We start from the raw sequence: 54,590 nt of genomic DNA, 5'->3' as shown, positions 1-54,590 counted from the left end.
CCGCAGTGCGACAATTGTCTGACCGCGGCGTTGCCGGTGAGGTCAAGGGGCAAGGCTCAAGTCCCGCCGGCGACCCAGCGCACGCATCTTAAGGCGAGAAGGCAGCGAGCATCATGGCCGTACCGAGCACCGAATCGGGCAACGCGACCGTCCCCCCGCAGGGCGGGGACATCACCACGGAGGTCGTGGTGCTGGGCGGCGGCCTGGCCGGGCTGACCATGGCGGCGGCGCTGGCCGGTGCCGGCGTGCCGGTGGTCTGCATCGACCAGGACAGCCCCGAGCGCATGGGCGAACAGGATTTCGACATCCGCACCACGGCGATCTCCTACGCCTCCAAGATGGTGCTGGATGCGGCGGGCGTGTGGCACCACATGGCCGACAAGGCCGGCCCGATGCTGGACATCCGCATCGCCGACCAGTTCTCGCCGCTGTTCATCCATTACGACCACACCGAACTGGCGATGGAGGGCAAGCACCAGCCCTTCGGCTGGATTTTGGACAACAAGGACATCCGCCACGCCCTGTTCACCCGCGCGGCCGAACTGCCGGGGCTGGTCCATCTGGCGCCGGCCAGGGCGGTGACGGTGGAGCGGACGCGGTCCGGCGTCTCGGTCCGGCTGGCCGACGGGCGCACCGTGCGCGGCCGGCTGCTGGTCGGCGCCGACGGGCGGCGGTCGATGGCGCGCGACAGCGCCGGGATCAGGGTGCGGCGCTGGTCCTACGACCAGAGCGCCATCATCTGCACGATCCGCCACACCGAGCCGAACAAGGGCGTCGCGGTGGAGCATTTCCTGCCCAACGGCCCCTTCGCCGTGCTGCCGATGACGGACAACCGCTGCTCCATCGTGTGGAGCGAGAAGACCTCGCTGGTCGACACCTATCTGAAGCTGCCCGACGACCAGTTCGTCGACGAGCTGCAACGGCGCTCCGGCGGCTATCTCGGCGAGATCACGCTGCTGACCAAGCGCGAGGCGTGGCCGCTGTCGGTCCTGCTGGCCGACCGCTTCATCGCCGACCGGCTGGCCCTGGTTGGGGAGGCGGCGCACGCCATCCACCCCATCGCCGGGCAGGGGCTCAATCTCGGCATGCGCGACGTCGCGGCCCTGGCCGAGGTGGTGGTCGATGCCTATCGCCTGGGGCTGGACGTCGGCGGGCCGGAGGTGCTGGCCCGCTTCCAGCGCTGGCGCCGGTTCGACACCGTGCTGCTGGCGGCGGTGTGCGACGGGCTGGTCCATCTGTTCTCCAACAGCATCCCGCCGGTGAAGCTGGCGCGCGACCTGGGCATGGCGGTGATCAACCGGCTGCCGCCGGTCAAGCGCTTCTTCATGAAGCACGCCATGGGCGTGGTCGGCGACCTGCCGCGGATGATCAAGGGCCAGCCTCTTTAACTCTTTGAGCAGCCATTCAGAGCGGACACCGGTAATCCTTGGCAGCGGGGGGCGGACACCTTATGTCCGCCATACCGGCCGGTTAAGGAGCCGGGCTCCGAACGACCGAGGATGAAGACCGTGCTTCGCCGCCTTTCCGCCGCCCTGCTGTCCGCCGCCCTCATTGCCCCGCTGCCGGCCGCCTTCGCCCCGCCCGCCATCGCCGCGCCGGCCACCCCCGTCTCGCTGACGGCGCAGGATCAGGCGGTCGTCGCCAAGGTGGAGGAGTATCTGAACGGTATCACCACCCTGCAATCGAAGTTCCTGCAGGTGGCGCCGAACGGACGGCAGGCGACCGGCACCTTCTCCCTGTGGCGGCCGGGCAAGATGCGGCTGGAGTATGACCGGCCGCTGAAGGACTTCATCGTCGCCGACGGCACCTTCGTCTTCTATTGGGACGGCGAGATGCGCCAGCAGTCGAGCGCCCCCATCGGCTCGACGCTGGCCGATTTCATCCTGCGCAAGAACATCCGGCTGTCGGGCGACGTCACCGTCACCGACGTGTTCCAGGCCCCCGGCGTGATCGAGGTCAGCCTGCTGGAGACCAAGGACGCCGGCAAGGGCACCCTGACCCTGGTGTTCGAGGACCGGCCGTTCCAGCTGCGCAAGTGGCGGGTGCTGGACGCCCAGGGCCTGACCACCGAGGTGGCCCTGCTGAACCCGCGGACCGACGTCACCTTCGACCGCGAGATGTTCTATTTCAAGGAGCCGGCGCGCGGGTCGGACTTCGGCCGCAACAACTGAGCGGCCGGCCGCGGGCGGGCAACAAAACCCTTCGCTTCCTGTTGTCATTGCACAGAGTGGCAGCGGGAGGCTTTGCATGTCCCACGATCAGGTGGACCGGTCCAGCCTCGACCGGGAGTTCGATCCGCAGCCCGGACCGGCGGGCCGCCTGCGCAGCATGAACAGGGTGCTGGCGCGCAACTGGTGGGCGCTGGCCCTGCGCGGGGCGGCGGCGATCCTGCTGGGGGTGCTGGCGCTGCTGATGCCGGGGGTGACGGTGGCGACGCTGGCGCTGACCTTCGCCGCTTATCTGCTGCTCGACGGCGTCTTCGCCATCCTGGCCGGCCTCCGCGCCTCCCGCCACCATGAACGCTCGCTGCCCTTCATCCTGGAGGGGGTGGTCAGCCTGATCGCCGGCATCGTCGCCGCGCTGTGGCCGGCCGCCAGCCTGTTCGCGCTCGTGTTCCTGATCGCCGCCTGGTCGGTCATCACCGGCTTCGCCGAGGTGATGGGAGCCTGGCGGATGGAGCGCACCCACGGCAAATGGGCCTGGGGCGTGGCCGGCGCGCTGTCGATCCTGTTCGGGCTCAGCATGTGGATCCTGCCGGCGCTGGGCCTGCTGGCGCTCGCCTGGGGTGTCGCGGCCTACCTGATCGCCTTCGGCGTGCTGGCTCTGGTGACGGCCTTCCGCCTGCGGCACTGCCATCGCGGTAACAGCGCCCCGAATGGAGGTTCCGGCGGCGGGATGGCGGCGGCGCTTTGAGCGGGGCGTTGTTGAGCGCCCCGGCCTGACCGTTGGCCTATCGTACAATTCCCTGCGCAAACAGTCTCTGGCAGCCTGAAGTCCGGCACGATGTTTGCTGCGTTGCGGCAAAACGGCTGCGAGGGGCTGTGTCATGACGCCGCACCGACCGACTCTTGGGCAAACTGCCGGCCAGCCCGGCGGGAGCCGCACAGGAACTGTGCAACACAACATCCTGGCCGCCGCGGCCTGCGGGGTGTCGGACTTCATCGCCGCCCAGGGCGGCTGCCCCGATCAGGTGTTCCACCGCGCAGGCGTGGAGGAGCGTGCGCTCGGCCAGCCGACGCTGGCGCTCGACCTCCGTGCCTATGTGGCGATGATGGAGGTGGCGGCGGCGGAGACCGGCAACGACAATTTCGGCCTGGTGTTCGGCCGCCAGTTCCAGCCGGAGATGCTGGGGCTGATCGGCTCCATCGCACTGGCCGCCCCGACTTTGGGGGCGGCGCTCGACCATCTGGCCCGGCTGTTCCCTTTCCACCAGCAGGCGACCGAGACGCGCTTCGTCCGCGAGGGCGAGCTGCTGCGGCTGGAATACCGCATCCTCGACGGCCGCATCGTCGAGCGGCGGCAGGATGCCGAGCTGACCATGGGCATGTTCGCCAATGTGGTGCGCGCCTGCCTTGGGCCGGCGTGGATGCCGGAGGAGGTGCATTTCGAGCATCCCAAGCCGGAAGGCTGGCGCCAGCATGAATCGCTGTTCGACGCGCCGGCCCATTTCGGCCAGCCCACCAACGCCATCCTGCTGCGCGACCGCCATCTCGACCGCCGCATGCCGGGCGGTGATATGGCGCGGCTGACCGGGCTGTGCGGCACGCTGATCGACATCGCCCGCGGCACCGGCACGCCGCCGCTGCTCGACCGGGTGAAGGCGGAGGTGCGGGCGCGGCTGCCGGAAGGCCCGACTTACGTCGAGGACATCGCCGACCGGTTGGGCATCGCCCGCTGGACCCTGCAACGCCGGCTGGCCGACGAGGGGCTGAGCTTCTCCGATCTGGTCGAGGGGGTGCGGCGCGATCTGGCGGCGGTCTATATCCGCCAGCGCCATGTCCCGGTCGCCGACATCGGCGCGTTGCTGGGCTATTCGGAGGTCAGCGCCTTCAGCCGCGCCTTCCGCCGCTGGTTCGGCATGTCGCCGGCGAAGATGCGCGACGCGAAGGGCTGATACCGCCACGTCAGCGGATGGCGGCGACCTTATGGCGGCCGGGCGCCTCCTGCCATAAGATCGCCGCCTGGACATCTCCGGGGCAGGGCAGGGCCGGCATGGCGCGCGCATCAGGGAATGCATTGGGGAATCGTCACCGCTTCTGGCGGGACCCGGCACTTCCGCATCTGGAGGCGCGCAGCATCGAGGACGGGCAGGAGGTCTGCTACGGCTGGCACAGCCATTCGACCTTCTCCATCGGGCTGGTCACCGGCGGCGCCAGCGATTTCCGCATCGGCGCCGAGTGCCACCGGGTTGCCGCGGGCACCGTCGTGCTGATGAACCCGGACGAGGCCCATGCCTGCAACCCGCTGGACAGCCGGCCCTGGTCCTATCGGATGCTGTATGCCGATGCCGCGTGGCTGGCGGCGGTCGAGGGGGAAACGGTATTCCGGCCCTTCGCCCCGCCTCTGAGCCGCGATGCGGAACTGGCCGGCCGGCTGGACCGGCTGTTCGGCGTTCTGTTCGATCCGGAGCCCGACAGTGCCCGGAGGGCGAAGGCGGCCCGGTCCTTCTTCGCCGGGCTGCGGCAGGCGCTGGGCGGGGTGGCGTCCACCGCCGATGAGGACGGCGGGCATGCGGCGCTGGACCGGGCCGCCGACTTCATCTCCGCCCACTGCACGCAGCCGCTGCGGCTGGCCGACATCGCCGAGGTGTCGGGATTGTCGCCCTCCTATCTGGTGCGGTCCTTCAAGGCGCGCTACGGGCTGACCCCGCACGCATACCAGATCAACCGCCGCATCCAGTACGGCCGGCGGGAGCTGCAGCGCGGCCGGCCGATCGTGGAGGTGGCGCTCGATGCCGGCTTCGCCGATCAGGCCCATTTCCAGCGGGCCTTCAAGCGCCACGTCGCCGCCACGCCCGGCCAGTACATGCGCCGGGAGTGAGGGTCAGGCGGCGCAATCAGGCGGCGATGCCGATATGGACGGCGCTGGCCGCGAGCAGGGCGGCCATGGCGCGGTTGAACAGCCGCATCCGCCGCCCATCCGCCAGCAGATGGCGCAGCCGGGCGCCGGCATAGGCCCAGCAGGCGACGGACAGGAAGCAGATGACGAAATAGAGCCCGGCGAAGATCCAGAGCCGAGCCGGATCGTCTCCGGCATAGGCGCCGACCCCGGCCAGCGCCGCGACCCAGGCCTTGGGATTCAGCCACTGCATGGCGGCGCCTTGCAGGACGGAGGGCGCCGGGGGCGGCTCGGCGTCGGCGATCCCGCCGCCGCTTCTGCTGTCGCTTCTCCACAGCGTCCAGCCCATCCACAGCAGGAAGGTGACGCCGGCCCAGCGGATGAGCGCGGCGGCGGCGGGCCAGCCGCGCAGCAGTTCCGCCAGCCCGAGCCCGGCCAGCACCAGCAGCAGGACGAACCCCAGCGTGGCGCCGGCGACATGGCGCAGGGTGGCGCGCAGGCCGTGGGAGACGCCACTGGACAGCGCCACCACATTGACCGGGCCGGGGGAGATCGAGGCGGCCAGCGCGAAGCCGGCCATCGACAAATAGAGCGTCATCATCGCCGCCGTCCTATTTCAGCAGCGGCAGCGAGCCGGTCAGCGAGCGCACCAGCGCCGCCGGACCGTGCAGGCAGAGGCCGAGATAGCGCAGATCCTCCTGCCGGGCGGCGGCGAGGCGCCGGCTGTAATCCTCGTAGCTCTTGGCGCGCTGGGCGATGTCGGTCATGCCGATCACGCCCAGCCCTTCGGCCTCCCGCTCCGCCGCCTGCCGGCGCAGCGCGCGCAGGCCTTCGGAATCGGACACCAGGATCGGCATCACGATGGTGGTGATGCCGGGATGACCGATGCCGTCGGCATCCCGAAGGTCGCAGCCGACCAGATCGGGCCGCAGTTTTCCCAGCGTCATCGACAGGGCGGCGGCGGTGTTGGCGATCAGCCCCGGCGGCAGGGCATGGTCGATGATGAAGGCGCAGCGTGTCACGTCGGCTTTTCCTGTGTTGGACCAAGGTCGGGCCGGCGGATTTTTGCGGGTCGGGCAGGGGCGGGTATTGAAGGAAATTACCCAGGGCCGGAAGGAGAGCAGGGGTGAAGCAGGGCTGCAACCGGTGCCCGCACCGCCTACACTGTCCCGGCAGCACCGCCGCCTGGAGGTGCTTCTTGCGGTTACTTGGGGCGCCGGGATGTCCACGAACTACATCAATACCTTCATCACGGCCGCAGCTGACGGTAAGGCGCAGACGGGCATCGTTCCGTCCAAGGCCGGCACGGTCGGCGAACTGCAGCTCTCGCTGCTGCTGGGGCGGCCCTACGTCCTGACCAGCGACGATCTGTTGCTGGAGGTCTACATGATCCGCAACGGCATCCCGCCGGAAGAACGCGAGGCGGCGCGCGACCGTCTCTTCGCCAAGCCGCAGGCCTGTCTGCGGGCGTCACCGCTGGTGAAGCAGTATGGCTGGGGCCTGCATCATGACGGCGCCGGGCGGGTCGCCGCCTATGGAATCGAGAGCGATGCCTACCGTGACCTGAGCCGCCGCCCGGATCTGGCCGTCGTCGCCGGGATGCGCAACAGCCGCGGCTGACGGCACCGGTTCAGATACCCACCTCCACCGCCGCGTTGACGACGTAGATCTGCTCGTTGCGGTCGTTCTTGTCGGCCAGGAAGATGCCGCTCGGCGCCAGCATGCCGCCGCTGGTAACGTGGATGCTGACCGCGCCATAGGGGAAGACGGCCTTCACCGCCTCGTGGTCCAGCCGGTCGGCATCGGCCGGCACGGCGAGGTGGACGCGCACCTGCATTTTGCTGGTGTCGCCGTCCACCAGCGCCCGCATGCCCGGCATCGAGTTGCGCTCTATGGCGTTGCGCACGGCGCGGACGGCGGCCTTGGTCACGTCCTGGCCGTGCAGATCCACCCCCATGCCGAGTTCCACGAACATCACCTGCTTCATCGCGCCCCTCTTCATCGCGTTGGGCTTTCCTGTCGGTGTCGGATGACGGGGATGATGGCGCGGACCCGCGGCAAGGGCCAGGGGGCGGCGGCGGATTTTCGGGGGATGGAAGGCAATAGCGCCCCGCTCATTCCATCGGCAGCCCCACGTAATTCTCCGCCAGCGCCGTCATGGCGGCGCGGGACTGCACCAGATAGTCCAGTTCCGCCAGATGCACGCGCTGCTCGAAGGGCGATTCCCGCTCGTTCCGGTGCAGCATGGTGGTCATGTACCAGGAGAAGCGCTCCGCCTTCCAGATGCGGCGCAGGCAGGTGGCGCTGTAGCCGTCCAGCCCCTCGGTGGTGCCGGACCTGTAATAGGCGGTCAGGGCGCGCGACAGCACTGCCACGTCGGCGACCGCGAGGTTCAGCCCCTTGGCACCGGTCGGCGGCACGATGTGGGCGGCGTCGCCGGCGATGAACAGGCGGCCATGCTGCATCGGGTCGCAGACGAAGCTGCGCATGGCGATGATGTTCTTCTGGAAGATCGGCCCTTCGGTCAGGGTCCAGCCGCCGTCGTCCTCCAGCCGGCGGTGGAGTTCGGACCAGATGCGGTCGTCCGACCAGTTGGCGATGTCGTCCTTGGGATCGACCTGGATGTAGAGCCGCTGCACCTCCGGCGAGCGGGTGCTGAGCAGGGCGAAGCCGCGCTTGTGGTTGGCGTAGATCAGTTCGGGGTGCGACGGCGGGGCTTCGGTCAGGATGCCGAGCCAGCCGAAGGGATAGACCATCTGGTATTCGTTGCGGATGGCGGCGGGAATCGCCTGCCGGCTCGGCCCGTGGAAGCCGTCGCAGCCGGCGACAAAGTCGCAGCGCAACTCTTCCAGCGGCCCATCGGGGCCGCGGCGGAACCGCACGCGCGGCGCCTTGCCGTCGAGGTCGAGGAACTGCACGTCGGACACGCCGAACAGGATGGTGCCGCCATCCTCCAGCCGGGAAGAGACGAGATCGCGGATCACCTCGTGCTGGGCATAGACGGTGACGCGCTTGCCGCCGGTCAGCTCCGCCATGTCGATGTGGTGGCTGCGGCGGTCGAAGCGCAGCGTGATGCCGGAATGGAAGTGGGCCTCCCGCATCATGCGCTCGCCCAAGCCCATATCGTTCATCAGGTCGACCACCCACTGCTCCAGCACGCCGGCGCGGATGGTGCCCTCGATCTCCTCGCGGCTGCGGTGTTCCAGGATGATCGACTCGATTCCCTGGCGGTGGAGCAGATGGGACAGGAACAGGCCGGCCGGGCCGGCGCCGACGATGGCGATCTGTGTGCGGGTCGATGTGTTGGCATGCATGTCTCTCGCCCTCCTTGGGGACCAGGGGCAGGTGTGTTTTCGCAAATTGTTGATCACACCAATCATTGGTGTTCATGCTATTCCCGGGCGGGAGGGCCGGACATAGACGAACCGGCGAAAGGCTTGTACTTTTCAACGCCTGCCAGACGGAGCCCCGTGCGATGTCCGCCCAGCTTGCCCACAGCGCCGAACCCATTCCCCGCTATTGGCTGTACGGCGAACCGCCGGCGGTGCCGGAGCTGCGCTTCGTCCATATCGAGACGATTCCGGAGCGGATGCGCTTGTACAATTGGGAGGTCCGTCCGCATCGCCACGATGGGCTGAGCCATGCCCTGCTGGTCGGGGAGGGCGGCGGGCGGCTGACCGCGGACGGGGTGGAGGTGGCGTTCCGCGCCCCGGCGCTGATCGTCGTGCCGGCGCAGGTGGTGCACGGTTTCCGCTTCGATCCCGGCACCGACGGGCATGTGCTGACCATGTCGGAGGGGTTCCTGGCCGGCGTGCTGGCGGCCGCACCGGAGGCGGAGCTGCGCGACGCCCCGGCCCTGCCGCAGGCCTGGAACCTCGAGGCCGGCTCGGACGGGGCGGCGGCGCTGGACCGCTGCTTTGCCGAGATCAGGCGGGAGTTCCGCGCCCACCATGTCGGCCGGGCCAGCGCCATCGCGGCGCAGGTGATGCTGCTGCTGGTCGCCGCCGCGCGGCTGGCGGCCGACCGGCGGCGGGACAGCGCGGACCGCGACGGGCAGGGGGTGTCGCCCGACCTCAGGCTGCTCGCCCGGCTGCGGCCGATGGTCGACGAGCGGTTCAGCCAGCATTGGCCGGTGGAGCGCTATGCCGCAGCGCTGGGCGTCACGCCGGGCCGGCTGAACGCCGCCTGCCGCCGGGTCACCGGCCTGTCGACCCTGCAGCTGGTGCATGCCCGGCTGATGCTGGAGGCGCGGCGCTCGCTGATCTACACCAGCCATGGCATGGCGGAGATCGGCTATGCCCTGGGGTTCGAGGATCCGGCCTATTTCTCCCGCTTCTTCACCAAGCGCGAGGGGCGGTCGCCGCAGGCATTCCGCCGCGCCCATGCGGATGGCGGAACGGGAGGCAGCGTTGACGGGAACGGCCTTGACCGGACCGGGGGCGTCTCACCACAGTAACAGCCTTGCGTCCCGTGGCGCGGATGCGGACCGATTCAATGCTTGGGCCCGGTTTGCGGGAAAGGGTGGTGGCGATGGACAGCCTGGACGTCACGATGCGCGAGCCGGCCGAAACGGTCGAACAGTCGCTGTGGCGCCGCCTGCGCGCCGATGCCGTCCGAGTGGCGGAGGAGGAGAGCGGCCTCGCTCCCTTCCTCTATGACGCGGTGCTGGCGCGCGACGGTTTCGGCCCGGCGCTGGCAGCCCTGCTGGTGCGCAAGCTGGCCGACCGCGCCATGCCGGAGGACCGGCTGGCCGCCGTGGTGCGCGACGCGATGGAGGCCGACCCGGCCATCGTCGAGGCCGCCGCCGCCGACCTTGCCGCCATCCTGGCGCGCGACCCTGCCGCCGACGGCTGCCTGACGCCCTTCCTTTATTTCAAGGGCTACCATGCCCTGCAATGGCACCGCGTCGCCCACTGGCTGTGGCGGGGCGGCCGGCACGACCTTGCCCATTTCCTGCAAAGCCGGGTGTCGGAAGCCTTCGCCGTCGACATCCACCCGGCGGTGCCGGTCGGGCGTGGCGTGTTCATCGACCACGGCACCGGCGTGGTGATCGGCGAGACGGCGGTGATCGGCAACGACGTGTCGATCCTGCAGAACGTCACGCTGGGCGGCACCGGCAAGGAGCATGGCGACCGCCACCCGAAGGTGCGAGACGGCGTTCTGCTGTCGGCCGGGGCCAAGGTGCTGGGCAACATCACCATCGGCGCCCATGCCAAGGTCGGAGCCGGCAGTGTCGTTCTGAAGGACGTTCCCGGCTGCGCCACGGTGGCCGGCGTGCCGGCCAAGGTGGTCGGCTGGTGCCGAGACGAACCGGCGCCGGCGCTCACCATGGACCAGAGCCTGCAACAGGGCGACTACAGCATCTGACCTGCCTCTCCCGCGCTCCGTCCCTCTGCTGTCACCGGAAATCCCGCTTCGCTGTGCCTATATGGAGGGAGGCGGGCATGTGGTCCGGAGCTGGGGCAGGGCGCGAGGGCAGTGAGGGTGTTGCTGGCATTTCTGTTGACGCTGGTCCTGCTGCTGGCCGGGCCGGTGTTCCTGCTTGCCTCCGGCGCGGTCCCGACGGCCGTCGACTGGAGCCGCATCGACCGCAGCCCGGTCGGCCTCGCCCCCGATGCGGCGGTGACGCCGGAGGCGGTGGTCCAGGTTTATGCAGCCCGCGTGCTGTCCTGGCGCGGCGCCTTCGGCGTGCATCCCTGGTTCGCGGTAAAACCGGCCGGCGCCCGCAGCTATACGGTCTACGAGGTGATCGGCTGGCGCGCCTATCGCGGCCTGTCGGTGGTGTCCGTCAGCAACCGCGACCCCGACGGCCGCTGGTTCGGCGCGCAGCCCGCCCTGCTGGCGGAGTTGCGTGGCCCCGCCGCCGAAGCCGCCATTCCCAAGATCGCCAAGGCCGCCGCCGGCTACCCCTATGCCGGCGAGTACCGCGTCTGGCCCGGCCCCAACAGCAACACCTTCGCCGCCTGGGTCGCCCGCGCCGTGCCGGAACTGCGGCTCGACCTGCCATCGACCGCACTGGGCAAGGATTATCTGGGCCGCGGCGTGTTCGCGCGGGCGCCGAGCGGCACCGGCTGGCAAATCAGCCTGTTCGGCGTCGCCGGCCTGCTGCTGGCTCTGGAGGAGGGCATTGAGCTGAATGTGCTGGGACTGACCATCGGAATCGACCCGCTGGACCTTGCGGTGAAACTGCCGGGAATCGGACGGGTGGGATGGTTCGAGTCGAAGCCGCTTTGAGAGGATCGGAAGAATTCGATGGGGAGGTGGAAGAGTACGGCCAGTTGGCTTGACCGGAAAACACAACCCACGCCTTAGAGTGCCTATCAAATACCCGAACTAATGCGCTGAGACAGTTGATTTCCCTCGACCTCAGTCCGGTTCTGATTCGCACTCTTAGAGCACCTAACAAAACGGCATTTGTTCTGTTGAGAGGGGCATGGCTGCACCTCTCGTCCCCGACGCCCTTTGAGCCCTGATTGAACCGTTGCTCCCACCGGAACCGCCCAAACCGAAGGGCGGGCGGCCTCGGCTACCGGGCCGCGCTGACCGGCATCCTGTTTGTGCTGCGCACCGGCATTCCTTGGGAACTGTTGCCTGTGGAGATGGGATGCGGTTTGGGCATGACCTGTTGGCGCCGGCTGCACGAATGGCAGCAAGCCGGCGTCTGGGAGCAGCTGCATCGCGTGCTGCTTGACCGCCTCGGTTATGCCAACGCCATCAACTGGGATCGCACAGCGGTGGACAGCGCCAGCGTTCCAGCAAAAAGCAACCGTGTCGCCAAATGGCGGGACATGAACCGGCCGTGCTCCGGGTCAAGGCTCACGCTGGCGCGTGCCCGCCCTTCGGGCGGCGGTGGCCTTGACCCGTCCGCGCGTCCGGTTCCTTTGGTTTGGCATACGGTCGGCGCCGGGCGCCGACCATCCGCACCCTGTTAGACGGCTTTCTGAAGCGCAAAGCAGAATCACCGTTCACCATGCAGAAATTATTGATTGTTCTCAGACGGATTTATATTTTGGTGAGCGCTCTAAGGTGGAACGCCCGAATTTCTCCTCCCTCTTCGGCTGCGTTCCGCTTCTATTGTCATGAACGGAAAAAGCTATGCTGAACGTTTTGATCTATGCAAACTGCCAGGGCGGAGCTATCGCGAAGTTCATCGCGCCAATTATAGCAGAAAGATTTAATGTTTCTATAAAGCATCGCAATAGCTATGAATCCGTACTACTGTACAGAGAAAGCGGATATACGGGAGAAGAAGTTCCTGAAGACTTTAGGGAAGATATTCGTCAAGCAGATATTTTTATATATCAGCCTTTGAAGAGAAAATATGGTGTTCTTTCGACGGATAGAGACATTCAATCCTCTGTTGTCAATTTGATTTCAAGCAAGTGCATGACTATCTCCGTCCCATATGCGTATAATACAGCCTTGTGGCCTATATTCGCAGACGATAAAGCTATGAAGGCTAACAATTATCTGATTATGGCTTCAAAAGAAGCATCGTCATTTTCTGATATTGAAAATCTTTATTGGAAAGGACATTTGGACTTTGAGTTTGATGAGAGAATGTCACGCACTATGCGACTTCTTAGGGAGAGAGAAGAGATTTGTGATGTGAAGATCTCAGATTTCGTTTCGCAAAATATTTCTGAAAAACGTTTGTTTTTGACACACAACCATCCTTCGAATGCACTGTTTTCAGAGATTTCCAACCAAGTTCTTCGAATGATATCTGAAAGATATATCATCGGCTTCAGTGAAGCAGAAATTGAAAATATCTGTGGGAGGTATTTTGAGAACTACGCCGAGCTGCCTGGGTATTACCCAGTAAGTCGACATGCTATCGATTTTTTCAAGTTCTCTTACCAGAGAGAACCCGACAAGGGAGCTGATGAATTCTACCTAAGTTACCTAAAGGCTTTATATAATATTGTGAATAGAAAAATCGGAACAATACCTAAGCCATGGGATTTTCCGCATTAACGAATTAATAAAATCGAGTGCTGATTTCTAGATAAACAGTGAGTTGTGGCGATGTAAAAATGATATCACCATCACTGGTAATGCAGCGTGACGTAAACTTACAGCATGAACATGTAATATGAAAGATGCGTGGCGAAGCCCATGCCTCGCCACGCATACATGTCAACGCGGACTGGACAGGTCTTTTGCAAGCGAGGCCGCCGCGCCCAGCACCGCCAGACCGATGCCCATCCATCCCTGACCGGTCGACGCACCCTGGGCAGCGGCATCGGCGACGTTGGCCGCCGCGGTCACCCAGGGAGACGAAGCGATCATCCCGACGCCGCCCAGGATTCTGGCGAGACCGGCATAGGTGCTGGGTTCCTTCAGGCGCTGCATGTTAATGGTCTTCATGACCGTGCCCCTCCTTTGGGCATCAAAAACGCCGCGCGGCGGGATGCCGGCGGCGGAACAGTGGATCAGTGGTGCGATCAGGGGCCGGCGGAGCTACTTCAGCTCCAGCCGGAAGAAGCGGTGGTTGCCGATCACTGCCGCCGGCTTCTTGCCGGCCGACCAAGCCGGGGTCACCCCGGTGGTGTGATAGTGGTCGGCTCCGTTGGTAACGTCCACCAGCCGGCCGGACAGCAGCGTGTCGGCAATCTCCAGCGCCGCGCGATAGCTCGAGTCGCGGTCGGTCACCGCCAGCAGCTTGGCCCGGTTCGGATCATCCGCCAGCCAGCAGGAAAACTGGTAGGGCTTCAGGCACACCGCGGTGGGCGAGTTGCCCCACCAACGCGGATTGCGCGCCCGGTTCTGGATGACGCAGGCAACGGCGGCCATGCCGTTGCGGCCTTCGCCGCGCGCCTCACCCCACAGGGTGCGGGCGACCACTTCGCGTGCGGTCATGGTGGGAAGCGTGGGGGATTGGGTCATGGTCGAATTCCTTCACTGACGAGGGGGAGGGCCAAGCCGGAGGAAACCGGCGGACATGCCGCTGCTGGCGGCAAGAAGGAGGCGGGCAAGGGGTTCGTCTCCGCCGCACTCCGCCAGCACGCGTGCGGCGAGCTGCTGCGGGGCATCAGGCGGCAGAGGCATGGTCCACCTCGACATCTGCCATCGCGCGGGGGGCCATCGCGCGCAAGGCGGCCACGTCAACGCCCAGCGCGGCGAGCTGATCGACCAGGGCGACGATGATGCGGGACTTCTCTTCGTCGCGATGCTCCAGCCCGACGAGCTGCGCCCGGATCGCGTCCAGCTCGCGGGCAAGCGCCGCCTTCTCTGCCTTCAACCGTTCCTCACGCCGCGTCGCTCCGCCGCGCAGGGTGGCGTAGGCATCGGCCAGCGGACGAGCGGCCCGCGACAGCGCCTGCACCACCGTGATGAGGACGAGCACGACCGCGCCGAGCGCGGCCAGGAAGGCGACGCCAAGCACCAGCTCCAGCGCCACCACGGCGGGTCCGCCGCGCTCCAGCAGGTCAAGGAGGCGGTCAAGCTGGTCGGCTAATTGATCTATGGGGGGTGGATCGGTGGCCGCCACAGCGGCACCGCGCGTCACCAGCACGGAGCCGGCGTAGGTGATTGCCCGAATGTTCAAGATGCCCTCCGCGCATGAAAAAAGCGCCCAGCGGGCGCCTGTGTGGTCTCAGGTTGGAGTGTTGTCGCGACGGTCAGGGCCAGCCGGCGTGGATGTCGACGGACAGCACCGCTTCGGCCGTTTCGGCAGCGTCGATGGCGTCATGCAGATCGCCTTCCCGGTCGAAACAGGCTTGGACGTGATCGGCAACAGCGTCGGCAATGGCGATGATCTGTGCGCCGGTCAGTTCCACCCAGGCACCGCTGGCCGCCTTCCATCGGAAGGCCATGTCCGGGTTCTCACGGCCCTTGGCGCGCTTGCCCAGGATCAGCGTCTTGGACCGGTCATCGGTCGCCACCTGCATGCCGTTGATGAGGATGCCAGCGGTCTCCTTCTGCCACCGCAGATCGGTCGCGACCGCCTTGCGAGCGGCTTTCAGCTCGTCCAGCGGGATCGGCTCCACGCCCCAGACGCGCCGGGTGCGCTGATGCTCCGGGTCCGGCGTGTCGGTGTAGGTGGCGGCCTGCCGGTGGGTCCGCGCGTCGAAAGGAAGAACAGTTTCGAAGATATCCATGGGTCACCTTTAGGGCAGGACGCTGAACCCGGAGGGGAAAGAGCCGGCAATGTCGGGAGCGCGGAAGCAGCCGGTGAATACCGAGGCGTCGAAGGTGCCGCAGGATGGATAGAGCGTGCCGGCGATGCCGGTATAGGCCGGGTTCGCGCCGGTCGCCGGATCGCCGCTGGCCTGCCAGACCCCGTTCTTGCGGAACCAGATGCTGCCGGGCGCCGTGTCGAATGCGATGCCAAGCCTATCGCCAGCCGTCCAGGCCGAGCCGTAAGCGGTCAGGCCGGTGCCGTCCTTCTGCTTGTCTCCCGTCGAGCGGTAGGCAGCCGGAGAGTTGGGGTTCTGCTCGAAGTTCGTGAACGTGCTGTCCACGATGCCGACGCTCAAGTTGCCGCCGGACCCGCTGCTACAGAGGATTTCCCAATAGTATTTCCCTGACGGAATCGAGGCCACCGCGCGAATTGCCCGCCACTGACTCGATGTGGCAAACGTCACGGCCAGGTTGCCGTTGCTCAAGATCGCCGTCGTGCTTTTGGCGGTCGGAGACCAAGGCCCGATTGAGGAAAAGCCGCTCTGCGCCCCGACCGAATGCCACCGCGACACACCATCGCTGTTCAGGATCACGCTCTGGGTGGCCGCCAGCGAGGCGCCAGCCATGCCGTCCACCGTGTCGGACCCGCCGACACCGATTGCAACAGCCCCGGTGCCGGCGTTCTTCAGAACGAGCGGAGCACCGTTGCCCGCCGCAGCAGCGGACGGCATGGTCAACGTGATCGAACCGGAGCATGGGATGGCGCGCCTATGACGGCACGGCCATCGAAAGCCGACAGGGCAAGACGGGCTTGCCGATCTGGGTGCCGGCGCATCGCGATCTGCGCGCCATCCTCGACGCGGAGCGGTCGCGGCGGAGCATTGGCCCCGGCGACCGTGACACGTCGATCCTGGCCGGCGCGCGCGGTGGCCCGCTGACCCCGGCCGGGTTCCGGGCGCGCTTCTTCGCGGTGATTCGCGAGGTGACCGAAGAGGAATGGGTGCGGCCGGGCCTGACCTTCCACGGGTTGCGCCACACCGCCGCCACGCTGCTGGCCGAAGCGGGTTGCGACACCAAGGACATCATGGCGATCACCGGGCACAAGACGGTGGCGATGGCAGAGCATTACGCCCGGCGGGCCAACCTGAAGAAGCGGGCGACCGCGGCCATCGGCCTGATGGAACAGGTGGACATCCTGCCGTCCGCCCAGGTGGTGTCGCTTCAGGACGAGGCGGCGAAGCGGAAGCCCGTGAAGGAGAAGCTGGCGAAGAAGGCCCCGGCCGCGCCGCGCACCGGCACGTCGTCCCCGAATGCGGTCTTGACCGAAGCGGACGTGCTGGCGATCCGGGCGAGCCGGGAGTCACAGCGCAAGCTGGTGCTTGCTCTACAACGTGTCGCGCTCGCTGGTCGAACAGATCAAGTCGGGGAAGGTCTGGAAACACCTATTGCCGACGGCTGCCCAGGGGGCGCCTTCCGGCAAGCGCGATGAAGGGAATGTCTAACTTCTGTCTAACCGCGGTTTGGAGCGGTTCCAGAGAAGCACCAAAACCCTTGAAAGGGAATGGTGCCCAGGGACGGAGTCGAACCGCCGACACGGGGATTTTCAGTCCCCTGCTCTACCAACTGAGCTACCTGGGCATCCAGCGCCGCTTGGTGGGTGACCGTTTCGGTCGGTGCGGCGCGTCGTGTGGGGCGCTTTTTAGAGAGGTTCGGACGGGCTGTCCAGAGGAAAATTCAAAAAATTATCGACCCCTCTCACAGCCCCTCGTCGGGGTCGGATCCGCCCGGCACATCAGCGGTTTCCGGGCCTTCGATGCGGTAGACTCCGCCCAGCCAGCGCGACAGGTCGATGTCGGCGCAGCGCTTGGAACAGAAGGGGCGGGTGGCCGGCTCGGTCGGGCGGCCGCAGATCGGGCAGTTGGTGCCTACCTTGGTGCCGGCCTGGGCATGGGGCTGGGAGCGCTGCGGTGCGCCGGGGGAGCGGGAGTCGGTCAAGGGAAGGCCTCCGTAACGGGCTATGTAGCAGTCAGGGCCGCAGCAGGGCCGCCAGCGGCGTGCCGCGGCGGGCCCGGGTCAGTTCGACCAGGCCCAGTTTGGACATGCCATAAACCTGGGTCTGCACCGGGTCGCTTTCCACCGCCTGCGACAGCGCAGCCAGCACACGCTCGGCATCGCCGCGGCTGCGCATGTTGACGAAATCCACCACCACGATGCCGCCGACATTGCGCAGGCGAAGCTGGCGGGCGATCTCCGCCGCGGCGTCGAGGTTGACGTCCAAGGGGTTGCCGCGCTCCCCGGCATTCACGTCGACCACCGTCAGCGCCTCCGTCCGCTCGATCACCAGCGAACCGCCGAGCGGCAGCGGCACCCGGACGTCGAGAAGTTCGGCAATCGCAGAGTCGAGGTCGCGCAGATCGAACAGGCGCTGGGCGTCGGTGTGGCCGCCGAGGCGCGGCAGCAGGTCGGGGGCGTGGTGGCCGCACCAGTCGCGCAAGCTCGACAGCAGCGGCCCATCGCCGATTTTGATTCCGCCGGCGGGCGGCGGGTCGTCGACCAGGATGGCGTCCGGGGCGGCGGCTCCCTGCTCGATCAGGGCGCGGGTGGGGGCGTCGGGGCCGGGATGCAGCAGGCGCGGCGCGGAGCCGGCGCGGGCATCGTCGCGGACGGCGCGCCATTGCAGGTGCAGCGCCTCCGATTCGGCGGCCAGCAGCGCGTCGGACACCTGGGCGGCGCCGGCGCGCACGATCCAGCCGGTGCCGGTGGCAAGCTGTTCGATGCGGCGGGCCAGCGCTGCACGTTCCGGACCGGAGCCGAGGCGCTTCGACACCGCGATGTCGCGGCCGAGCGGGGCATGCACCAGGAACCGGCCGGGCAGGGTGATGTCCATCGTCAGCGACGGACCCTTGGCCCCGGCGGCGTCGGCCTTCACCTGCACCAGCACCGGCTGGCCGGTGCGCAGCAGCGCGCCGATGGGAGCCTGCTTGGCGCCAGGCCGATGGGAGTTGAATTGGGGGCGGGAGTGCGGCTGGTCGTCGTCGAGGATGGGGCGGCGCACGTCGGCGGCCGGCAGCAGGCCGGATATGCCATTTCCCAGGCTGTTCCCGAGATCGACGAAGGCGCCGTTCAGGCCGGTGGCGATGCGCTCCACCCGGCCGAGGATTACGGCGCCGAGCAGCGACGGGCGGCCGGCATGGTCGATGTGCAGGTCGGTCAGGCGGCCATCGGTCAGCACCGCCGCCCGCGTCAGCGGGCCGTCGCGGTCGACCAGCAGCTCAAGCCTGCTCATCGTTCGGATGGGGGATCGGAGGGTGCGGGAAGCCGGCGCCATGCAGCATGCCGGCAACCTCGTGCAGCGACAGCCCGACGACATTGCTGTAGGAGCCGCCGATCCAGCGCACCAGCGCCCCCGCCCGGCCCTGGATGGCATAGCCGCCGGCCTTGCCCTTCCATTCGCCGGACGCGATGTAGGCGTCGGTCTCCGACCGGTCGAGCACCTTGAAGGTGACGTCGGTGCGGACCAGCCGGTCGATCCGGCGGGGACCATCCCCACCGGGCACCAGCAGCACGATGCCGCCGATCACCCGGTGCCGCCGGCCGGACAGCAGGGACAGGCAGCGTCGCGCCTCCTCCTCCCGTTCGGCCTTGGGCAGGATGCGACGGCCGCAGGCAACCACGGTGTCGGCGGCAAGAATCCACGAATCGGGATGGCGCGCGGCGACGCACGACGCCTTCTCCGCCGCCAGACGCAGAGCGTGCTGGGGCGGGAGTTCGTCGCGCAGCGGCGTTTCATCGAGATCAGCGGGATCGACCGCGTCGGGCACGATGCCGATCTGGCGCAGCAGGTCGAGCCGGCGGGGCGAGGCCGAAGCCAGCACCAGCCGGGGCGCCTTGGACGGGATCGTCACGGGGAACCGCGATGCAGCAAGGATGCTACTTGAACCGGAAGGTGATGCGGCCCTTGGTCAGGTCGTACGGCGTCATTTCCACATTGACGCGGTCGCCCGCCAGGACGCGAATCCGGTTCTTACGCATCTTGCCGGAGGTGTGCGCCAGAACCTCGTGATCGTTGTCGAGCTTCACCCGGAACATCGCGTTCGGAAGCAATTCGACGACGGTCCCGGAAAACTCGATCAGATCTTCCTTTGCCATAGGCCCTTATGTCCGTCCTAATAGTTTCGCGGCAATAACTGACCTTCCAGGGCCGCCGGGTCAAGGGGGATTCCCACCGCCGATGCGTTCGGCCGCAGCCATTCGCGCGGGGCAGCCCCGCGTTGCGTGCCGGAAATGCCCCCTGACCCGCGTCCCGTCAGACCGACTGGTAGGGGTTGAGTGGCGATGCACCGCCTTCTTCCAGGCGGCGCGGCTGGTCCATCACCTTGCCGATCGCCGCGAACATCTCGCGCTGGTCGATCTCCATGCGGCGCGTCAGGCGGCCGACGGTTTCCGCAGTACTGAGCGCGCGGCCGCTGGATCTGTCGTGGAACAGGTTGTGATTGGCCTTCGCAGCACTGGGCAACAGGTCGGCGGCGACCGCCCCCGGCGTCGATTCGGCGGCGCGAATCAGCTTCGCCGCCCCGCCGGAGCCGAGAACATAGGCCATGCGGCTTTCCGATTCGCTGGCCGGGCGGCCCAGCCGCTTCTCCAGCGCCTCGCGCCCTTCGGCCAGATAGCGGGCGGCCATGCCGGCCGACAGGTCGACGTCATGGCGCAGCTCCAGGATCTGGCGGCGGATCGCCGGGTCCTTGACGCTGGACACCCCGTTGCGGACCTGGATGTGCGAGGCCAGCTCGCCCTGGCCATAGGCGGCGCCATGGCGTCGGAACAGGTCGAGCCAAGTCGATTCGAGAAACTGGAACGGGCCGGCGGCGGAGCTGCGGCTGTTCTTCGCCGCGCTGTCCAGCCCGCTTTCCTGGGTCGCCTGGGCCAGGATGGCGGTAAAGCTGTGGCCCGACAGGCCGGCGACCTGCTGCGAGGCGACCAGCACCCGCGTGGCGGTCGGATCCTCGGCCGCAACGGCCTTCACCGCCTCCGCCACCTTGGCGGAACTGGGTGTCAGGGTTTGGGCCAATGGGGTCTGGGCCGGCGGGGTCTGGGCCGGTGCCGCCGGCTTCAGTCCGGGCAGTGGCGCGCGCGGCGTTGCGGTCTCTGTGGATGCGGAGTCGGAAGCCAGCAGGACCGGCGCTTCGGGCTTTGCGTCGGGAACCGGCACCATGCTGCCGTCGGCGAGGCAGATGGGGGTGACCGGCTTGGCCGCCGGCAGGGGAACCTGGGTCCCGTCGCTCAGCAGGATCGGGGCCGGCGGTTTGGCGGCCGGTAAAGGCGGGGTCTTCTGGCCGTTCGCCGGCCGGCCGACCGGCACGGTTCCGGAGCCGGTCCGGGTGGTCTGGACCAGCGTGTCGCGGAAGGACGGCTCGCCGACGCTGCCGTCGGTGAGCGCGGGGGAAGCGTCGGGCTTGCGCTCCGGAACGGGGGCGAGAGGGGGCTGCGCAACCTTCATGGCACACACTTCGCTACGGACCGGCCGAGCCTGCCGGGAGAAATCCCCGTCTTTCATGCCCCACGAGCGTGGGCATGGCCGGACGGGTGCAGGCACTATAGCACCGACTCGTCAGCGATGTGCGATCAACTGTGGGCGCGGGGTGTCGTCCCCGGCCCCATCCTCACCCTCGCCTTGGAACGGATCGTCGGTCAGCAGATCGTCGGGATGCGCGACGCGCGCCCAGCGGCCGATGGCGGCCAGCAGCTTGGATTTTTCCAGCGGCTTGGCCAGATGGGCGTTCATGCCGGCCTGCAGGCAGCGCTCGACCTCGATCTGCATCACGCCGGCGGTCAAAGCGAGAATCGGGATGCGGCTCTCCGGGCCGGGCAGGGCGCGGATGCGGCGGGTGGCCTCCAGACCGTCCATCACCGGCATCTGCACGTCCATCAGCACGAGGTCGTAGGGCTGTTCCTGCACCGCGGCCACCGCGGCGGCGCCGTCGTCCACCGCATCGACCTGATGGCCGGCCCTGGTCAGCATGGTCACCGCCAGATCGCGGTTCATCGCCAGATCCTCCGCCAGCAGGATGCGGGCGGCGGTGCCGCCGGACTCGACAGGGGACAGGATGGCGCTGTCGGGCTGGATCGCGGCGCTGCCGGCGGGCAGCAGAGGCAGCGAGAACCAGAAGGTGCTGCCGGTGCCGAGCTGGCTTTCCATGCCGATCTCGCCGCCCATCAGCTCCACCAGCCGGCGGCAGATGGCCAGCCCCAGCCCGGTGCCGCCCCGCCCGCGCTCCAGCTGGGTGAAGCGCTGGAACAGGTCGCGCTGCCGTTCGGGGGCGATGCCGATCCCGCTGTCGGTGACGGTGAAGGTGCAGATGCGACCTCCACTTTTTCCACTGTCCTCGATCGCCTTCACCGTCAGGCGGACCGAACCGCGGTCGGTGAACTTCACCGCGTTGCTCAGCAGGTTCAGCAGGAGCTGGCGCAGCCGGTCGGGGTCCCCCATGACGAAGCCGCGGGCGGTGGCCGAGATGCTGGTCTGCAACTCCAGCCCCTTCTGTTCCGCGGCCAGCCGGACGATGGCGACGCAGCGGTCGGCCAGATCGTCCAGCCGGAAGGGCACGCTGACCAGATCGAGCCGCCCCGCCTCCAGCTTCGACAGGTCGAGCACGTCGTTGATGACGGTCAGCAGCGACCGCCCGGCATCGCGCACCTGCGAGGCGTAGCGCCGCTGTTCCGCGGTCAGCGGGGTTTCCAGCAGCATTTCCGCGAACCCGATCACGCCGTTCATCGGCGTGCGGATCTCGTGGCTCATGGTGGCGAGGAATTCCTCCTTGGCGCGGCTGCCGGCCCGCGCCTCCTCCATGGCGGAGCGCAGCTCCTGCTCGCGCTGCTTCAGGCGGCGCGACATGTTGTTGAAGGCATGGGAGACGACGCGGAATTCATGGGGCGCGCGGTCCGCCTCGATCACGGTGCCGCCGCCGCCGTCGCCGATGCGGGTGGCCGCGGTGCCGAGTTCCCACACCCAGCGCAGGACCGAGGCGCGCAGCAGCACCCACAGGGCGGTGACGCTGACCAGCGCCGCGATGGCGAGCAGGCCCAGGCTCTGCCACAGATCGCGCCGGGCCTCCGCCATGATCGGCCCGGTCGGCATGCCGACGGCGAAAACGGTGTCGGTCTCGTCCGAATGGCGGAAGGCCCACAGCCGGCCGCGGCCGTCGGCGCTTTCCGCATCCAGCGTGCCGTCCTTCTCCTTCAGCATCTGCCGGACATGCGGCATGTTGCCGATGTTGCGGTTCAGCCAGCCTTCCGGGTCGGGCTGGCGGGCCACGATCACGCCGTGGCGGTCCAGCACCATGACGCGGGCGTCAGGCTGCTTCAGCACCTTCACCAGGTCGGTCAGCCAGGTGAGGTCCACCGCCACGCCCATGACGCGGACGATCCGCCCATCCTCGATGATCGGGCTGGCGACGATGATCAGCGGCTTGAGCGAGCGCTTGCCGATGATGAAATCGCTGACCACCCAGCTTTTGGTGTCCAGCACGCGCTGGAAATATTCGCGTTCCCGCAGGGTGATGCCGGCACCGGGGCCGGTGGTGTCGCAGATGATGTTGCCGTCGGCGTCGGTCAGCCAGACGCCGGTGGTCCAGCGGTGCTGGCGCGGCATCGGCGCCAGGGTGGCGACGCAGGCGTCGGTGTGATCCATCGTCGCGTTGCGGATGGCCGGCACCAGCGATAGCACGCCGAGCAGGTTGCGCGCCTCGCCGATCAGGTCGTGCTGGCGCTCCACCCCGTCGTCAGCCAGATGCTGCGCCAGCTCGCGCGCCGCGTCGATGTGGTCGTCGAGCTGCTGGTCGGCGAGATAGAGCGCCCCCACCAGCGGCAGCGCCAGCGAGGCCAGCACCACGCCCATCAGGCGGGCGCGCAGGCTGCGCGGGCTGAAGGCGCGGAGCAGGCGGTGCATCGGACCTGCAGGCATGGATGACGGCTCTCCGCGGGAATGTTCGTCTACGCCCCCGAGCCTAAGGCGTCGTGCGGCGCGTTGCGATGACACAGCTCAATAGCACTGGCGGGGATGCAAAGTGAACACGGAGCCGCGCAAAAAGTTGCAGAATACCAAATTTATTACCGACCATCCCGTGTGGTGGGCGATTCGACAGACCAGAGCCTGTGCGAGCATTTGACGGTCGTCAAGGCCGGTGGGATGTGCTTCGGGGATGTTTGCGGCAATGCGCCGGCCTCGGGTCAGGGGAACTTCCGCCATGCACACGGAAAGCGGGTGTAGGATTATGCGGGCACGGACGGGGAACGGAGCGCTGCCGGACACCGGTTCGATGTGATGGTGGCGGATGAAATGGATGAAGTCATTGGCGCTTGCCGCATCTCGAATGGTTGACCAGGGCCGAAATCAGGATCCGGTGCGAGGTTACCGGCCGGCTTTTCTCATCGGTCTGGTGTGGAGCTTTGTCGGCAGACACCTTTTGCGAAGCGGACAAGCTTCAGCGCTTTTGTCGGCGGATAGGCGTCACTGAGCGGGTATCTCCGGTCCGGACTGAATATCGCAGTGGCAAGCTCAAGCCGGCACTCGACTTCTTGGAGCTACCTCGAATAATCTGTTTGCACTGGACGGTTGTCGTTCTTGCGGCAGTGGGGGCTTTGAATGTTCGGGTTCACCAGGGCGGTGTCGGCTGTTGCGTTGATCGCGCTGTTGAGTGGATGCGCTACCGTGGCCGAAAGGCGTGAGGCGCAACGGCGCGACGAAGCTAAAGTGCTCGTTGCAAAAGGCGATTACAAAGGAGCCTACCAAGCCATTTCCGGTGATATGGCCGGGTTTGGCCCTGGTGCGAAGCAGGCCGCCGAAATCATCAATGGAAACCCTCAGTTCAAGTCAGGACTGCCCGGCATAATCAGCGCCGAGATACGCGGGGCGACGTCTCCCGACCATCTCAGCCAGATCGTCACCCGGCTTGGCTATGAGAGCTTCACCTCCACCCTTGCTCCCGATGCACTCGTAGCCCTCCGTAAGGAAGCCGATGACGCCGCCGCCGATGGGAACAGGGATGGCCGTCTGAAATGGCTTCTGACCGACCCCACCGAGCAGTTCCCGTCCCTCAAACAGCCCGATCAGCGGCAGGTCATCTACGAGCGCTCCATTGCGACGCTGCGCAAGACTCCTCCTCCCGGCTCCCGCCCCAAATCGCAACCTCTCGTCCAGGCGGTTTTCGAGCGTGCCGAGATGGCAGGCTCCGGCTCGCGGGAGTTCAAGCAGCTCCAGGCTGAATTGCCGAACCTCGACCTGTCCACGCAGGATCTGAAGACGACGGCTGCAAAACTGTTCCCGCAATATGCTGCGAAAGAGACCGCACGTCGGGAAGTGGTGGTCAAGATTGCCTTCGACGACAGATTGATCGAGGAAGACGCGATGCCGAAGCTTCGGCAGTTGTCTCCTAACCTGACCTTCGTCAAGGAAGGTCCCGCTGCGGTCACTCTGTCGGTCAAAAAGCTTCAATGGGAGGAACGGACTGCGCTGCCGAAAATGGAGACCGTCAGCTACCGGTACACTGAAGTGAATATGCTCGCCGCGGTTCTTTTGATGCCGCAGAATGCTTCGTATCATTATGAGTATTCCACCAACGGCGTTGAGCTTTCCTATGCGTTCGAGGTGAAGGCGACAGGGAAGGGCGTGCCGTCCGTCGATGAGCTTGTGCGGGACCGTGCGGCCCGCGAATGGCATTCCTGTTCGAATACCCGAATCCAGAATGTGTATGGCGGCCTCCAGCGCGCCGATTTCATAGCGAACGATCATATGCAGCGCCTCTGCGGCAGTGTCGGCTCTCCGCCGTCGGCCGATGCTCTGCGGTTCGAGGCGATCGGCAAGCTCGTTGCCGCCATCGGGCGCATTCCTGCAATCGCGCAGGCATCCGGAAACTGACCGGGTTCGCCGGTGGCAATGGGCCGCCTTTTTCCGAACCGCAGGAGAGTGAAGGTGAGTCAGTTGAGGCAAATGGCGGCAATCGTGATCGTCACCCTTGCGCTCGGCGCGTGCGCGGGGCCAAGCGGTGTCACCATGGATGCCGGCTCGGTGCAGTCCGTCCTGCCGCCGGCCTGTTTCGTCAGGACCTCCGTCAGCGGTCCGGTACAGGCGTATCAGCCGTCGCTCGACGCTGGAGACCTTGCCATTTTGTTCAAGAGAATTGACGGCGAGAAACAGATCTCCTTCGTGTGTGCATGCCGGGATAGTTTCAATCTGACTGGCATCGACAAGAAGGAAGCCGAGAATAGCTTCAAGAGGATCTCGGGGGTCAAAGATTGGATCATCGGAAATTCGACCCTTGAAGATCGTGGGAATGCAAAGCTTCTAAAATTCGAGGGTGAGTTCGAGAATTTTCAAGGATTCTTCTCTGGAAAAGGAGCCATCCTCTATCAGGGAAAATGCTTGCAGGGGGGCTTCGCCTGGGATCTTCTGGGGCGCGAAGCGGGGCTCGATGCATATCTGAACACCCTCTACGATTCCAAAACGTCCCGTCCTCTCCTGGCCGGAGCGTCGCCCTCGCCGACACCGCAGGCCGATACTCCAGCATCCCGTCTCGCCACGATCAAGGATCTGCTTGATCGCAAAATCATCACCCGGCAGGAGTATGACGAGCGTCGGCGGGCGATCCTCAAAGGATCGTAAGGAGCGCCGATCCGGCGATCCGCAAGGCGATCCGGAATAAGGATCTTGCCATGCGGATCGGGCCGGCTTGTTGGATCGGGGTTCGGGACCGGGCGGGCTGCCTGCAAGCCGACCGGAGGGTGGTTTACACCGTCGGCCCGCGGGACAGCGGGAAGCGCTGCTTCATCTTGGCCATCAGGCCGTCGCGGACCTGACGGTAGGCTTCCAGCATGGCGTCGCGGGTGCCGTCGACCAGGGTGGGGTCGAAGGTGTTCCAGAACTCCACGTCGCAGGCCATGGTGCGCGTCATCTCGATGGCGCGGTGCTGCGCCTCCGGCGACAGCGAGACGATCAGGTCGAAGTTGGTGTCTTCCAGATCCTCGAAGGTGCGGCAGCGGTGCTTGGACAGGTCGATGCCGATCTCCTCCATCACCGCGACGGCGAAGGGGTCGACCTCATCGCCCTCGCGGACGCCGACGGAATCCACATAGACGCGGGTGCCGTGGTAATGGCGCATCATCGCCGCCGCCATCGGCGAACGGATCATGTTGTAGGTACAGGCGAACAATACGCTCGTGACCGGCAGAGGGGTGAGGACCGGGGTCGCCGCCATGGCCTTGCCCGGTCCGTCAGCCGCGAATGTGCAGGACGCAGATCAGCGTGAACAGCCGGCGCGCGGTCTGCAGGTCCATCTCCACCTTGCCGGCCAGCCGTTCGCGCAGCATCTCGGACCCCTCGTTGTGCAGGCCGCGGCGGCCCATGTCGATGGCTTCGATCTGCGACGGCGTCGACCGCTTGATGGCGGCGTAATAGCTCTCGCAGATCAGGAAATAGTCGCGGACGATCGACCGGAAGCCGGTGATCGGCAGCATCAGCCGGTCGAGTTCGCTGTTGTCCTCGCGCCGGATGTCGAAGACCAGCCGGTTGTCCTCGATCGACAGATGCAGGTGGTACGGCCCGTCCTCTGTGAAGTCGCAGGGGCAGAACTCGTTGTCCTCCAGCAGGTCGAAGATGGCGACGGCGCGCTCATGCTCGACCTCCGGCTTGTGGCGGACGACACTCCGCTCGTCGAGCGTCACATGGGTGATGCGCCGCTTGCCCTTTGCCGTCGTCACGCCCCGCCTCCCCGTTTGCCAGTGGCCGCTTCCCAGAAGCCGCTTCTTAGTCTTTGTAACCCGGCAGCCGCTGGGCGACGGAGCGCGCATGCGCCTCCAGCCCCTCGGCCATCGCCAGCGTCACCGCCGCCGGGCCGATGGCCCGCAGGCTGTCGGCGTCGCAGGCGACGAAGGTCGTCCGCTTCATGAAGTCCAGCACGTTGAGGCCGGAGGAGAAGCGGGCGCTGCGCGCCGTCGGCAGCACATGGTTGGGACCTGCGACGTAATCGCCGATGGCCTCCGGCGTGTAGCGGCCGAGGAAGATGGCGCCGGCATTGCGGATCTTAGCCGCCAGCGCGTCCGGATCCTCGACGGCCAGCTCCAGATGCTCCGGCGCCAGCCGGTCGACCAGGGCGGGGGCGTCGGCCATCAGGTCGCCGACCAGGACGATGGCGCCATGCTCGCGCCAGCTTTCGCCGGCGATTGCCGTGCGCGGCAGCGTTTCCAGATGCTTCTCCACTGCCGAGGCGACCGCGTCGGCGAAGGCGGCATCGTCGGTGATCAGGATCGACTGGGCCGAGGTGTCGTGCTCGGCCTGCGACAGCAGATCCATGGCGATCCAGGCCGGATCGTTCCGGCTGTCGGCCACCACCAGGATTTCCGACGGGCCGGCGATGCTGTCGATGCCGACGAGGCCGTAGACCTGCCGCTTGGCTGCGGCGACGAAGGCATTGCCGGGGCCGACGATCTTGTCGACCGGCCGGATCGTCGCCGTGCCGTGGGCCAGCGCCGCGACCGCCTGCGCGCCGCCGATGCGGTAGATCTCGTCGATGCCGCAGCGCTTGGCGGCGGCCAGCACCAGCGGGTTGATCGCCCCGTCCGGCGTCGGCACCACCATGACGACACGCTCCACACCCGCCACCTTGGCCGGCAGGGCGTTCATCAGCACCGAGGACGGGTAGGAGGCGGTGCCGCCCGGCACATAGAGGCCGACGGCGCCGACCGCCGTCCAGCGGGCGCCCAGCCGCACGCCGGCGGCGTCGCGGTAGTCGGTGACCTCCGGGATCTGGCGGCGGTGGAACTCCTCGATCCGCGCGGCGGCGAGGTCGAGCGCCTCCAGCGTTTCCGCCGAGCATTTGGCCGTCGCCGCGTCGATCTCGTCCCGGCCGATGCGCAGGGTGTCGGCGGTCAGGGTCTGGCGGTCCCAGCGGGCGGTGTAGTCGATGAGCGCCGCGTCGCCGCGGCTGCGGACCTGATCGATGACGCCGGCGACCAGCGTCTGGACGTCCTCGCTGGCCTCGCGCTTGGCGTGGAGCAGCGCCTCGAAACCGGCAGCGAAGTCCGCGTCGCGAATATCAAGCCTGACGGGCATTCACCGCCTCCCGGAACTTGTCGATCCACTGAGAAATCTCGGTCGTCCGCGTCTTGAAGGCGGCGCGGTTGACGATCAGGCGCGAGGTGACGTCGGCGATATGCTCCACCTCCACCAGCCCGTTGGCCTTCAAGGTCGAGCCGGTCGAGACCAGATCGACGATGCGGCGGCACAGGCCCAGCGTCGGCGCCAGTTCCATGGCGCCGTTAAGCTTGACGCACTCGGCCTGGACGCCGCGCGCGGCGAAGTGACGCTTGGTCACCTCCGGGTATTTGGTGGCGACGCGCACATGGCTCCAGCGCGACGGATCGTCGCTCTCCAGCATCTCCGCCGGTTCGGCGACCGACAGGCGGCAGGCGCCGATGCCAAGGTCGAGCGGGGCGTAGATCTCCGGATAGTCGAACTCCATCAGCACGTCGTTGCCCGCCACGCCGAGATGGGCGGCGCCGAAGGCGACGAAGGTCGCCACGTCGAAGGAGCGCACGCGGATGATGCTGAGGTTCGGCACGTTGGTGGCGAAGCGCAGAAGCCGGCTCTTGTCGTCGTCGAAGGCCGGCTCCGGATGGATGCCGGCATGGGACAGCAGCGGGCGCAGCTCCTTCAGGATGCGGCCCTTGGGCAGGGCCAGCACCAGCTGGTCGTCAACCGGTGCGGCCACCGCGGCGGCCGTCACCCCTTGGAGACTGGGATCGGCGGACAAAACACTCTCCTCGCTTCGCTCGCCGGGGCGGTGTGCCGGCCCCGGATGAACCATCGACGCGATAGATAGCACATTCCAGGCGCCCGTCACCTGTCACTGTCGCGCTTGCGAGATTTAACGGATAAAATATGCTCAATGTGAAATTTCACACAAAATGCAAAAATGGGTTTGACCAAACTCCATCGAAAGGGTAGATAAAAATCCATGGACGCCCCGCCGGGCATCCCGCGGCAATTTGACTAATGCAGCTTGCGCCGCGTCACCAAACGCTAAAGCGCCACGATACCGGTCGTGGACCTCTTCAAGAAGGAGAGACCGGAATGACATCGCGAGTTTCCGCTCCCCCATCCGCGCTTCGGACCGCTTTTTCGGCCTGCATGATGCGCTCGGGCCTGTGTTGCCGCTGACCTCGCGGCCCGGAAACACAGCGCCCATCCCGCACATCCGCCGATCCTGACGATCGGGTCCTGAACGCATTTGCGCCGCCGCCCCGCCATGACGAGGGCCGGCCGCGCGCCCAAACCCATCTGGGGGGAGCATTCCGCCATGTCCCACGCCAACGCCTACGCCATCGAAGTCCAGGGCCGCTCCGCCGGCATCGTCGTCGCCGAACGCGGCGGCTTCACCTTCTTCGTGTCCGATTGGGCTTTCCGCGATCTCGACCGCCGCGTCTTCCGCAATGTCGGACAGGCCCAGCGCGCCGCCCACCAGCATTACAGCCGGCTGCCCGACACCCGCCGCCGCTGATGCCCGATAAAAGCCCGCCGCCAAGAAACCCGCCCCAATAGCCCGCTGCTGAAAATCCTGAGGAAAGTCCCGATGAAGCGCATCCTGATGTCGGTGGCCGTCGCCGCCGGCCTGTTGACCGCCGCGACCTCCGCTTTTGCCGCTCCGCTGAAGCTGGGCGTGTCGGCTGGTCCCTATGGCGAGATCCTGGAATTCACCGCCAAGCTGGCCGCCAAGGAGGGCATCGAGGCGCAGGTGATCGAGTTCACCGACTGGAACATGCCCAATGCGGCACTCCAGGCCGGAGACATCGACGCCAACAACTTCCAGCACCAGCCCTTCCTCGACAATCAGGTCAAGCAGCGCGGCTACGACATCGTCTCCGTCGCCAAGAGCGTCGTGGTGCCGATGGGCGTCTACAGCAGCAAGGTGAAGGCGCTGGCCGACCTGAAGCCGGGCGCTTCGGTGTCGATCCCCAACGATCCCACCAACGGCGCCCGCGCCCTGTTCCTGCTGGCCAAGGCCGGCGTGATCGGGCTGAAGGACGGCGCCGGCCTCAACACAACCATCGCCGACGTGGTGAACCCGAAGGGCATCAAGCTGGTGGAACTGGACGCCGCCCAGCTGCCGCGCTCGCTCGACGACGTGGATGCGTCGGTCATCACCCTCAACTATGCCGTGCTGGCCGGGCTGGAGCCGAAGAAGGCCCTGGTGCTGGAGGATGACCAGTCCAAGTGGAACCTGGTGTGGGCGGTCCGCAAGGATCGCATAGAAGACCCGACGATCAAGCGCTTCATTGCGCTGTATCGTTCGCCCGAAGTGCGGCAGTTTATCGAAACGCGCTTCAACGGTTCCATCATTCCGACGTGGTGAGGGAGGCTGGGGGACGCTGGACGTCCCCTTTTGCCGATTAAAAGATGATAACGCTAACAAACATTCACAAGACTTACGCGGCGCGCGGCGGCGGGGCTCCGGTCCATGCGCTGGCCGACATCGACCTTTCCATCGAACGCGGCGAGGTCTTCGGGATCATCGGCCGGTCGGGTGCCGGCAAATCCACGCTGCTGCGCACGGTCAACCTGCTGGAAAGCCCGAGTTCGGGCAGCGTCAAAGTCGACGGGGTGGAGATGACGGCCCTGTCGGCGGCGGAGCTGCGGCAGGCCCGCCATTCCATCGGCATGATCTTCCAGCACTTCAATTTGCTGTCCTCGCGCACCGTCTTCGACAATGTGGCGCTGCCGCTGGAACTGGCCGGCATGGCCAGAGCGGAGATCCGCAAGACGGTGGAGCCGCTGCTCGACCTCGTCGGGCTGGCCGACAAGCGCGACCGCTACCCGGCGGAGCTGTCGGGCGGGCAGAAGCAGCGCGTCGGCATCGCCCGCGCGCTCGCCAGCAAGCCGAAGGTGCTGCTGTCGGACGAGGCGACCTCGGCACTCGATCCGGAAACGACGACGCAGATCCTGCATCTGCTGGGCGACATCAACCGGCGGCTCGGCCTGACCATCGTGCTGATCACCCACGAGATCGCCGTCATCAAGGAGATCTGCCACAAGGTGGCGGTGATGGAAGGCGGCCGGGTGATCGAGCAGGGGCCGGTCTTCGACATCTTCGCCCACCCGAAGCACCCGACCACCCGCAGCTTCGTCGATCCCGTCATCAACCGCGGCATCCCCGACAGCCTGCGCGACCGGCTGTCGCCCCAGCCCGGCCCGGGGAGCAACCCGGTGCTGCGCATCACCTTCACCGGCGCGAAGGCGACCACCCCGGTCATCAGCGCCATCAGCCGCCAGCTGAACCTGGACCTGAACATCTGGCACGGCCAGATCGACGAGATCCAGGGCGCGCCCTTCGGCACGCTGGTGGTGGAGGCGCTGGGCGACCAGGCCAAGGTGGATGCCGCCATCGCGCTGGTCAAAGAGAACAATCTGGGTGTCGAGGTGTTGGGCCATGCTCTCCCCGCAAATCATTGACCTGCTGATCAAGGGGCTGATCGACACGCTGCAGATGGTGGCGGTGTCGGGCGCCATCGGGACGCTGATCGGCCTGCCCATCGGCGTGATGCTGGCCGTCACCGGCCGGGGCGAGCTGCTGCAGAATTTCGCCTTCAACAAGGTGATGGGGGCGGTGGTCAACATGACCCGCTCCACCCCCTTCATCATCCTGGTGGTGGCGATCATCCCCTTCACCCGGCTGATCGCCGGCACCTCCATCGGCACCAACGCCGCCATCGTGCCGCTGACCGTCGCCGCCGCCCCCTTCATCGCCCGCGTGGTGGAGAATGCTGTGCGCGAGGTCGACCGCGGGCTGGTCGAGGCGGCGCAGGCGATGGGCGCCACGCCGTTCCAGATCATCCGCAAGGTTCTGCTGCCGGAAGCCCTGCCGGGCATCGTCGCCGGCCTGACGCTGTCGGCGGTCAGCCTCGTCGGCTATTCCGCCATGGTCGGTGCGGTCGGCGGCGGCGGCCTGGGCGATCTCGGCATCCGCTACGGCTATCAGCGCTTCTTGCCGGAGGTGATGCTGGCGGTGGTGATCGTGCTGATCGTGCTGGTGCAGATCGTCCAGTCGACGGGCGACCTGATCGCCCGCCGCGTCAACAAACGCAATCTGAAGTCCTGACCCTTACAAGAAACCGAGGAGTGTTCGAGATGCTGCGCTTCCGTTCGCTGGCTTCGCTGCTGGCCGGTGCCGCCACCATGGCCGTTGCTTTCGGCGTGTCGGCCGAAACGATCAAGGTCGGCGTCACCGCCGGTCCGCATGCCCAGATCCTGGAAGCGGTGAAGCCCATCGCCGCCAAGGACGGGCTGGACATCCAGATCCTGGAATTCACCGACTACGTCATCCCGAACCAGGCGCTGGCCGGCGGCGACCTCGACGCCAACAGCTTCCAGCACCAGCCCTATCTGGACAACCAGGTGAAGGACCGCGGCTTCGATCTGGTCAGCGTCGGCAAGACGGTGGTCTATCCCATCGGCATCTATTCCAAGAAGGTGAAGAGCCTGGAAGAACTGCCGACGGGCGCCAAGTTCGCCATTCCGAACGACCCGACCAACGGCGGCCGCGTCCTGCTGCTGCTCCAGGCCAAGGGCCTGATCAAGCTGAAGGACGGCGGCACCCTGAAGGCCTCGCCAATCGACATCGTCGAGAACCCGAAGAAGCTGGAGATCGTCGAACTGGACGCCGCCCAACTGCCGCGTTCGCTGGATGACGTGACCGCCGCCGCCATCAACACCAACTTCGCGCTGGAGGCCGGCATCGACCCGGTCAAGGACGCCATCGCCCGCGAGGCGGCCGACAGCCCCTATGCCAACGTCATCGCCGTCCGCAAGGCCGACAAGGACAAGCCCTGGGTCGCCAAGCTGGTGAAGTCCTACAACAGCCCCGAGGTGAAGGAGTTCATCCTCACCAAGTTCAAGAACGCCGTGGTTCCCGCGTTCTGAGACTGATGAGGGCACGCCCGGCGGCGCTGAGCGCGTCGCCGAGCGTCCCGCCCGGTTCCGGGCTGACCAGCCGCATCGACGGATACCAGGGCCGGCAGCCGGTGCCGAGCGCCGTCCAGTCCCCCGCCGGCCCGATCCGCCAGACCGGCACGCCCAGCGCGCCGGCCATCTCCGCCACCGAGGTTCCGGCGGAGATCACCAGATCCAGCGCCGCGGTCAGGGCGGCGGCACCGTCGAGGTCGTTCCTCAAATCGAGCGGCGGGCGGTGGATCGTGATGCCGAAACGCCGTTCGGCGTCGGCGAGTTCGGTCTCGCACTCGTCATATTGCAGATTGATCAGCCGCAGGCCGGGCAGGGTCAGGATCGGCGCCCAGTCGGTCAGCGCCGCGTAATTGGCGTCGCGCGCCGCACCGCGCAGGCCGCTGCGCCAGCACAGACCGACGGTCAGGGCGGAGCCGGCGCCACCCAACCAGCCCCGCCACCGCTCCACCGCCGCCTCGTCGGCGCGCAGCCAGCCGCCCTGCGTCGCAAAGCTCTCCAGCCCCCAGCCCAGCCGCAATGGCAGCGACCCCGCCGGGATGTGACGGTCGGCATCAGCCGGATCCCCGGTCGCCGCGCGCACCGTCGCCTGCGGGAAGGAGCGCGCGAACAGAGCCACCAGCCGCGGCTCGCATTCGATGACGACCCGGCCTGCGGCTGAGAGAGTGCGCGCGATCAGGTCGGGGTAACAGGCGCTGTACATCAGCTCGTCGCCCACCCCCTGCTCGCGCCAGACCAGCAGCGTCTTTCCCGTCAGGTCGCCGCCGTCCCAGGCGGGCATGCGGAAGCGGCGGTCGGGCAGTGCCTGACCGGCGGCGAAGCGCGCCTCCAGACCGGTCCAGCCGGTGGTGAGGTCGCCCTGCGCCAGCGCCGCGTAGCCACGGTTGAAGGCGGCGAGCGTCAGGGCCGGGTCGTCTTCCACCGCCTGCCGATAGGCCGCATCGGCTTCAACCGGGCGGCCGGCGGCATGCAGGGCGTTGCCCTGGTTGTAGCGCCACTCCGCCCGCTTGGGCTCCAGCGCCAGGGCGCGGCCCCAGCCCTTCAGCGCGGCGTCGAGCCGGCCCTGCCGCTGCCGCAGATCGGCCAGCCCGGCCCAGCCGGCGCCGGTTCCGGGCGCGAACAGGATCACCCGCCACCAGGCCAGCCCGGCGGCGGCGCCATCGCCCGCCCGCTCCAGCGCCAGTGCGAGGTTGCCCAGCGTGGCGAGATCGCCGGGGCGGCCCTGGAGCGCCAGACGCAGATGGGCGACCGCCTGCGCCGGCCGGTCGAGCGCCAGGGCCGCCAGCCCCAGATTGCTGACCGCCGCCGGGTCGCCGGGCCGCAGGCGCAGGGCCCGGCCGGCGGTGCGTTCCGCCTCGGCGGCATGGTCGGGGTTGCGCAGGGCTTCGGCCGACAGGGCGGTCCAGGCCTCCGCCACCGCAGGGTCGAGGGCGAGCGCCCGCAGGAGGAAGGGCTGACCCGCCCCGCCCATCGCCTGCCGCGCCAGCCCGGCATTGATCCACAGCCCAGCATGGAAGGGGGCGAGACGCAGCGCCGCGTCGGTCGCCTCCGCCGCTTCTGCCGCCGCCCCGCGGGACAGCCGCAGGGCGCCGAGATTGCCGAGCGCCTCGACATCCTCCGGCGCGAGCGTGGCGGCGGCCTGCCAATCGGCCTCGGCGTCGGCCAGCGCCCCCATCTCCTGCCGGGCCAGGGCGCGGCGCTTGTGGCGGTCGGCGCTCGGCTCCGCCGCGATGGCGCGGGTCAGCAGGGTGTCGGCGATGTCGGGGCGGCCGGCCTGCTGGCCGAGCAGGGCGTAGCCCTCCAGCGCCGCCGGCACCTCGCCGCCCCGGTCGAGGATGCGCTGATAGGCCTTCTCCGCGTCCGGCCAGTGGCCGGATCCATGAAGGTCGCGCGCTTCGGCCAGCCACTCCTCTATTGGCAGGGCAGGGGGCGGAGCAGGGACCAAGCGGCGCAGGTCCGCCGCTATGCGCGCCAGCACGTCCGGCAGCCCTTCGCCGGGGCGGGTGCTCCACAGCCGCATCGACGGGAACCAGGGGCGCACCCCAGTGCCCAGCGCGGTCCAGTCGCCGGCCGGGCCGAAACGCCAGACCGGCACCCCCAGGGCGCCGGCCATCTCTCCGACCGAACTCGCCACCGTCACCACGAGGTCGAGGCCGGCTGTCAGCGCCGCCACGCCCTCCAGATCGTTCTTCAGGTCGGTGTCGGGCCAGCGCCGGATCGTCAGGCCGAGTTGCGCCTCGATGGCGGCGATCTCCGCCTCGCGCCCGTCATATTGCAGGGTGACCGGGATCAGGCCGGGCAGGGTCAGCAGCGGCGCCCAGTCGGCGAGCGTGGTGTAGGAGGCCTTGCGCTCTCCCAGCATGTTCTGGCTGCCCCAGCAGATGCCGACGCGCAGGCCCGGCCCCAGCGCCGCCAACCGGTCGCGCCACTCCGCCAGCCGTAGCGGATCGGGCGCCAGCCAGGAGGGCCGGGCAGGAAAGTCGGCGAGGCCGGGGCGCAGCAGCCGGGGCAGCGATCCCATCGGCAGATGCGCGTCGGCATCGGCGGGAGCATGGGCGGGGGCCTCGGTGGGGGCAGGATCCGCCGTCTGCGCCCGCACCGTGACGCCGGGCAGGGCGCGGCCGACCAGCCCGGTCAGGCGGGCATCGACCTCGACGACCAGCCTGTCCGGGCCAAGCCGCTGCACAAGGTCGGGCAGGGTGGTGCCGAACATCAGCTCGTCGCCCAACCCCTGCTCGCGCCAGACCAGCAGACGCCGGCCGGGAGCGCCATCCCAAGTCCACTCGGAGAAGGCCGGCAGGGAAAAGCTGCGCCCGGCCGACACGCGGCGGGAGGCGAAGCGCGCCTCGTACTCCCCCCAGCCCTCGGCCAGCCGGCCGCGGCCGAGCAGCCGCAGGGCGAGGTTCCAGCGGGCCAGTGCGAAGCCGGGGGCATGGATCAGGGCCTGGGCGTAAAGCGCCTCCGCCTCGTCGCCGCGGCCCTGCGCCTCGCGCAGCAGGGCGAGGTTCACCATCGTCTCGGCATCGCCGGGGGCGAGCCGCAGGGCCTCCAGATGCGCGGCCTCGGCTTCGGAGATGCGGCCGGTCTCCTTCAGCACGACGCCGAGGTTGGTCAGGGCGGTTGCATGGCCGGGGTCGAGCCGCAGGGCATGGCGCAGCGCCGTCTCGGCCTCTGCATAGTCGTCCTGCGCCCGCAGCAGCGTGCCGAGATTGGCCCAGGCCTCGGCGTAGCCGGCATTCAGGTCCAGCGCGCGGCGGTAATGGACGGCGGCCTCGGCCAGCCGGTCCTGCTCCTGGAGCGCGCTGCCCAGGCTGTTGTGCGCCTCGGCATAGGCGTCGCGGAGCGCGAGCGCGCGGCGGTATTCCGCCTCCGCCTCCGCCAGCCGGCCCAGCGCGTGCAGCGCGAGGCCGAGGTTGGCGTGCTGTTCGGCGACGCCGGGGCGCTGCGCGACGGCCTGCCCGATCAGGCGGACGGCTTCGGCATCCAGGCCGCGCTGGTGGTGCAGCACGCCCAGCAAATGCAGCGCATCGGCGTTCCGCCCGTCGACGGCCAGCATGGCGCGATAGCCGCGCTCCGCCCCATCCAGATCGCCGGCGCGGTGGTGGGCCAGCGCCTCGCGCAGGAGGGCGGCCAGTCTGGCCGGGAGTCTGGAGGCGGCGGAAGGCGGCATGGGGCGGTGGCCGGATCGGAAAGAACGTGGCGTTTCGATAGCATGAGTCGGCGGGATGGCGCGCAGGCAAAATCCCAAGAACATTTAAGGGGACTGGCGCGGCACATTTCATTCTGTATACTTGCGCTCAATTCGGTCCAGGCTAGGCTTCTCTGGCCGATCTCCATCCAAAAGGCGTATATCTTGAGTAAGACTGCAATCATTGTCGATGACAGCAAGCTTTCGCGCATGCATGTGCGGGCCATGGTCTTGCGCAACAAGCCGGACTGGACGGTGGTCGAGGCTGCGAACGGCGGCGAACTCTTCACGACGTTGCAGGACACGCCGGTCGATGTTGCCATCATCGACTACAACATGCCCGGCGACAACGGCGTGGAGACCGCGGCCAAGCTGCGCCAGAGCCATCCGGGCATCCACATCGCCATCATCACCGCCAATGCCCAGGACGCGGTGGTGTCCGGCATCCGCGGTGTCGGCGCCGCCTTCATGCCCAAGCCGCTGGAGGAGGAGCAGGTCGTCCGTTTCCTGAACTCCACCGCCCTGCCGCAGCGCCGTCCCGCACAGCCGCAGCAGGAGTGACCGCATCCCCATGCTGAGCGATCTGGAGCGCGATGCGCTGGCCGAACTGGGCAACATCGGCATCGGCCGCGCATCGACGGCGCTCGGCCGCATGCTGGGCGGGCTGGTGACCCTGTCGGTCCCGACGGTGGACATGGTGCCGCCGGACACGGTGGCCGGGCTGCTGGACCGGGCGCTGACGCCGCCGCTGGTGGGCATCTCGGAAACGCTGGGCGGCCTGTTCGCGGGCTGCGCCCTGCTGGTCTTCCCCCAGGCCGGCAGCATGGCCCTGGTGCGCGCCGCCCTGCCGCCCGACGTTCCTGCCGAGGAGGTGCCGGAACTGGAGGACGAGGTTCTGGCGGAGCTGGGCAACGTCGTTCTGAACAGCGCGCTGGCCCTGGTCGCCAACCTGCTGGGCGAACCGGTGGAGACCGGCCTGCCGGTGGTGTTCCGCGGCGATGCGGCGGAGGTGCTGCGGGGCTGTTCGGGAACGGCTCCGACGGCGGAGGGAGCCGCGGTGCTGTTCCACATCGATTTGCGCGCCAATCTGCCGGGCGGCGAAGGTGTCGTGGTCGGCGGGCGGGTGGTCCTGCTGCTCGACGCCGGCTCGGCAGGCGCGCTCCAGGCGACGCTCGGCCGCTATATCGGGCGGCTCGTGGCGTGACGGCAACAAGAACAACCGGCTGGACAGGCGGGTAAGGAAGACGGGTAAGGACCATGGCACTCATCAAGAAGACCAAGATCGACACGGCGCGCACCGTCCGGACCAAGTCCGGCGCCGACGAGGAGGGTCCGGACCGGTCCGCTTCCGCATCCGCGCCGACCGCCACCCCGGCAGCCCCGGCAGCAGTTACCACGGGTGCGCCGCAGCGCCGCCGGGCTCGCGCCGATTCGCGCCGCCGGCAGGCCGCCACCGGCATCGCCGCCGCCTCGACCGAGCTGGCCAGCGGCATCACCCAGGCGGCGTCGGCGGCGGAGGAACTGCGCCGGGCGATGGAGCAGATCGCCGCCGGAGCCGAGCAGTCGGCCGGCGCCACCCAGCAGTCGCAGCGCATGATCGGCCGCGCGTCGGAACTGCTGACCCGCTCGCGCAGCACGGCGGAACAGGCGGTGCTGCGGGTCGAGGCGTTGCAGGCGACGCTGAAGGACGTCAGCGGCCAGATCCTGTCCTCCATCGAGGGCATCGTCCGCGCCGCCGAACGGCAGGAAGCCTCGGTGCGTCTGGTCCGCGACCTGGAGGCCCAGGCCCGCGAGATCGGCACCATCGTGCAGAGCGTCGCCGCCATCGCCGACCAGACCAACCTGCTGGCGCTGAACGCCGCCATCGAGGCAGCCCGTGCCGGGGAGGCCGGCAAGGGCTTCGCCGTCGTCGCCGACGAGGTGCAGGCGCTGGCCGAACGGTCGGAACGCAGCGCCAACGGCATCCAGGCGATGGTCGCGGAAATCCAGGATGCGGTGGCCGCCATCGCCGCCGGCATCGTCGCCTCGTCCGATGCGGCCAAGGCGGAAGTGGAGCGCGGCCGCAGGATCGTCGAGCAGCTGGAAGGCGTGCGGTCGGACATGACGACCATCGTCCAGGGCGCGCAGGAGACGATCCGCGCCGCGGTCGAGGCCGATCAGGCGGCGCGCGAGGCCCTGCGCGGGGCGGAGACCATCGCCGCCAGCGCCGAGGAACAGTCCGCCGCCGCCGAGGAGGCGCTGAGGACCGCCGGTGAGCAGGCCGTTGCATTGGGCCAGAGCCAGCGCGCCGCCGGCCAGCTGTCCGAGGTGGCCGAGGATCTGGAGGGCACCGCCGACCTCGCCGCCACCGCCGACGAGCTGGCCTCGGCCGCCGAGGAGCTGTCGGCCGCCATCGAGGAGATCAACCGCGGGGCGGCCCAGATCATGACCGCCATCGGCCAGATCTCCGGCGGGGCGCAGTCGCAGAGCGCGGCCACCCACCAGCTTGCCTCCGCCATTGCGGAGATCGACGCGGCGGCGACGCTGGCCGCCGGCCGGGCCGGCGAGTCGGTGGAACGCTGCACGGCGATGGAAGGGTTGCTGGGCGAGACGCGCGAGACCATCGGCCGGCTGGCCGACGGCATGCTGGAGGCAGTGGAGTCCTCCCGCCGGGCAGGGGACCGGCTGGACGCGCTGGACCGGATCGGCCGGCGCATCGACAAGGTGGTGGACGCCATCGCCACCGTCGCCATCCAGACCGGGATGCTGGCGGTCAGCGGCTCCATCGAGGCGGCGCGGGCAGGCGAGTTCGGCCGCGGCTTCACCGTGGTCAGCGGCGACATCCGCAAGCTGGCCGGCGACAGCGCGGACAGTGCGGAGCGGGTGAAGGACATCGTCCGCGACATCCAGGACCAGATGCTGCGGGTTCGCCGCGACGTGGAGGAGGTGTCCGCCACCGCGGTGACGGAGATCGCGCGCCACCGTGCCTTCGGCGTCACCCTGACCGCCGGCGCGCAGGAGCTGCGGGTGGTCACCGCCGGCAGCCGTGAAATCCTGGAAGCCGCCACCGAGACGACCGGCGCGCTCCGCGAGACCCGCGTCGGCGTGGAGCAGGTGGCCACCGCCGCCGCCGCCGCGAACCTCGCCGGCACCGAAGCGGCCAAGGCCGCGCGCGAGCAGGCGAAGGGGGCCGAGGAACTGGCGTCGGCGATCGAGGAGATCGCGACGATGGCCGACAGCCTGCTGGGCGCGGTTTGACCGCCGTGGCCGGGAAGGCGCCCCGGGAGGCGCCCCGGGAGGCGGACGGCGTTCTCGACTTCGTCACGGTGACGGTCGCCGACCTGCGCCTCGCCCTGCCGCTGCCGGCGGTCCATGCGGTGATCCGGCTGCCGGAGCTGGTGCGCATCCCGCTGGGGCCGCCCAGCCTGGACGGGCTGGCGCACTGGCATGGCGACGCGGTGCCGGTGCTGGACCTCGCCGGGGCGCTGGGCAGGCCCAGTGGCGCGGCGCCGACGCGGGAGACGCGGGTGGTGCTGGTCGGGCATCGCGGCCATACGGGCGGCCAGACGGTGGGTCTGCGGGTGGATGCGATGGCCGGCATCCTGCGCAGCAACCCCGACCGCATCGATCCGGTGACGCAGGAGGAGGGCGGGCTCGACCCCGCCATGCTGGACGGCCTGCTGCGCGACGGCCCGGCCACCATCCTGAAGCTGGATGCGCTGATCGACCGCCAGTTCGGCGATCCGGCGGAGATGGAGCGGACGGACCGGGGTTCGGCCTCGGCAACTGCCGGCTTCGGTCCCGTGCCGGCCGGCGGAACCGGTGCCGTGGGTGGCGCCAAGGCAGGTATCGACCGCCAGGCCCTGCTGGTCTTCGAAGTCGCGGGACAGCAATTCGCCCTGCCGGTGGATCGGGTGCGCGAGGTTCTGCCGGCCCCGCGCGAGATCACCCGCATGGCGCGGTCCAGGGCGCATCTGCTGGGCGTGATGGCGGTGCGCGACCGGCTGCTGCCGCTGGTGGGATTGCGCGCCCTGTTCGGGCTGGATGAGGCCGGCGGGCATGAATCCAGCGGATTGGCGACCGGGCGCCGCGTCGTTGTGGTGCGCTCCGGGAGCGGGCAGGCGCCGGTCGGCGTGCTGGTGGACGAGGTGCGCGAGATTCTGCGGATCGACCCGGCGCTGATCGACCCGGTGCCGCCGTTGCTCGCCCGCGAGCCGGAATTCGAGGATCTGGACGGCATCGCCAGAGCCGGCAGTGGGGCGGATGGCGGGGCGGATGGCACGGCCGGCGGCGGCCGGCGGCTGGTGTCGGTGCTGTCGGCGGAGCGGCTGTTCCGACATGGCGCCGCGATCGGCGCAGAGGCCGGCGCAGAGGCCGGCGCAGAGGCCGGCGCTGCGGAAGTGGGCGGACAGGGGGACGGGATGGAACCGGCACGGCCTGCGGACGGTCCCGATGGGAGCGGCGGTGCGGGGGAACGCTTCGTCGTCTTCCGCCTTGCCGGGGCGGAATATGGCCTGCCAGTCTCCGCCGTGCGCGAGGTGCTGCGCCGGCCCGACGCCATCACGCCGCTGCCCAATGCACCCGACTTCGTCGCCGGCGTGCTGACCCTGCGCGGCGAGGTGCTGCCGCTGATCGACCAGCGCCGGCTGCTGCACCTGCCGGCTGCCGACTCCAAGAGCGGGCTTTCCGGGACCGGGCCTGCCGGGCTGGAGCGCGGGCGGGTGGTGGTGGTCGGGCGCGACGGGCTGCTGGTCGGGCTGCTGGTCGACGGGCTGTCCGGCCTGCTGACCGTCCCGGTGGAGCGGATCGGTCCGGCCCCGGCGGTGTCGGCGGCGCAGCGCCGGCTGATCCGCCGGGTGGCGTCGCTGGATGTGGCAGGGGATGCGGCCGGGGATGCGGCCGGCGGCGCCCGCCTGATCCTGCTGATGGATGCGGACAGCCTGCTCGACATGGACCGACTGGCGGAGCTGCCCGTTACCCCGCGGTGACGGACGGATGGGGGGCGGCGTGCTGACGGTTCTGGTGGTGGACGATTCCGCGCTGATGCGCCGGCGCATCGCGGATCTCCTGGTCGAGGCCGGTTTCCGGGTGGAGACTGCGGCGACGGGGGAGGAGGCGCTGGCGCGCCTGCCGGAGGTCGATCCGGATGTGGTGACGCTGGACATCACCATGCCCGGCATGGACGGGCTGACCTGCCTTGCCCGCATCATGGTGGAGCATCCCAAGCCGGTCGTCATGGTCTCCGCCCTCACCGGGGCGGGGGCGGGGGAGACGCTGGAGGCGCTGCGGCTGGGAGCGGTGGAGGCGGTGCAGAAGCCTGCCGCCGGCTCCATCGGCCGCATCGGCGAGGAGTTGGTGGAGACGGTGCGCGCCGCCGCATCCTCCCGCCCGCGCCGGGTGCACGGCCTGCGCGAACGGCTGCGGCTGGCCCGCGCCCGCATCGTGGGTGAGGATTTCGTGGCGCCCGCACCGCCGGCGCCGCCCTCCGTGGCGGTGGAGGGGGAGGTCGAAGGCGTGGTGCTGGTCGGCGTGTCCACCGGCGGGCCCAGCACGCTGGAGGACATCCTGCCGCTGCTGCCGGCCGGCTTCCCCTGGCCGGTGGTGGTGGCGCAGCATATGCCGGTCGCCTTCACCGCGACGCTGGCGCGGCGGCTGGACGAGATGTGCGCGCTGAGCGTGGTGGAGGTGGAGCGGGCGACGGTGCTGGAGCCGGGCAGGATCTGCATCGCCCGCGGCGGCGCCGACGTGGAGCTGGCGCGGCGTGGCGGGCGGTTGCAGGCGGTCTGCGTGCCGGCCTCGCCCGACAGGCCCTGGCACCCCAACACCGACCGGCTGGTGACCAGCGCCATGCGGCTGCTGCCGCCGGACCGGCTGGTGGGGGTGCTGCTGACCGGCATGGGCAATGACGGGGCGGCGTCCATGGCCGAGCTGCACGCCCGCGGCGGCCGTACCATCGCGGAGTCGGAGGACAGCGCCGTGGTCTTCGGCATGCCGCAGGACCTGATCCGGCGCGGCGGTGCCGGCGTCGTTCTACCGTCGGACCGGATCGCCGGCCAGCTGAACCGCTGGCTGTCGCCTGCCGCGCGGCGGGCCGGACCCGCGCCGGGCAGGAAGGACTAGGGAGGGACGCCATGGGACTTGTGAAGAAGAAGGCCGCTCCGGAAGTCTCCCCGGCCGACGCCGGGGGTGCGCGCGATCCGCTGGCCGCTCTGGAGGATGCCGACGCCGCGGTCCGTCGCGATGCCGCCCATGGGCTGGGCCACAGCCCGCCGCCGGGTGCCGAAGCGGCGCTCGCCCACCGGCTTCAGGCTGAGGGCGACGCCGGCGTGCGCGAGGCCATCCTGACGGCGCTCGCCCGCATCGCCACGCCTGCGGCGGCGGCGGCCATCGTCCCCTTCCTCGACCGCGAGGATGCGGCCTTGCGCAACGCGGCGCTGGAAAGCCTGCAGCAGATGCCGGTGGAGGTCGCCGCCCCGGCACTGCTGCCGCTGCTCGACCATGCCGACACCGATCTGCGCATTTTCGCGGTGCAGGGGCTGGGGAGCCTCGTCCATCCGGACCGCGCCGAGTGGCTGGCACGGGTGATGGAACACGATTGCGACGTGAATGTCGGCCTTGCCGCGGTGGAGGCGCTGGCCGAGGCCGGCAGTCCGGAAGCGTTGTCCAGTCTGGAGACTCTGGCCCGCCGCTTCCCCGACGATGCCTTCGTCGCCTTCGCCGTCGATGCCGCGCGTTCCAGCTTCCGCGGACGGTGAACGGAGTGACCGAAACCGACCCGCAAGGCCTGTCGCCGGAGGATTATGCCACCCTGTGCGGCTTCCTGCGGGAGCGCACCGGCCTGTCCTTCACCGAGGCCAAGCGCTATTTCGTCGACCGCCGCGTCGCCGCCCGCATGCAGGCGGTCGGGGCGACGGATCTGCGCGCCTATATGAACCTGCTGCGCTTCCAGGCGTCGGGGGAGGAGCTTCAGCGGCTCGTCAACCTGATGACGGTGAACGAGACCTATTTCTTCCGCGAGAAGTACCAGTTCGACTGTCTGGTGAATTCCGTCCTCGACGAGCTGGTGCGGGGGCGGCCGAAGGGCTCGCGGCTGCGCATCTGGTCGGCCGGCTGCGCCACCGGGGAGGAGCCCTATTCCATCGCCATCATGCTGCTGGAGAACTGGAGCCGGGTGGACGATTACGAGATCGAGCTGCTGGCCTCCGACATCGACAGCGCGGTGCTGGAACGCGCGCGCGAGGGCATCTATGACGAGCGCGCCCTGCAGGGATTGCCGGCGCATCTGCGCGCCAAATATTTCCAGCCCCTGCGCGGGGGGGCCGAGGATTGGGGACCGCGCTGGCGGATCGTCGAGGATTTGCGGGACTCGGTCGATTTCTCGCTGGTCAACCTCGCCGACCCGCAGCAGGTGCGCGGTTTCCGCGGGATCGACGTGATCTTTTGCCGCAACCTGCTGATCTATTTCGACGATCTTGGCCGACGGGAGACGGCGAGCATGTTTCACGATGCCCTGGCGCCGGGCGGCTTCGTCTGTCTCGGCCATTCGGAAAGCATGAGCCGCATGTCCTCGCTGTTCGTGCCGCGCCGCTTCCCCGACGCCATCCTCTACCAGAAGCCGATCGACGGGGGTGCCGCATGAGCGCGAACGATACCGGAGGGCCGCGCGTCCTTGTGGTGGACGACGCCGTGACCGTCCGCGCCTTCAGCCGCCGGGTGCTGGAGGGTGCCGGCTTCGTGGTGGACGAGGCGGTGAACGGCATCGAGGGGCTGGAACGCGCCATGGCCGTCCCGCCCGATCTGGTGATCGTCGACGTCAACATGCGCAAGATGGACGGCTACACCATGCTGCGCGTCCTGCGCCGAGATCCGGTGTTGCGCGACGTGCCGGCCATCATGATCAGCACCGAAGCGAAAGACAGCGACCGCGAGCAGGCACTGCTGGCCGGCGCCAACTGGTACATCGTCAAGCCGCCGCGGCCGGAGGTGCTGGTGGAGGCGGCGCGGCTGCTGACCGGGCAACCTCTCGCCACGGAGGGCGCGCCATGAGCGAGCTGTTCGACCAGTTCGTCGTCGAGGCGCAGGAGCTGCTGGAGACGGCCGGCGGCGCGCTACTGGCGCTGGAGCGCGATCCCGCCGACCGGGCGTCGGTGGACGAGCTGTTCCGCGCCTTCCACACGCTGAAGGGGGCGAGTGGCCTGTTCGACATGGCGCCCTTCACCCGGCTGGTCCATGCCGGGGAGGACACGCTGTCGCTGCTGCGCGACGGCCGGCACGGCATGACGCCGGAGCTGGCCGACCGGCTGTTCCGTACGCTCGACCAGTGCGCCCGCTGGGTGGCGGCGCTGGAGGATACCGGCGCCCTGCCCGCCGACGCGGCACAGGCGGCGGACACCCTGGTCCGCGGGCTGTCCGGGGTGTCTGCGGAGGGGGCGGCCGGTGGCGGAGAGGCCGCCGGGGAGGCGGACGCCTTCCCCTGGGTGGCGGCGCTGGCCCGCGAGGACCGGGATGGGGTAGGGATGGCCGGCGGCGTGATTACCGCCATCGACTACAGGCCCGATCCGGAATGCTTCTTCACCGGCGACGATCCGCTGGCCCTGTTCCGGCGGGTCCCCGACCTGCGGTGGCTCCGGATCGAACCGGCGGAACCGCTTCCGGCCCTGGCGCAGATGGACCCCTACCGCTGCATGCTGCGTTTCCGCGCGTTGAGCGGCGCCGGGGTCGAGGCGGTGATGCCGGCCTTCCGCAGCGTTCCCGATCAGGTGCGGATCGGCAGCGTCACGCTGATGCCTGCTGCGGCGTCCGCCATGGCACAGCCTCCCGCCAAGCCGATTGCCATGGCGCCGCCGGGCTCGCTGGCGGCGGCGATGCTGGAGGAGCAGGCGCGCATTCTCGACCTGCCCGGCAGTGCCGCCGAACGCGGGTCGCGCAGCGCCGCGGTGGCGCGTGCGGTCGCCGCGATCCTGACCGCGCTGGGCCGGCCGGCCGACCGGGCCGTCGTGGCGGCGGCCTGCGCCGATGCCGGGACGTTGCGCCGCTTCCTGGCCGACGATCCTCTGGAAAACGGGCCTCCGGAAAACGGGCCTCCGGAAAAGCCCGCCGTGGCCGAGGCGCGGCCTGCCTCCCCGCGCCGCGCCCTGCGGGTGGAACCGGAGCGGATGGACGCGCTGATGGCGCTGGTCGGCGAGCTGTCGGTGATGAAGGGGCAGTTGGGGCCGCTGGTCCGCCGCGTCGGGGACGGCGAGGTGACGCGCGACATGAAGGCGTTCTCCGCCCGGCTGGACAGTCTGGTCGGCGACCTGCGCCATGCGGCGCTGCGCCTGCGGCTGCTGCCGCTCGCCCGCGTGTTCGATCCGCTGCCCCGGCTGGTGCGCGACACCGCCCGCCGGCTGGACAAGACGGTCGAGCTGGTGCTGGACGGGGCGGAGACGGAGGCCGACAAGGACATCCTCGACGTGCTGGGCGAGCCGTTGCTGCATCTGGTGCGCAACGCAATCGACCATGGCATCGAGGCACCGGAGCGCCGTGCCGCCTCGGGCAAGCCGCCGGGCGGCACCTTGCGGGTCCATGCCTTCCAGGACAAGGGCGGGGTGGTGGTGGAGGTGTCGGACGACGGCGCCGGCATCGACCCGGCGGCGATGCGCAAAGCCGCCGTCGCCAAGGGGTTGCTCACCCCGGATGCCGCCGCGGCGCTCGGCGACGACGATGCCGTGCGGCTGGTCTTCGCTCCGGGCTTCAGCACCGCCGGCAGCGTGTCCGACCTGTCGGGCCGCGGGGTCGGCATGGATGCGGTGCGCACGGCGGTGGAACGGGCCGGCGGCCGGGTGGAGATCGCCTCGACCCCCGGCAGCGGCACGCGGGTGCGGCTGTCGCTGCCGCTGACGCTCAGCATCACCCGGGTCGTGGTGGTGGAGGCGGCGGGATCCTTCTATGGCATCCCGGTGGCGGTGGTCGGTGGCGTCCAGCGGGTGCCGCGGGCAGAGATCCGCGGGGTGAAGCGGGCGGAAAGCATCGTGCTGCGCGACCGGGTGGTGCCGCTGGTCCGCCTGCGCCGCCTGTTGGGCCAGCCCCCCGATGACGGGGGCGGGCACGGGCGCGGGGGTGGGGGCGAGGCCGACTGCGTCGTGCTCGCCGAACTGAGCGATGGGCCGGTCGCCGTGGCGGTGGACGATGTCGGTGAGCGCGCCGACGTGGTGCTGCGTCCGATGACCGGGGTTCTGCGGGGGCTGCGCGGCTATGCCGGCACGGCGGTGCTGGGCGACGGCCGGCTGATCCTGGTGCTCGATTTGCGGGAGTTGTTGTGATGCCGATCCGTTATGACGCCGACCTCGCCCGCTTCGAGGACGCCTGCACCGTCGAGGACGCCCTGCCGCTCGCCGAATGGCTGGAGGCGACGGCGGCGCCGCGCGTCGATCTGTCGGCCTGCACCGACCTGCACACGGCACTGCTGCAACTCTTGCTGGCGGCGCGGCCGACGATGACGGCGGGGCCGGAGGACGCGTTTCTGGCGCGCGTCATCTCCCTCCCTGCCACCGGTCCCTGAACACCAGCTCGTCCAAGGGCAGGCGCTTGCGCCAGCCCTTGGTTTCCAGTTCTGGCGTCGCTTCGAAATGGGTGACGTGGCCGAGGCAGAGATAGGCGATCGGCACGATCCGCTCGGGGATGCCGAGCGCTTCCCTCAGCGCCTCCTCGTGCAGGATGCTGACCCAGCCGACCCCGAGCCCTTCCGCCCTGGCGGCCAGCCACAGATTCTGCACGGCGCAGACGCAGCTGTAGAGGTCCATCGCCGGCATGTGGGTGCGGCCCAGCACCACCGGGCCGGAGCGCTCGCGGTCGCAGGTGATGCACAGGTTCACCGGCGCCTCGCGGATGCCCTCCAGCTTCAGGCGGCTGTAGAGGCTGCGCCGCTCGCCGTCGAACATCGCCTCCGCCTCCTCGTTGGCGCGGGCGAAATCGGCGTGGATGCGGGACTTCACCTGCGGATCGGTGACGACGATGAAGTTCCAGGGCTGCATGAAGCCGACCGACGGGGCATGGTGGGCGGCCAGCAGGATGCGGGTCAGCACCTCGTCCGGAACCGGGTCGGGGCGGAACTGCCCGCGCACGTCGCGGCGGGAAAAGATCGCCTTGTAGAGCGCGTCACGCTCCGCCGTGGTGAAATCCTCCTCCATCGTCACCCCCCCGCAATCAGATGGACGAAAGAGCCGAGCGCCCGCCCGCGCCGGCTGCCCAGCGCGCCCAGGTCGCTGCCGTCCGCCGCGGTCGCCTGCAGCAGCGGGGCGTCGTCGCCGCGGGACAGGGTGGAGGCGTAATGGAACTCATGCCCCATCAGCGGCGATCCTGCCGGTCCCAGCGGTCCGTCGGCCAGCAGCGACGCCCGGCGATAGCCCAGATGCAGCCGCCGCTTGGCGAAGGAGGTGCGCACCCCCAGCAGCCCGGTCATCGGGTGGGTGACGCCGTCGGCATCCTCCAGCGTTTCGCCCATCACCATGTAGCCGCCGCACTCGCCATAGACCGGCACCCGCTCCGACGCCGCGCGCAGGCCGTCGCGGAAGACGTGGCTGGCGGCGAGACGGCCGGCGTGCAGCTCCGGATAGCCGCCGGGCAGATAGACGGCGTCCGAGCCCGGTGGCGGCGCCTCGTCGGCCAGGGGGGAGAAGAAGTGCAGCTCCGCGCCCGCCGCCTGCCAGCCGGCGGTCAGGTGGGGATAGACGAAGGTGAAGGCGGCGTCCCGCGCGATGGCGATGCGCTGGCCCAGTGGCGGCAGGGCGGGGGCGTCGCTGCCGCGCCCGGCCTTGGACGGCTTGGCCAGGGCGAGGGTGCGGTCGAGATCGACATGCTCGGCGATGAAGCGGCCAAGCGCAGCCAGCCGGTCGGACAGCCCCTCCGTCTCGTCGGCCTGGACGAGGCCGAGATGGCGTTCGGGCAGGCTGAGGTCCGGCGCGCGCGGCAGGGCACCCAGCAAGGGGATGCCCAGCGCTTCGATGGCGTTGCCGGCCAATGACGTGTGGCGCGGGCTGCCGACATTGTTCAGCACGACGCCGCCGATGGTCACGTCGTCGCGGTAGGTGGCGAAGCCCTTCACCAGGGCGGCGGCCGACTGCGACTGGCCCTTGGCGTTCACCACCAGCAGGACCGGCCAGCCGGTGCGGGCCGCGATCTCCGCCGTCGAGCCGGTGCCGGTGGCCCCGACGCCGGCGACGCCGTCGAACAGGCCCATCAGCGCCTCGCAGACCAGCAGATCGGCGCCCTCGGCGGCGCGGGCGGCCAGCCCGTCCAGCAAGTCCGGCCCCATCGCCCAGGTATCCAGGTTGACGCTGGGCCGGCCAGTGGCGGCGCGGTGGAAAGCCGGGTCGATGTAGTCCGGCCCCGACTTCACTGCCCCCACCGCCACGCCGCGGGCGCGGAGCGCTGCCAGCAGGCCGAGCGTCAGCGTCGTCTTGCCGGTGCCGGAGGCCGGCGCCGCGATGATGAGACCATTAGCCATGCTGAAGCGCCGTCTGGGCCGGCAGCCATTCCAGCGCCGGGCGCAGCCGCACCACCTCGCCGATCACGATGATGGCCGGCGGCTCCAGCCCGCTCGCCGCCAGATCGGCGACGCAGGTGCCGAGGCTGGTGACGAGGCTCTTCTGGTTGGCGGTCGTCGCCTCCGTCACCACGCCGACGGGGGTGTCGGCGGACAGGCCGCCGGCCATCAGCTCCGCCGCGATGGTCGGCAGCGCCTTCCACCCCATATAGAGGATCAACGGCGCCTTGGTGGCGGCCAGCGCCCGCCAGTCCGGCCCGCCGCCCAGCGAATGGCCGGTCGCCAGGATCACCGCCTGGTTGGTGTCGCGGTGGGTCGCCGGGATGCCGGCATAGGCCGGGCCGGCGATGCCGGACGTGATGCCGGGCACGATGCGGAAGGGGATGCCCTCCGCCGCCAGTGCCTGTGCCTCCTCGCCGCCGCGGCCGAAGACGAAGGGGTCGCCGCCCTTCAGGCGCAGGACGCGGTGCCCCTCCTTCGCCAGTTCGATCAGGCGGTTGGTGATGTCGTCCTGATGGGCGGAGGGACGGCCGCCGCGCTTTCCGGCGAACTCCAGCCTTGCCGACGGGCTGGCGAGCGCCATGATCCGTTCGCCGACCAGCGCGTCATGGACGATGACGTCGGCTTGCCTTAGACCTTGCAGCGCCAGCAGGGTCAGCAGGCCGGGGTCGCCTGGGCCGGACCCGGCCAGCCAGACGCTGCCGGGGGCGAAGGGAACCAGGACGCTTTCGGGAATGGACGACTCAAACGACATGAACGCGGACTCGGGCTCGGAGAAGACGGAAGGCGGTGCGGAGGATGCTACACCCTTGCGCCGCGGCTGGACGACGGGAACCTGCGCCACCGCCGCGGCGCGTGCGGCGGCGGATGCCCTGTTCGGCGGGGAGTTCCCCGACCCGGTGACGGTGACCCTGCCCGGCGGCCAGACCCCGGCCTTCGCTCTGGCCGTGACCGAACGGGGCGAGGGGGCGGATGGCTCGCCGGGCGAACTCCCGGGCGGACCCTGGGCCATGGCCGGCATAATCAAGGATGCCGGCGACGATCCCGACGTGACCCATGGCGCGCTGGTGCGGGCGCGGGTGTGGCGCGGTGCGCCCGGCAGCGGCGTGACGTTCCGCGCCGGTCCCGGCGTCGGCACCGTGACCCTGCCCGGCCTGCCCTTGGCCGTTGGCGAGCCGGCGATCAACCCGGTGCCGCGCCGCATGATCGCGCAGGCGGTGGGGGAGGCCGCCGCCGCCGCCGGCCAGCCGGCCGATCTGGTGGTCGAGGTCGGGGTGGAGAATGGCGAACTGCTTGCCAAGCGCACCATGAACGGGCGGCTCGGTATCCTCGGCGGGCTGTCGATCCTGGGAACCACGGGGATCGTCGTGCCCTATTCCTGCGCGGCCTGGATCGCCTCGATTCAGCGCGGAGTTGACGTGGCGCGGGCGGCCGGATTGGCCCATGTCGCGGCCTGCACCGGCGATCTGTCGGAAAAGGCGGTGGTGGCGCGCTATGGCCTGTCGGAACAGGCTCTGCTCGACATGGGCGATTTCGTCGGCGGCACGCTGAAGTACCTGCGCCGGCACCCGATCCCCCGCCTGACGCTGTGCGGCGGCTTCGCCAAATTCGGCAAGCTGGCGCGAGGGCTGATGGATTTGCACAGCAAGCGCAACAGTGTGGACTTCGACTGGCTGGCGGCACGGCTGGCCGATCTCGGGGCCGGGCCGGAGCTGGTCGCGCAGGCGCGCGGCGCCAACACCGCGGCGCAGGTGCTGGGCATGGCGGACGCCGCCGGCCTGGCCCTGGCCGACCATGTGGCCGAGCTGGCGCGCCGTGCCGCGCAGGAGGTGCTGGAGGATGCGCCGGTTGCGGTCGAGGTGCTGGTCACCGACCGCCAGGGGCGCATCGTCGGCGAGGCTCACTCCCCCAACTCCTGGCCCAACCCCCGGTAGCGCCGCACATGGCTGCCGTCATACAGCGCGCTGCAACGGAATTCCTCATGGCCCAGCGCCGGGCCGACCAGGATCAGCGCGGTCCGTTCCATCGGTGAGGCCGCGACCTGCGCCGCGATGTCGGCCAGCGTGCCGCGCAGCACCCGCTCGTCCGGCCAGGTGGCGCGGTAGACCACCGCCGCCGGGCAGTCGGCGCCGTAGAGCGGGGTCAGCCGCTCCACCACCCGGTCGATGACGTGGATCGACAGGTGGACCGCCAGCGTCGCCCCGGACGCGCCCAGCACCTCCAGCGTCTCTTTCGCCGGCATCGCCGAGGCGCGGCCTTCGGTGCGGGTCAGGATCAGCGTCTGGCTGACCTCCGGCAGGGTCAGCTCCCGCCCAAGTGCGGCCGATGCGGCGGCGAAGGCCGGCACGCCGGGGGTGATGGTGTAGGGGATGCCCAGCTCCCGCAGTGCGCGGGTCTGTTCGCCCAAGGCGCTGTAGACCGACAGGTCGCCGGAATGCAGCCGGGCGACGTCCTGGCCGGCGGCATGGGCGGACTGGAACTCGGCGACGATCTCCTCCAGCGTCAGCGGCGCGGTGTCGACGATCCGCGCGCCGGCCGGCGCATGGGCGATGATCTCCTTCGGCACCAGCGAGCCGGCATAGAGGCAGACCGGGCAGCGGGCGATCAGGTCGCGGCCGCGCAGGGTCAGCAGGTCAGGAGCGCCCGGTCCGGCACCGATGAAATGGACGGTCATGAACGGGTCTCCGAAAGGGCGACTGCGGGTAAAGCAAGTGCGACAGTGGCGCGAGGGGTCGAGCGGCGCGGCAGCAGCAGGCGCGATCCCGGCCCGGCGGCGGCCAGTGCCGCGGCTTCTGCCACCGAGGCCAGCCCGACCGCGGCCAGCACGGTGGAGGAGCGGGTGTGGACGCGGTCCTGTGCCGCCAGCATCGCGTCCTCTTCGATGAAGCGCAGCGGCAGGCCGAGTGCCCGGGCAGCCTCCGCCAATCCCGCCTCGTCGGCCTTCATCGCCGGGGCCGCCAGCGCCGCCAGCTGGCGCGCGGCATCGGGCAGGGCCGCCTCGTCGAAGGCGGTGGCGACCAGATTGGCGATCTCCTCCCAACCGCAGCCTCGGCGGCAGCCCAGCCCGACAAAGACCGGGCCGAACAGCATGGCATCGGGTGTCAGGCGGTCCATGTGCCCTCCCCATACGGCTTTTCCGCTCGCCACAGCGTGACCGGCATCGACGCGCGCCAGCCGCGGAAGCCGCCGACCGCCGAGGCGCGGGCCACCGAAATCTGGGTCAGATCGCCACCCAGCCGCTTGTGCGCGTCGAACAGCACAGCCTCGCTTTCCAGCGTCACCGCATTGGCGGCGATCCGGCCGCCGGGAGGCAGGGCGTCCCAGCAGGCGGCCAGCAGGCCATCCGCGGTCAGCCCGCCGCCGATGAAGACGGCGTCCGGCCGCTCCAGACCCTCCAGCGCGGCCGGCGCCTTGCCGCGCGCCAGCGTCAGGCCGGGCACGCCGAGGGCGGTGGCGTTGGTCAGGATGCGGGCGATCCGCTCCGGGTGATGGTCGACGGCGATGGCACGGTTGGCCGGATCACGCAGCATCCATTCGATTCCGATGGAGCCCGACCCGGCGCCGACGTCCCACAGCAGCTCGCCCCGGCGAGGCGCCAGGAAGGAGAGGGTGACGGCGCGCACCTCGCGCTTGGTGATCTGGCCGTCATGCTCGAACCAGTCGTCGGGCAGGCCGGGCGCCAGCGGCAGGATGCGGGCGCCGGGGGCGGCGACACAGTCGAGCGCGATGGTGTTGAGGTCGGCTGTGCGCTCGGTCGTCCAGCCATCGGCGGTGGCCTCCAGCCGGGCCTCGCGCGGGCCGCCCATCGCCTCCAGCACCGTCAGGCGCGAGGCGCCGAAGCCGCGGGCGCACAGCAGGGCGGCCAGCCTGGCCGGGGTCGTTCCGTCCCAGGAAAGAAGCAGCAGCTTGGTGTTCGGTTGCAGATGCGGAACGACCTGCTCCAGTGGCCGGCCGTGAACGGTCAGGCAGCGGCAGTCCTGCAACGGCCAGCCCAGCCGGGATGCGGCGAGGCTGAAGGCGGAAGCCGCTGGAATCACCGTCGTTTCCGTAGCCGGAACGAGTCGCGACAGGGTGGCGCCCACCCCATACCAGGACGGATCGCCGCTCGCCAGCACGCAGACCCGCTGGCCGCGCATGCTGAGCAGGCCGGGGAAGGCATCGGTCATCGGCGACGGCCAGGGTAGCCGTTCCTGCCCCGCAACGACCGGTACGAGATCGAGATGGCGGCTGCCGCCATGGAGGATGGCTGCGCTTTCCACCGCCGCGCGGGCGGCGGGCGACAAACCGTCCCAGCCATCTTCGCCGATGCCGACGATGCTGAGCCAGCGGGCCGTTCCCATGCTATCCATGGCGCCGATCCTGACGGGTGGGGAGGGGGAGTTGGTCAAGGCGCTGATTTTGGGCGGCACGACGGAGGCGGCGGCGCTGGCCAAGCAGCTCGCCGGCCATTCGCGCATCGACGCCCGTGTGTCGCTGGCCGGCCGCACGAAGAACCCGGTGCTGCCGCCGCTGCCGACCCGCATCGGCGGCTTCGGCGGGGTGGAGGGGCTGGCCGAATACCTGCGCGCCGAGGGCATCGGGGCGGTGATCGATGCGACCCATCCCTTCGCGGCCCAGATCTCCGCCAATGCCGCCGCGGCCTGTGCGCTGGCGGGGGTGCCGTTGCGCCTGCTGACCCGACCGGCCTGGGTGGCGGGGCCGGGCGACCGCTGGATCGGCGTGCCGGACATGGATGCCGCGGCGCTGGCACTGCGCGATCTGGGCGACACCGTGTTCCTGACCATCGGCCGGCAGGAGGTCGCGGCCTTCGAGGCGATGCCGGACAAGCGTTACCTGATCCGTGCCGTCGACCCGCCCGATCCGATGCCGGCCCTGCCGCGCATGAGCCTGATCCTCGACCGCGGGCCGTTCACCGTCGAGAGTGAACTGGCGCTGATGCGGGGGGAGGTGGTGGAGGTGGTCGTCAGCAAGAACAGCGGCGGGCGCGCCACCGACGCGAAGCTGGAGGCTGCACGCCGACTGGGCCTGCCGGTGGTGATGGTGGGTCTCTTATAAACAACTGACGCGGGCGACGGATAGAGAGGGGGGGAATTAGGGTGGGGGCGCGGCGATTTCAAAAAAAAAAAAGAGGAAGGAGAATACGACGATTATGAATCTGATAAATATTGTGATAGTATGCCTACATACGCAGCATCAAGTTTACCATTCTTACT

Annotated in this window: 56 protein-coding genes, 1 tRNA gene and 1 pseudogene; 31 read left to right on the top strand and 27 right to left on the bottom strand. The window is 69.0% G+C overall.

Features of this window, described 5'->3' with window-relative positions; all coding sequences use genetic code 11:
• Positions 1 to 113 precede the first annotated feature (113 nt).
• The 5 genes from GBZ48_RS22490 to GBZ48_RS22470 all read left to right on the top strand — a co-directional run bounded on the left by GBZ48_RS22490 (position 114) and on the right by GBZ48_RS22470 (position 5,040).
• Complete coding sequence (locus tag GBZ48_RS22490; RefSeq protein ID WP_174473045.1) at positions 114 to 1,388, top strand: UbiH/UbiF/VisC/COQ6 family ubiquinone biosynthesis hydroxylase; 1,275 nt, start codon at positions 114 to 116, stop codon at positions 1,386 to 1,388.
• Positions 1,389 to 1,499: 111 nt separating this feature from the next.
• Entirely contained in the window at positions 1,500 to 2,171 is a 672-nt protein-coding gene (locus GBZ48_RS22485) for a LolA family protein (RefSeq protein ID WP_174473044.1), read from the top strand.
• 76 nt (positions 2,172 to 2,247) lie between these two features.
• The gene (locus GBZ48_RS22480) at positions 2,248 to 2,913 is read left to right on the top strand and encodes an HdeD family acid-resistance protein (RefSeq protein ID WP_174473043.1); all 666 of its coding nucleotides are present in this window, start codon (positions 2,248 to 2,250) and stop codon (positions 2,911 to 2,913) included.
• Between the two features lie 199 nt (positions 2,914 to 3,112).
• Positions 3,113 to 4,114, top strand: coding sequence for an AraC-like transcriptional regulator QhpR (qhpR, locus tag GBZ48_RS22475; protein WP_174473042.1), 1,002 nt, complete (start codon positions 3,113 to 3,115; stop codon positions 4,112 to 4,114).
• A gap of 98 nt (positions 4,115 to 4,212) precedes the next feature.
• Complete coding sequence (locus GBZ48_RS22470) at positions 4,213 to 5,040, top strand: helix-turn-helix transcriptional regulator (RefSeq protein WP_174473041.1); 828 nt, start codon at positions 4,213 to 4,215, stop codon at positions 5,038 to 5,040.
• A 16-nt stretch (positions 5,041 to 5,056) separates the two neighbouring features.
• On the opposite strand, the gene GBZ48_RS22465 is transcribed toward GBZ48_RS22470, so the two are convergent.
• Positions 5,057 to 5,659, bottom strand: a complete 603-nt coding sequence (locus GBZ48_RS22465; protein WP_209798500.1) for a LysE family translocator — start codon at positions 5,657 to 5,659, stop codon at positions 5,057 to 5,059.
• Positions 5,660 to 5,669: 10 nt separating this feature from the next.
• On the bottom strand, positions 5,670 to 6,080 hold the full coding sequence (locus GBZ48_RS22460; RefSeq protein ID WP_174473040.1) for a DUF2000 family protein: 411 nt from the start codon (positions 6,078 to 6,080) through the stop codon (positions 5,670 to 5,672).
• Between the two features lie 199 nt (positions 6,081 to 6,279).
• On the opposite strand from GBZ48_RS22460, the gene GBZ48_RS22455 reads away from it, so the two are divergent.
• Positions 6,280 to 6,678 carry a DUF6157 family protein gene (locus tag GBZ48_RS22455; protein WP_174473039.1) on the top strand — a complete coding sequence of 133 codons (399 nt, stop codon included), beginning with the start codon at positions 6,280 to 6,282 and terminating at the stop codon, positions 6,676 to 6,678.
• A 10-nt stretch (positions 6,679 to 6,688) separates the two neighbouring features.
• On the opposite strand, the gene GBZ48_RS22450 is transcribed toward GBZ48_RS22455, so the two are convergent.
• Positions 6,689 to 7,060 (bottom strand): Lin0512 family protein, encoded by a 372-nt coding sequence (locus tag GBZ48_RS22450; protein ID WP_246307377.1) that lies wholly within the window; start codon positions 7,058 to 7,060, stop codon positions 6,689 to 6,691.
• Positions 7,061 to 7,172: 112 nt separating this feature from the next.
• Positions 7,173 to 8,372: a 4-hydroxybenzoate 3-monooxygenase gene (gene pobA / locus GBZ48_RS22445; protein WP_174473038.1), complete on the bottom strand. Its 1,200-nt coding sequence runs from the start codon at positions 8,370 to 8,372 to the stop codon at positions 7,173 to 7,175.
• Positions 8,373 to 8,533: 161 nt separating this feature from the next.
• On the opposite strand from pobA, the gene GBZ48_RS22440 reads away from it, so the two are divergent.
• The 5 genes and pseudogenes from GBZ48_RS22440 (at position 8,534) to GBZ48_RS22420 (ending at position 13,035) form a co-directional block, all read left to right on the top strand.
• Positions 8,534 to 9,514: a helix-turn-helix domain-containing protein gene (locus GBZ48_RS22440; RefSeq protein ID WP_174473037.1), complete on the top strand. Its 981-nt coding sequence runs from the start codon at positions 8,534 to 8,536 to the stop codon at positions 9,512 to 9,514.
• A 74-nt stretch (positions 9,515 to 9,588) separates the two neighbouring features.
• Positions 9,589 to 10,425 carry a serine O-acetyltransferase gene (gene cysE / locus GBZ48_RS22435; RefSeq protein ID WP_167421670.1) on the top strand — a complete coding sequence of 279 codons (837 nt, stop codon included), beginning with the start codon at positions 9,589 to 9,591 and terminating at the stop codon, positions 10,423 to 10,425.
• 120 nt (positions 10,426 to 10,545) lie between these two features.
• Positions 10,546 to 11,292, top strand: a complete 747-nt coding sequence (locus GBZ48_RS22430; RefSeq protein WP_211105849.1) for a DUF3750 domain-containing protein — start codon at positions 10,546 to 10,548, stop codon at positions 11,290 to 11,292.
• Positions 11,293 to 11,527: 235 nt separating this feature from the next.
• Positions 11,528 to 11,819: pseudogene (locus tag GBZ48_RS22425) on the top strand (transposase); the annotation flags it as partial.
• Positions 11,820 to 12,153: 334 nt separating this feature from the next.
• Entirely contained in the window at positions 12,154 to 13,035 is an 882-nt protein-coding gene (locus GBZ48_RS22420) for a WcbI family polysaccharide biosynthesis putative acetyltransferase (protein ID WP_174473035.1), read from the top strand.
• A gap of 162 nt (positions 13,036 to 13,197) precedes the next feature.
• Here the strand turns inward: GBZ48_RS22420 and GBZ48_RS22415 are convergent, their stop codons facing one another.
• From GBZ48_RS22415 to GBZ48_RS22395, 5 genes are all read right to left on the bottom strand, one after another.
• Positions 13,198 to 13,428, bottom strand: coding sequence for a hypothetical protein (locus GBZ48_RS22415; RefSeq protein ID WP_174473034.1), 231 nt, complete (start codon positions 13,426 to 13,428; stop codon positions 13,198 to 13,200).
• Positions 13,429 to 13,521: 93 nt separating this feature from the next.
• Positions 13,522 to 13,947, bottom strand: coding sequence for a cell wall hydrolase (locus tag GBZ48_RS22410; RefSeq protein WP_174473033.1), 426 nt, complete (start codon positions 13,945 to 13,947; stop codon positions 13,522 to 13,524).
• A 145-nt stretch (positions 13,948 to 14,092) separates the two neighbouring features.
• Positions 14,093 to 14,608 carry a hypothetical protein gene (locus GBZ48_RS22405; RefSeq protein ID WP_174473032.1) on the bottom strand — a complete coding sequence of 172 codons (516 nt, stop codon included), beginning with the start codon at positions 14,606 to 14,608 and terminating at the stop codon, positions 14,093 to 14,095.
• A gap of 73 nt (positions 14,609 to 14,681) precedes the next feature.
• Positions 14,682 to 15,161, bottom strand: a complete 480-nt coding sequence (locus tag GBZ48_RS22400) for a DUF4376 domain-containing protein (RefSeq protein ID WP_174473031.1) — start codon at positions 15,159 to 15,161, stop codon at positions 14,682 to 14,684.
• A 9-nt stretch (positions 15,162 to 15,170) separates the two neighbouring features.
• Complete coding sequence (locus tag GBZ48_RS22395) at positions 15,171 to 15,914, bottom strand: SPRY domain-containing protein (RefSeq protein ID WP_246307383.1); 744 nt, start codon at positions 15,912 to 15,914, stop codon at positions 15,171 to 15,173.
• Positions 15,915 to 15,937: 23 nt separating this feature from the next.
• Between GBZ48_RS22395 and GBZ48_RS22390 the strand changes: the two genes are divergently transcribed.
• Positions 15,938 to 16,672, top strand: a complete 735-nt coding sequence (locus GBZ48_RS22390) for a tyrosine-type recombinase/integrase (RefSeq protein ID WP_174473029.1) — start codon at positions 15,938 to 15,940, stop codon at positions 16,670 to 16,672.
• A 73-nt stretch (positions 16,673 to 16,745) separates the two neighbouring features.
• On the opposite strand, the gene GBZ48_RS22385 is transcribed toward GBZ48_RS22390, so the two are convergent.
• From GBZ48_RS22385 to GBZ48_RS22355, 7 genes are all read right to left on the bottom strand, one after another.
• Positions 16,746 to 16,821 (bottom strand) — tRNA-Phe (locus GBZ48_RS22385).
• Positions 16,822 to 16,938: 117 nt separating this feature from the next.
• Entirely contained in the window at positions 16,939 to 17,178 is a 240-nt protein-coding gene (locus tag GBZ48_RS22380) for a DNA gyrase inhibitor YacG (protein WP_174473028.1), read from the bottom strand.
• A 31-nt stretch (positions 17,179 to 17,209) separates the two neighbouring features.
• Positions 17,210 to 18,469: a ribonuclease E/G gene (locus GBZ48_RS22375; RefSeq protein ID WP_174473027.1), complete on the bottom strand. Its 1,260-nt coding sequence runs from the start codon at positions 18,467 to 18,469 to the stop codon at positions 17,210 to 17,212.
• Complete coding sequence (locus GBZ48_RS22370; RefSeq protein WP_174473026.1) at positions 18,456 to 19,088, bottom strand: Maf family nucleotide pyrophosphatase; 633 nt, start codon at positions 19,086 to 19,088, stop codon at positions 18,456 to 18,458. The genes GBZ48_RS22375 and GBZ48_RS22370 overlap by 14 nt, the downstream gene beginning before the upstream one ends.
• 25 nt (positions 19,089 to 19,113) lie before the next feature.
• Positions 19,114 to 19,332, bottom strand: a complete 219-nt coding sequence (gene infA / locus GBZ48_RS22365; protein WP_012977999.1) for a translation initiation factor IF-1 — start codon at positions 19,330 to 19,332, stop codon at positions 19,114 to 19,116.
• A 157-nt stretch (positions 19,333 to 19,489) separates the two neighbouring features.
• Entirely contained in the window at positions 19,490 to 20,680 is a 1,191-nt protein-coding gene (locus tag GBZ48_RS22360; protein ID WP_174473025.1) for a lysozyme family protein, read from the bottom strand.
• 111 nt (positions 20,681 to 20,791) lie between these two features.
• Positions 20,792 to 23,143: a hybrid sensor histidine kinase/response regulator gene (locus GBZ48_RS22355; RefSeq protein ID WP_174473024.1), complete on the bottom strand. Its 2,352-nt coding sequence runs from the start codon at positions 23,141 to 23,143 to the stop codon at positions 20,792 to 20,794.
• Between the two features lie 681 nt (positions 23,144 to 23,824).
• Between GBZ48_RS22355 and GBZ48_RS22350 the strand changes: the two genes are divergently transcribed.
• Together GBZ48_RS22350 and GBZ48_RS22345 are read left to right on the top strand one after the other, a co-directional pair.
• A complete protein-coding gene (locus GBZ48_RS22350; protein ID WP_174473023.1) occupies positions 23,825 to 25,096 on the top strand; it encodes a hypothetical protein in 1,272 nt (423 codons plus the stop codon).
• Between the two features lie 54 nt (positions 25,097 to 25,150).
• Positions 25,151 to 25,840: an SHOCT domain-containing protein gene (locus tag GBZ48_RS22345; protein ID WP_174473022.1), complete on the top strand. Its 690-nt coding sequence runs from the start codon at positions 25,151 to 25,153 to the stop codon at positions 25,838 to 25,840.
• 124 nt (positions 25,841 to 25,964) lie between these two features.
• Here GBZ48_RS22345 and GBZ48_RS22340 read toward each other — a convergent pair whose 3' ends face one another.
• The 4 genes from GBZ48_RS22340 to hisG are packed head-to-tail and all read right to left on the bottom strand — an operon-like array spanning position 25,965 to position 29,039.
• Positions 25,965 to 26,432 (bottom strand): arsenate-mycothiol transferase ArsC, encoded by a 468-nt coding sequence (locus tag GBZ48_RS22340; RefSeq protein WP_109450592.1) that lies wholly within the window; start codon positions 26,430 to 26,432, stop codon positions 25,965 to 25,967.
• A gap of 16 nt (positions 26,433 to 26,448) precedes the next feature.
• A complete protein-coding gene (locus tag GBZ48_RS22335) occupies positions 26,449 to 26,934 on the bottom strand; it encodes a UPF0262 family protein (protein ID WP_098736075.1) in 486 nt (161 codons plus the stop codon).
• A gap of 46 nt (positions 26,935 to 26,980) precedes the next feature.
• On the bottom strand, positions 26,981 to 28,285 hold the full coding sequence (hisD, locus tag GBZ48_RS22330) for a histidinol dehydrogenase (protein ID WP_174473021.1): 1,305 nt from the start codon (positions 28,283 to 28,285) through the stop codon (positions 26,981 to 26,983).
• A complete protein-coding gene (gene hisG / locus GBZ48_RS22325) occupies positions 28,269 to 29,039 on the bottom strand; it encodes an ATP phosphoribosyltransferase (protein WP_246307382.1) in 771 nt (256 codons plus the stop codon). The genes hisD and hisG overlap by 17 nt, the downstream gene beginning before the upstream one ends.
• A gap of 492 nt (positions 29,040 to 29,531) precedes the next feature.
• On the opposite strand from hisG, the gene GBZ48_RS22320 reads away from it, so the two are divergent.
• From GBZ48_RS22320 to GBZ48_RS22300, 5 genes are all read left to right on the top strand, one after another.
• A complete protein-coding gene (locus tag GBZ48_RS22320; protein ID WP_045583820.1) occupies positions 29,532 to 29,732 on the top strand; it encodes a hypothetical protein in 201 nt (66 codons plus the stop codon).
• Between the two features lie 72 nt (positions 29,733 to 29,804).
• Positions 29,805 to 30,584 carry a MetQ/NlpA family ABC transporter substrate-binding protein gene (locus tag GBZ48_RS22315; protein ID WP_174473020.1) on the top strand — a complete coding sequence of 260 codons (780 nt, stop codon included), beginning with the start codon at positions 29,805 to 29,807 and terminating at the stop codon, positions 30,582 to 30,584.
• Between the two features lie 44 nt (positions 30,585 to 30,628).
• On the top strand, positions 30,629 to 31,681 hold the full coding sequence (locus GBZ48_RS22310) for a methionine ABC transporter ATP-binding protein (RefSeq protein ID WP_174473019.1): 1,053 nt from the start codon (positions 30,629 to 30,631) through the stop codon (positions 31,679 to 31,681).
• Positions 31,659 to 32,327: a methionine ABC transporter permease gene (locus GBZ48_RS22305; RefSeq protein ID WP_098736071.1), complete on the top strand. Its 669-nt coding sequence runs from the start codon at positions 31,659 to 31,661 to the stop codon at positions 32,325 to 32,327. Before GBZ48_RS22310 ends, GBZ48_RS22305 begins: the two co-directional genes overlap by 23 nt.
• A gap of 29 nt (positions 32,328 to 32,356) precedes the next feature.
• Positions 32,357 to 33,148: a MetQ/NlpA family ABC transporter substrate-binding protein gene (locus GBZ48_RS22300; protein WP_174473018.1), complete on the top strand. Its 792-nt coding sequence runs from the start codon at positions 32,357 to 32,359 to the stop codon at positions 33,146 to 33,148.
• On the opposite strand, the gene GBZ48_RS22295 is transcribed toward GBZ48_RS22300, so the two are convergent.
• Positions 33,120 to 36,857 (bottom strand): tetratricopeptide repeat protein, encoded by a 3,738-nt coding sequence (locus tag GBZ48_RS22295; protein WP_174473017.1) that lies wholly within the window; start codon positions 36,855 to 36,857, stop codon positions 33,120 to 33,122. The two genes, GBZ48_RS22300 and GBZ48_RS22295, sit on opposite strands and share 29 nt — an antisense overlap.
• 183 nt (positions 36,858 to 37,040) lie before the next feature.
• Between GBZ48_RS22295 and GBZ48_RS22290 the strand changes: the two genes are divergently transcribed.
• The 10 genes from GBZ48_RS22290 to GBZ48_RS22245 are packed head-to-tail and all read left to right on the top strand — an operon-like array spanning position 37,041 to position 47,394.
• On the top strand, positions 37,041 to 37,436 hold the full coding sequence (locus GBZ48_RS22290) for a response regulator (protein ID WP_174473016.1): 396 nt from the start codon (positions 37,041 to 37,043) through the stop codon (positions 37,434 to 37,436).
• A gap of 10 nt (positions 37,437 to 37,446) precedes the next feature.
• Positions 37,447 to 38,079: a chemotaxis protein CheC gene (locus GBZ48_RS22285; protein ID WP_174473015.1), complete on the top strand. Its 633-nt coding sequence runs from the start codon at positions 37,447 to 37,449 to the stop codon at positions 38,077 to 38,079.
• A 53-nt stretch (positions 38,080 to 38,132) separates the two neighbouring features.
• Positions 38,133 to 40,112, top strand: coding sequence for a methyl-accepting chemotaxis protein (locus GBZ48_RS22280; protein WP_174473014.1), 1,980 nt, complete (start codon positions 38,133 to 38,135; stop codon positions 40,110 to 40,112).
• A gap of 5 nt (positions 40,113 to 40,117) precedes the next feature.
• A complete protein-coding gene (locus GBZ48_RS22275; protein ID WP_343049629.1) occupies positions 40,118 to 41,842 on the top strand; it encodes a chemotaxis protein CheW in 1,725 nt (574 codons plus the stop codon).
• Positions 41,843 to 41,861: 19 nt separating this feature from the next.
• Entirely contained in the window at positions 41,862 to 42,974 is a 1,113-nt protein-coding gene (gene cheB / locus GBZ48_RS22270; protein ID WP_174473012.1) for a chemotaxis-specific protein-glutamate methyltransferase CheB, read from the top strand.
• An 11-nt stretch (positions 42,975 to 42,985) separates the two neighbouring features.
• Positions 42,986 to 43,609: a HEAT repeat domain-containing protein gene (locus GBZ48_RS22265; protein ID WP_174473011.1), complete on the top strand. Its 624-nt coding sequence runs from the start codon at positions 42,986 to 42,988 to the stop codon at positions 43,607 to 43,609.
• A 5-nt stretch (positions 43,610 to 43,614) separates the two neighbouring features.
• Positions 43,615 to 44,493, top strand: coding sequence for a CheR family methyltransferase (locus GBZ48_RS22260; protein WP_174473010.1), 879 nt, complete (start codon positions 43,615 to 43,617; stop codon positions 44,491 to 44,493).
• Positions 44,490 to 44,900 carry a response regulator gene (locus GBZ48_RS22255; RefSeq protein ID WP_174473009.1) on the top strand — a complete coding sequence of 137 codons (411 nt, stop codon included), beginning with the start codon at positions 44,490 to 44,492 and terminating at the stop codon, positions 44,898 to 44,900. The genes GBZ48_RS22260 and GBZ48_RS22255 overlap by 4 nt, the downstream gene beginning before the upstream one ends.
• Positions 44,897 to 47,155 (top strand): chemotaxis protein CheA, encoded by a 2,259-nt coding sequence (locus GBZ48_RS22250; protein WP_174473008.1) that lies wholly within the window; start codon positions 44,897 to 44,899, stop codon positions 47,153 to 47,155. The genes GBZ48_RS22255 and GBZ48_RS22250 overlap by 4 nt, the downstream gene beginning before the upstream one ends.
• On the top strand, positions 47,155 to 47,394 hold the full coding sequence (locus GBZ48_RS22245; RefSeq protein WP_174473007.1) for a hypothetical protein: 240 nt from the start codon (positions 47,155 to 47,157) through the stop codon (positions 47,392 to 47,394). Before GBZ48_RS22250 ends, GBZ48_RS22245 begins: the two co-directional genes overlap by 1 nt.
• Here the strand turns inward: GBZ48_RS22245 and bluB are convergent.
• From bluB to cobA, 3 genes are read right to left on the bottom strand one after another with little or no spacing between them, the layout of a single operon-like run.
• Positions 47,366 to 48,022: a 5,6-dimethylbenzimidazole synthase gene (gene bluB, locus GBZ48_RS22240; RefSeq protein ID WP_174473006.1), complete on the bottom strand. Its 657-nt coding sequence runs from the start codon at positions 48,020 to 48,022 to the stop codon at positions 47,366 to 47,368. The genes GBZ48_RS22245 and bluB overlap by 29 nt on opposite strands.
• A gap of 2 nt (positions 48,023 to 48,024) precedes the next feature.
• A complete protein-coding gene (locus GBZ48_RS22235) occupies positions 48,025 to 49,338 on the bottom strand; it encodes a cobyrinic acid a,c-diamide synthase CobB (protein WP_174473005.1) in 1,314 nt (437 codons plus the stop codon).
• The gene (cobA, locus tag GBZ48_RS22230) at positions 49,331 to 50,131 is read right to left on the bottom strand and encodes a uroporphyrinogen-III C-methyltransferase (RefSeq protein ID WP_174473004.1); all 801 of its coding nucleotides are present in this window, start codon (positions 50,129 to 50,131) and stop codon (positions 49,331 to 49,333) included. Before cobA ends, GBZ48_RS22235 begins: the two co-directional genes overlap by 8 nt.
• On the opposite strand from cobA, the gene GBZ48_RS22225 reads away from it, so the two are divergent.
• Positions 50,130 to 51,311 carry a cobalt-precorrin-5B (C(1))-methyltransferase gene (locus tag GBZ48_RS22225; RefSeq protein ID WP_174473003.1) on the top strand — a complete coding sequence of 394 codons (1,182 nt, stop codon included), beginning with the start codon at positions 50,130 to 50,132 and terminating at the stop codon, positions 51,309 to 51,311. The genes cobA and GBZ48_RS22225 overlap by 2 nt on opposite strands.
• Here GBZ48_RS22225 and cobM read toward each other — a convergent pair.
• From cobM to cbiE, 3 genes are read right to left on the bottom strand one after another with little or no spacing between them, the layout of a single operon-like run.
• A complete protein-coding gene (cobM, locus tag GBZ48_RS22220) occupies positions 51,278 to 52,051 on the bottom strand; it encodes a precorrin-4 C(11)-methyltransferase (protein ID WP_174473002.1) in 774 nt (257 codons plus the stop codon). The two genes, GBZ48_RS22225 and cobM, sit on opposite strands and share 34 nt — an antisense overlap.
• Positions 52,048 to 52,491 (bottom strand): cobalamin biosynthesis protein, encoded by a 444-nt coding sequence (locus tag GBZ48_RS22215; protein WP_174473001.1) that lies wholly within the window; start codon positions 52,489 to 52,491, stop codon positions 52,048 to 52,050. Before GBZ48_RS22215 ends, cobM begins: the two co-directional genes overlap by 4 nt.
• A complete protein-coding gene (gene cbiE, locus GBZ48_RS22210; protein WP_174473058.1) occupies positions 52,479 to 53,717 on the bottom strand; it encodes a precorrin-6y C5,15-methyltransferase (decarboxylating) subunit CbiE in 1,239 nt (412 codons plus the stop codon). Before cbiE ends, GBZ48_RS22215 begins: the two co-directional genes overlap by 13 nt.
• A gap of 7 nt (positions 53,718 to 53,724) precedes the next feature.
• On the opposite strand from cbiE, the gene GBZ48_RS22205 reads away from it, so the two are divergent.
• Entirely contained in the window at positions 53,725 to 54,432 is a 708-nt protein-coding gene (locus tag GBZ48_RS22205) for a cobalt-precorrin-6A reductase (protein ID WP_246307376.1), read from the top strand.
• The last annotated feature ends 158 nt before the right edge of the window (positions 54,433 to 54,590 follow it).

This window comes from Azospirillum melinis, assembly GCF_013340935.1.
Taxonomy (GTDB): Bacteria; Pseudomonadota; Alphaproteobacteria; order Azospirillales; family Azospirillaceae; genus Azospirillum; species Azospirillum melinis.
This window is presented reverse-complemented; position numbering and strand designations above follow the sequence as displayed.

Excerpts from the sequence above, each read along its gene's own strand:
- GBZ48_RS22490 (WP_174473045.1), top strand. The coding sequence starts at position 114 with ATGGCCGTACCGAGCACCGAATCGGGCAACGCGACCGTCCCCCCGCAG.
- GBZ48_RS22485 (WP_174473044.1), top strand. The coding sequence starts at position 1,500 with ATGAAGACCGTGCTTCGCCGCCTTTCCGCCGCCCTGCTGTCCGCCGCC.
- GBZ48_RS22480 (WP_174473043.1), top strand. The coding sequence starts at position 2,248 with ATGTCCCACGATCAGGTGGACCGGTCCAGCCTCGACCGGGAGTTCGAT.
- GBZ48_RS22470 (WP_174473041.1), top strand. The coding sequence starts at position 4,213 with ATGGCGCGCGCATCAGGGAATGCATTGGGGAATCGTCACCGCTTCTGG.
- GBZ48_RS22465 (WP_209798500.1), bottom strand. The coding sequence starts at position 5,659 with ATGATGACGCTCTATTTGTCGATGGCCGGCTTCGCGCTGGCCGCCTCG.
- GBZ48_RS22455 (WP_174473039.1), top strand. The coding sequence starts at position 6,280 with ATGTCCACGAACTACATCAATACCTTCATCACGGCCGCAGCTGACGGT.
- GBZ48_RS22450 (WP_246307377.1), bottom strand. The coding sequence starts at position 7,060 with ATGAAGAGGGGCGCGATGAAGCAGGTGATGTTCGTGGAACTCGGCATG.
- pobA (WP_174473038.1), bottom strand. The coding sequence starts at position 8,372 with ATGCATGCCAACACATCGACCCGCACACAGATCGCCATCGTCGGCGCC.
- GBZ48_RS22440 (WP_174473037.1), top strand. The coding sequence starts at position 8,534 with ATGTCCGCCCAGCTTGCCCACAGCGCCGAACCCATTCCCCGCTATTGG.
- cysE (WP_167421670.1), top strand. The coding sequence starts at position 9,589 with ATGGACAGCCTGGACGTCACGATGCGCGAGCCGGCCGAAACGGTCGAA.
- GBZ48_RS22420 (WP_174473035.1), top strand. The coding sequence starts at position 12,154 with ATGCTGAACGTTTTGATCTATGCAAACTGCCAGGGCGGAGCTATCGCG.
- GBZ48_RS22415 (WP_174473034.1), bottom strand. The coding sequence starts at position 13,428 with ATGAAGACCATTAACATGCAGCGCCTGAAGGAACCCAGCACCTATGCC.
- GBZ48_RS22410 (WP_174473033.1), bottom strand. The coding sequence starts at position 13,947 with ATGACCCAATCCCCCACGCTTCCCACCATGACCGCACGCGAAGTGGTC.
- GBZ48_RS22400 (WP_174473031.1), bottom strand. The coding sequence starts at position 15,161 with ATGGATATCTTCGAAACTGTTCTTCCTTTCGACGCGCGGACCCACCGG.
- GBZ48_RS22395 (WP_246307383.1), bottom strand. The coding sequence starts at position 15,914 with ATGCCGTCCGCTGCTGCGGCGGGCAACGGTGCTCCGCTCGTTCTGAAG.
- GBZ48_RS22390 (WP_174473029.1), top strand. The coding sequence starts at position 15,938 with ATGGGATGGCGCGCCTATGACGGCACGGCCATCGAAAGCCGACAGGGC.
- GBZ48_RS22375 (WP_174473027.1), bottom strand. The coding sequence starts at position 18,469 with ATGAGCAGGCTTGAGCTGCTGGTCGACCGCGACGGCCCGCTGACGCGG.
- infA (WP_012977999.1), bottom strand. The coding sequence starts at position 19,332 with ATGGCAAAGGAAGATCTGATCGAGTTTTCCGGGACCGTCGTCGAATTG.
- GBZ48_RS22360 (WP_174473025.1), bottom strand. The coding sequence starts at position 20,680 with ATGAAGGTTGCGCAGCCCCCTCTCGCCCCCGTTCCGGAGCGCAAGCCC.
- GBZ48_RS22355 (WP_174473024.1), bottom strand. The coding sequence starts at position 23,143 with ATGCCTGCAGGTCCGATGCACCGCCTGCTCCGCGCCTTCAGCCCGCGC.
- GBZ48_RS22350 (WP_174473023.1), top strand. The coding sequence starts at position 23,825 with ATGTTCGGGTTCACCAGGGCGGTGTCGGCTGTTGCGTTGATCGCGCTG.
- GBZ48_RS22340 (WP_109450592.1), bottom strand. The coding sequence starts at position 26,432 with ATGGCGGCGACCCCGGTCCTCACCCCTCTGCCGGTCACGAGCGTATTG.
- hisD (WP_174473021.1), bottom strand. The coding sequence starts at position 28,285 with ATGCCCGTCAGGCTTGATATTCGCGACGCGGACTTCGCTGCCGGTTTC.
- hisG (WP_246307382.1), bottom strand. The coding sequence starts at position 29,039 with ATGGTTCATCCGGGGCCGGCACACCGCCCCGGCGAGCGAAGCGAGGAG.
- GBZ48_RS22320 (WP_045583820.1), top strand. The coding sequence starts at position 29,532 with ATGTCCCACGCCAACGCCTACGCCATCGAAGTCCAGGGCCGCTCCGCC.
- GBZ48_RS22315 (WP_174473020.1), top strand. The coding sequence starts at position 29,805 with ATGAAGCGCATCCTGATGTCGGTGGCCGTCGCCGCCGGCCTGTTGACC.
- GBZ48_RS22310 (WP_174473019.1), top strand. The coding sequence starts at position 30,629 with ATGATAACGCTAACAAACATTCACAAGACTTACGCGGCGCGCGGCGGC.
- GBZ48_RS22305 (WP_098736071.1), top strand. The coding sequence starts at position 31,659 with ATGCTCTCCCCGCAAATCATTGACCTGCTGATCAAGGGGCTGATCGAC.
- GBZ48_RS22300 (WP_174473018.1), top strand. The coding sequence starts at position 32,357 with ATGCTGCGCTTCCGTTCGCTGGCTTCGCTGCTGGCCGGTGCCGCCACC.
- GBZ48_RS22295 (WP_174473017.1), bottom strand. The coding sequence starts at position 36,857 with ATGCCGCCTTCCGCCGCCTCCAGACTCCCGGCCAGACTGGCCGCCCTC.
- GBZ48_RS22285 (WP_174473015.1), top strand. The coding sequence starts at position 37,447 with ATGCTGAGCGATCTGGAGCGCGATGCGCTGGCCGAACTGGGCAACATC.
- GBZ48_RS22280 (WP_174473014.1), top strand. The coding sequence starts at position 38,133 with ATGGCACTCATCAAGAAGACCAAGATCGACACGGCGCGCACCGTCCGG.
- GBZ48_RS22265 (WP_174473011.1), top strand. The coding sequence starts at position 42,986 with ATGGGACTTGTGAAGAAGAAGGCCGCTCCGGAAGTCTCCCCGGCCGAC.
- GBZ48_RS22255 (WP_174473009.1), top strand. The coding sequence starts at position 44,490 with ATGAGCGCGAACGATACCGGAGGGCCGCGCGTCCTTGTGGTGGACGAC.
- GBZ48_RS22250 (WP_174473008.1), top strand. The coding sequence starts at position 44,897 with ATGAGCGAGCTGTTCGACCAGTTCGTCGTCGAGGCGCAGGAGCTGCTG.
- GBZ48_RS22245 (WP_174473007.1), top strand. The coding sequence starts at position 47,155 with ATGCCGATCCGTTATGACGCCGACCTCGCCCGCTTCGAGGACGCCTGC.
- bluB (WP_174473006.1), bottom strand. The coding sequence starts at position 48,022 with ATGGAGGAGGATTTCACCACGGCGGAGCGTGACGCGCTCTACAAGGCG.
- GBZ48_RS22235 (WP_174473005.1), bottom strand. The coding sequence starts at position 49,338 with ATGGCTAATGGTCTCATCATCGCGGCGCCGGCCTCCGGCACCGGCAAG.
- GBZ48_RS22225 (WP_174473003.1), top strand. The coding sequence starts at position 50,130 with ATGAACGCGGACTCGGGCTCGGAGAAGACGGAAGGCGGTGCGGAGGAT.
- cobA (WP_174473004.1), bottom strand. The coding sequence starts at position 50,131 with ATGTCGTTTGAGTCGTCCATTCCCGAAAGCGTCCTGGTTCCCTTCGCC.
- cobM (WP_174473002.1), bottom strand. The coding sequence starts at position 52,051 with ATGACCGTCCATTTCATCGGTGCCGGACCGGGCGCTCCTGACCTGCTG.
- GBZ48_RS22215 (WP_174473001.1), bottom strand. The coding sequence starts at position 52,491 with ATGGACCGCCTGACACCCGATGCCATGCTGTTCGGCCCGGTCTTTGTC.
- cbiE (WP_174473058.1), bottom strand. The coding sequence starts at position 53,717 with ATGGGAACGGCCCGCTGGCTCAGCATCGTCGGCATCGGCGAAGATGGC.
- GBZ48_RS22205 (WP_246307376.1), top strand. The coding sequence starts at position 53,725 with ATGGCGCCGATCCTGACGGGTGGGGAGGGGGAGTTGGTCAAGGCGCTG.